Origin of the sequence: Gilliamella sp. B2772 (genome assembly GCF_026536985.1) — a bacterium.
Lineage (GTDB): Bacteria > Pseudomonadota > Gammaproteobacteria > Enterobacterales > Orbaceae > Gilliamella > Gilliamella apicola_E.
In genome coordinates this window covers 57,672-111,478 of record NZ_JAFNNB010000005.1, presented here as the reverse complement: position 1 = coordinate 111,478, position 53,807 = coordinate 57,672, and the positions used below count along the sequence as shown (strand labels likewise).

The 53,807-nt window shown below is 36.0% G+C and carries 50 protein-coding genes (1 of these 50 only partly in view); 14 read left to right on the top strand and 36 right to left on the bottom strand.

The window, feature by feature from the left end:
• Window positions 1–114: 114 nt before the first annotated feature.
• A complete protein-coding gene (murI, locus tag J3T98_RS10510) occupies window positions 115–942 on the bottom strand; it encodes a glutamate racemase (RefSeq protein WP_267357996.1) in 828 nt (275 codons plus the stop codon).
• Window positions 943–1,147: 205 nt separating this feature from the next.
• On the opposite strand from murI, the gene metK reads away from it, so the two are divergent.
• The 4 genes from metK to J3T98_RS10490 are packed head-to-tail and all read left to right on the top strand — an operon-like array spanning window position 1,148 to window position 4,254.
• Entirely contained in the window at window positions 1,148–2,299 is a 1,152-nt protein-coding gene (gene metK, locus J3T98_RS10505; RefSeq protein WP_065561847.1) for a methionine adenosyltransferase, read from the top strand.
• A complete protein-coding gene (locus tag J3T98_RS10500; RefSeq protein ID WP_267357999.1) occupies window positions 2,283–2,786 on the top strand; it encodes a SprT family zinc-dependent metalloprotease in 504 nt (167 codons plus the stop codon). Before metK ends, J3T98_RS10500 begins: the two co-directional genes overlap by 17 nt.
• 14 nt (window positions 2,787–2,800) lie before the next feature.
• On the top strand, window positions 2,801–3,418 hold the full coding sequence (locus tag J3T98_RS10495) for a hypothetical protein (RefSeq protein WP_267337634.1): 618 nt from the start codon (window positions 2,801–2,803) through the stop codon (window positions 3,416–3,418).
• Window positions 3,412–4,254 carry a 23S rRNA (adenine(2030)-N(6))-methyltransferase RlmJ gene (locus J3T98_RS10490; protein WP_267358001.1) on the top strand — a complete coding sequence of 281 codons (843 nt, stop codon included), beginning with the start codon at window positions 3,412–3,414 and terminating at the stop codon, window positions 4,252–4,254. Before J3T98_RS10495 ends, J3T98_RS10490 begins: the two co-directional genes overlap by 7 nt.
• Window positions 4,255–4,323: 69 nt before the next feature.
• Here J3T98_RS10490 and J3T98_RS10485 read toward each other — a convergent pair whose 3' ends face one another.
• From J3T98_RS10485 to pgk, 33 genes are all read right to left on the bottom strand, one after another.
• On the bottom strand, window positions 4,324–4,695 hold the full coding sequence (locus J3T98_RS10485; protein ID WP_416380065.1) for a diacylglycerol kinase: 372 nt from the start codon (window positions 4,693–4,695) through the stop codon (window positions 4,324–4,326).
• 18 nt (window positions 4,696–4,713) lie between these two features.
• A complete protein-coding gene (gene accA, locus J3T98_RS10480; protein ID WP_065561842.1) occupies window positions 4,714–5,673 on the bottom strand; it encodes an acetyl-CoA carboxylase carboxyl transferase subunit alpha in 960 nt (319 codons plus the stop codon).
• Between the two features lie 220 nt (window positions 5,674–5,893).
• A complete protein-coding gene (gene dnaE, locus J3T98_RS10475) occupies window positions 5,894–9,373 on the bottom strand; it encodes a DNA polymerase III subunit alpha (RefSeq protein WP_267358004.1) in 3,480 nt (1,159 codons plus the stop codon).
• 166 nt (window positions 9,374–9,539) lie between these two features.
• A complete protein-coding gene (locus J3T98_RS10470) occupies window positions 9,540–10,631 on the bottom strand; it encodes a glycerol dehydrogenase (RefSeq protein ID WP_267358005.1) in 1,092 nt (363 codons plus the stop codon).
• Between the two features lie 231 nt (window positions 10,632–10,862).
• The gene (gene fabF, locus J3T98_RS10465) at window positions 10,863–12,107 is read right to left on the bottom strand and encodes a beta-ketoacyl-ACP synthase II (RefSeq protein WP_065561839.1); all 1,245 of its coding nucleotides are present in this window, start codon (window positions 12,105–12,107) and stop codon (window positions 10,863–10,865) included.
• A 153-nt stretch (window positions 12,108–12,260) separates the two neighbouring features.
• Window positions 12,261–12,494 carry an acyl carrier protein gene (gene acpP, locus J3T98_RS10460; protein ID WP_025316503.1) on the bottom strand — a complete coding sequence of 78 codons (234 nt, stop codon included), beginning with the start codon at window positions 12,492–12,494 and terminating at the stop codon, window positions 12,261–12,263.
• Between the two features lie 150 nt (window positions 12,495–12,644).
• Entirely contained in the window at window positions 12,645–13,379 is a 735-nt protein-coding gene (fabG, locus tag J3T98_RS10455; RefSeq protein ID WP_065561837.1) for a 3-oxoacyl-ACP reductase FabG, read from the bottom strand.
• Window positions 13,380–13,397: 18 nt separating this feature from the next.
• Window positions 13,398–14,333: an ACP S-malonyltransferase gene (fabD, locus tag J3T98_RS10450; protein ID WP_065735198.1), complete on the bottom strand. Its 936-nt coding sequence runs from the start codon at window positions 14,331–14,333 to the stop codon at window positions 13,398–13,400.
• Window positions 14,334–14,368: 35 nt separating this feature from the next.
• Window positions 14,369–15,322, bottom strand: coding sequence for a beta-ketoacyl-ACP synthase III (locus J3T98_RS10445; RefSeq protein ID WP_065561835.1), 954 nt, complete (start codon window positions 15,320–15,322; stop codon window positions 14,369–14,371).
• A 4-nt stretch (window positions 15,323–15,326) separates the two neighbouring features.
• Window positions 15,327–16,373 carry a phosphate acyltransferase PlsX gene (gene plsX, locus J3T98_RS10440; RefSeq protein ID WP_081303428.1) on the bottom strand — a complete coding sequence of 349 codons (1,047 nt, stop codon included), beginning with the start codon at window positions 16,371–16,373 and terminating at the stop codon, window positions 15,327–15,329.
• A 33-nt stretch (window positions 16,374–16,406) separates the two neighbouring features.
• The gene (rpmF, locus tag J3T98_RS10435; protein WP_025316508.1) at window positions 16,407–16,574 is read right to left on the bottom strand and encodes a 50S ribosomal protein L32; all 168 of its coding nucleotides are present in this window, start codon (window positions 16,572–16,574) and stop codon (window positions 16,407–16,409) included.
• Window positions 16,575–16,578: 4 nt separating this feature from the next.
• A complete protein-coding gene (yceD, locus tag J3T98_RS10430; protein ID WP_065561834.1) occupies window positions 16,579–17,088 on the bottom strand; it encodes a 23S rRNA accumulation protein YceD in 510 nt (169 codons plus the stop codon).
• Between the two features lie 295 nt (window positions 17,089–17,383).
• Window positions 17,384–19,303 carry a BglG family transcription antiterminator gene (locus J3T98_RS10425; RefSeq protein WP_267362807.1) on the bottom strand — a complete coding sequence of 640 codons (1,920 nt, stop codon included), beginning with the start codon at window positions 19,301–19,303 and terminating at the stop codon, window positions 17,384–17,386.
• Window positions 19,304–19,306: 3 nt separating this feature from the next.
• Window positions 19,307–20,047 carry a 2-dehydro-3-deoxy-phosphogluconate aldolase gene (gene dagF, locus J3T98_RS10420; RefSeq protein WP_267337638.1) on the bottom strand — a complete coding sequence of 247 codons (741 nt, stop codon included), beginning with the start codon at window positions 20,045–20,047 and terminating at the stop codon, window positions 19,307–19,309.
• A complete protein-coding gene (locus tag J3T98_RS10415) occupies window positions 20,047–21,186 on the bottom strand; it encodes a DgaE family pyridoxal phosphate-dependent ammonia lyase (protein WP_267362804.1) in 1,140 nt (379 codons plus the stop codon). Before J3T98_RS10415 ends, dagF begins: the two co-directional genes overlap by 1 nt.
• Complete coding sequence (locus J3T98_RS10410; protein WP_267362802.1) at window positions 21,164–22,300, bottom strand: amidohydrolase/deacetylase family metallohydrolase; 1,137 nt, start codon at window positions 22,298–22,300, stop codon at window positions 21,164–21,166. The genes J3T98_RS10415 and J3T98_RS10410 overlap by 23 nt, the downstream gene beginning before the upstream one ends.
• Before the next feature lie 49 nt (window positions 22,301–22,349).
• Window positions 22,350–23,003, bottom strand: a complete 654-nt coding sequence (locus J3T98_RS10405; RefSeq protein ID WP_065561829.1) for a DUF4310 family protein — start codon at window positions 23,001–23,003, stop codon at window positions 22,350–22,352.
• Window positions 23,004–23,021: 18 nt separating this feature from the next.
• Window positions 23,022–23,774 (bottom strand): DUF4311 domain-containing protein, encoded by a 753-nt coding sequence (locus J3T98_RS10400; RefSeq protein WP_065735203.1) that lies wholly within the window; start codon window positions 23,772–23,774, stop codon window positions 23,022–23,024.
• Window positions 23,775–23,789: 15 nt separating this feature from the next.
• A complete protein-coding gene (locus tag J3T98_RS10395; RefSeq protein WP_065561827.1) occupies window positions 23,790–24,086 on the bottom strand; it encodes a DUF4312 family protein in 297 nt (98 codons plus the stop codon).
• Window positions 24,087–24,099: 13 nt separating this feature from the next.
• On the bottom strand, window positions 24,100–24,468 hold the full coding sequence (locus tag J3T98_RS10390) for an SFCGS family glycine-rich protein (protein ID WP_065561826.1): 369 nt from the start codon (window positions 24,466–24,468) through the stop codon (window positions 24,100–24,102).
• A gap of 45 nt (window positions 24,469–24,513) precedes the next feature.
• Window positions 24,514–24,843 carry a PRD domain-containing protein gene (locus J3T98_RS10385; protein ID WP_065561825.1) on the bottom strand — a complete coding sequence of 110 codons (330 nt, stop codon included), beginning with the start codon at window positions 24,841–24,843 and terminating at the stop codon, window positions 24,514–24,516.
• A 321-nt stretch (window positions 24,844–25,164) separates the two neighbouring features.
• Window positions 25,165–26,133, bottom strand: coding sequence for a TPM domain-containing protein (locus J3T98_RS10380; protein WP_267362800.1), 969 nt, complete (start codon window positions 26,131–26,133; stop codon window positions 25,165–25,167).
• A gap of 121 nt (window positions 26,134–26,254) precedes the next feature.
• Window positions 26,255–27,181, bottom strand: a complete 927-nt coding sequence (locus J3T98_RS10375) for a TPM domain-containing protein (RefSeq protein ID WP_267358020.1) — start codon at window positions 27,179–27,181, stop codon at window positions 26,255–26,257.
• A gap of 370 nt (window positions 27,182–27,551) precedes the next feature.
• Window positions 27,552–28,148, bottom strand: a complete 597-nt coding sequence (locus J3T98_RS10370; protein ID WP_065561819.1) for a LemA family protein — start codon at window positions 28,146–28,148, stop codon at window positions 27,552–27,554.
• A 436-nt stretch (window positions 28,149–28,584) separates the two neighbouring features.
• Window positions 28,585–28,896: an antibiotic biosynthesis monooxygenase family protein gene (locus tag J3T98_RS10365; protein ID WP_065735208.1), complete on the bottom strand. Its 312-nt coding sequence runs from the start codon at window positions 28,894–28,896 to the stop codon at window positions 28,585–28,587.
• Window positions 28,897–28,976: 80 nt separating this feature from the next.
• Complete coding sequence (rpoC, locus tag J3T98_RS10360) at window positions 28,977–33,194, bottom strand: DNA-directed RNA polymerase subunit beta' (RefSeq protein WP_065561817.1); 4,218 nt, start codon at window positions 33,192–33,194, stop codon at window positions 28,977–28,979.
• A gap of 90 nt (window positions 33,195–33,284) precedes the next feature.
• Window positions 33,285–37,313 (bottom strand): DNA-directed RNA polymerase subunit beta, encoded by a 4,029-nt coding sequence (gene rpoB / locus J3T98_RS10355; protein WP_065561816.1) that lies wholly within the window; start codon window positions 37,311–37,313, stop codon window positions 33,285–33,287.
• A 243-nt stretch (window positions 37,314–37,556) separates the two neighbouring features.
• On the bottom strand, window positions 37,557–37,925 hold the full coding sequence (rplL, locus tag J3T98_RS10350) for a 50S ribosomal protein L7/L12 (RefSeq protein ID WP_065561815.1): 369 nt from the start codon (window positions 37,923–37,925) through the stop codon (window positions 37,557–37,559).
• A gap of 58 nt (window positions 37,926–37,983) precedes the next feature.
• Window positions 37,984–38,481 carry a 50S ribosomal protein L10 gene (gene rplJ, locus J3T98_RS10345; protein ID WP_065561814.1) on the bottom strand — a complete coding sequence of 166 codons (498 nt, stop codon included), beginning with the start codon at window positions 38,479–38,481 and terminating at the stop codon, window positions 37,984–37,986.
• Window positions 38,482–38,704: 223 nt separating this feature from the next.
• Window positions 38,705–39,406 carry a 50S ribosomal protein L1 gene (rplA, locus tag J3T98_RS10340; protein WP_065561813.1) on the bottom strand — a complete coding sequence of 234 codons (702 nt, stop codon included), beginning with the start codon at window positions 39,404–39,406 and terminating at the stop codon, window positions 38,705–38,707.
• Window positions 39,407–39,409: 3 nt separating this feature from the next.
• Entirely contained in the window at window positions 39,410–39,838 is a 429-nt protein-coding gene (rplK, locus tag J3T98_RS10335; protein WP_034884321.1) for a 50S ribosomal protein L11, read from the bottom strand.
• Window positions 39,839–40,007: 169 nt separating this feature from the next.
• Window positions 40,008–41,087 carry a class II fructose-bisphosphate aldolase gene (gene fbaA / locus J3T98_RS10330; protein WP_267362799.1) on the bottom strand — a complete coding sequence of 360 codons (1,080 nt, stop codon included), beginning with the start codon at window positions 41,085–41,087 and terminating at the stop codon, window positions 40,008–40,010.
• A 73-nt stretch (window positions 41,088–41,160) separates the two neighbouring features.
• Window positions 41,161–42,324 carry a phosphoglycerate kinase gene (gene pgk / locus J3T98_RS10325; RefSeq protein WP_065561811.1) on the bottom strand — a complete coding sequence of 388 codons (1,164 nt, stop codon included), beginning with the start codon at window positions 42,322–42,324 and terminating at the stop codon, window positions 41,161–41,163.
• Between the two features lie 229 nt (window positions 42,325–42,553).
• Here pgk and rpsT point away from each other — a divergent pair, with 229 nt between their 5' ends.
• From rpsT to dtd, 4 genes are all read left to right on the top strand, one after another.
• Window positions 42,554–42,817 carry a 30S ribosomal protein S20 gene (rpsT, locus tag J3T98_RS10320; protein ID WP_025316521.1) on the top strand — a complete coding sequence of 88 codons (264 nt, stop codon included), beginning with the start codon at window positions 42,554–42,556 and terminating at the stop codon, window positions 42,815–42,817.
• 117 nt (window positions 42,818–42,934) lie between these two features.
• Window positions 42,935–43,519, top strand: a complete 585-nt coding sequence (locus J3T98_RS10315) for an SPOR domain-containing protein (protein WP_267332370.1) — start codon at window positions 42,935–42,937, stop codon at window positions 43,517–43,519.
• Between the two features lie 12 nt (window positions 43,520–43,531).
• Window positions 43,532–44,365, top strand: coding sequence for a virulence factor BrkB family protein (locus tag J3T98_RS10310; protein ID WP_065735210.1), 834 nt, complete (start codon window positions 43,532–43,534; stop codon window positions 44,363–44,365).
• A gap of 17 nt (window positions 44,366–44,382) precedes the next feature.
• On the top strand, window positions 44,383–44,817 hold the full coding sequence (gene dtd, locus J3T98_RS10305; RefSeq protein ID WP_267362798.1) for a D-aminoacyl-tRNA deacylase: 435 nt from the start codon (window positions 44,383–44,385) through the stop codon (window positions 44,815–44,817).
• 3 nt (window positions 44,818–44,820) lie between these two features.
• Here dtd and J3T98_RS10300 read toward each other — a convergent pair whose 3' ends face one another.
• Window positions 44,821–46,188: a histidine-type phosphatase gene (locus J3T98_RS10300; protein ID WP_267362796.1), complete on the bottom strand. Its 1,368-nt coding sequence runs from the start codon at window positions 46,186–46,188 to the stop codon at window positions 44,821–44,823.
• A gap of 185 nt (window positions 46,189–46,373) precedes the next feature.
• Here J3T98_RS10300 and dauA point away from each other — a divergent pair, with 185 nt between their 5' ends.
• Entirely contained in the window at window positions 46,374–48,047 is a 1,674-nt protein-coding gene (gene dauA, locus J3T98_RS10295; protein ID WP_267358024.1) for a C4-dicarboxylic acid transporter DauA, read from the top strand.
• A 176-nt stretch (window positions 48,048–48,223) separates the two neighbouring features.
• Window positions 48,224–48,775, top strand: a complete 552-nt coding sequence (locus tag J3T98_RS10290; protein WP_065561805.1) for an HdeD family acid-resistance protein — start codon at window positions 48,224–48,226, stop codon at window positions 48,773–48,775.
• Between the two features lie 81 nt (window positions 48,776–48,856).
• Here the strand turns inward: J3T98_RS10290 and rsgA are convergent, their stop codons facing one another.
• Complete coding sequence (gene rsgA / locus J3T98_RS10285) at window positions 48,857–49,882, bottom strand: small ribosomal subunit biogenesis GTPase RsgA (RefSeq protein ID WP_267362794.1); 1,026 nt, start codon at window positions 49,880–49,882, stop codon at window positions 48,857–48,859.
• A gap of 81 nt (window positions 49,883–49,963) precedes the next feature.
• Between rsgA and orn the strand changes: the two genes are divergently transcribed.
• From orn to J3T98_RS10265, 4 genes are all read left to right on the top strand, one after another.
• Window positions 49,964–50,518, top strand: a complete 555-nt coding sequence (orn, locus tag J3T98_RS10280) for an oligoribonuclease (protein ID WP_065561851.1) — start codon at window positions 49,964–49,966, stop codon at window positions 50,516–50,518.
• A gap of 2 nt (window positions 50,519–50,520) precedes the next feature.
• Window positions 50,521–51,798, top strand: a complete 1,278-nt coding sequence (waaA, locus tag J3T98_RS10275; protein WP_267362792.1) for a lipid IV(A) 3-deoxy-D-manno-octulosonic acid transferase — start codon at window positions 50,521–50,523, stop codon at window positions 51,796–51,798.
• Complete coding sequence (gene hemH, locus J3T98_RS10270; RefSeq protein ID WP_267362790.1) at window positions 51,795–52,772, top strand: ferrochelatase; 978 nt, start codon at window positions 51,795–51,797, stop codon at window positions 52,770–52,772. The genes waaA and hemH overlap by 4 nt, the downstream gene beginning before the upstream one ends.
• A gap of 154 nt (window positions 52,773–52,926) precedes the next feature.
• Window positions 52,927–53,807 carry the 5' portion of a CoA-disulfide reductase gene (locus J3T98_RS10265; protein ID WP_065561801.1) on the top strand. 445 nt of this gene lie beyond the right edge of the window, so 881 of the gene's 1,326 nt are visible here — the first part of the coding sequence; its start codon is at window positions 52,927–52,929; its stop codon lies beyond the right edge, outside the window.

Genomic DNA, 53,807 nt, shown 5'->3' with positions numbered 1-53,807 from the left:
CCAACTTCATTATCGCCTGCTTTCGCTGACGCCGTGTCAGTGGATGCGCATTATAGGCACTTCTTTTTTTTTGGCAAGTGAAAAACAGCAATTTATTAATCGTTCGAATAAGCTTTAATCATCTAATACACTAATTCTCTGATATTTATCAAGATTATATTTAGATAATTTTTCCATCAATTTTTTAACTTGTTGGTTACATAATGTGCTCAAGACAATATTGTCTGTTGAAGATTGTGCTGTAACATTCTTTAGATCAAATCGCTCATTAAGTAATGAATAAACTCGAGAAGCGATCGCATTTCCCGAATCAATAAAAGTCGTATTAGGGAAAAGTAGTTTAAGTTCATCTTTAATAAATGGATAATGAGTACAACCAAGCACAATTGTATCAGGAATGACTGGTAGATTGAGCCATGGCTGCATTAGCATCTCAAGTTGCTGCATATCAACAGCAATGCCTTGTAATTTATTCTCTGCTATATAAGCTAATTCAGATAAACCAAGCAATTTAACATTACAATCAGGAGCAAACTCTTTAATTAAATTACTTGTATATGCTCTTTGAATTGTAGCTTTCGTCGCTAATAACCCAATACATTTATTTTTAGTAATCATGCTTGCAGGTTTAATTGCAGGTACAACACCGACAATAGGAAAAGAAAACTTTGAGCGTAAACTAGGTAAACAAATAGTACTTGCGGTATTACATGCAATGACGGCTAAATCAATTGAATATGATTCTATAATTGTATCTATTATATGACTTACTCGTTTAATTAAAAATTCAGAGGATTTGTCACCATAAGGAAACATCTCATTATCAAAGGCATAGATATACCGTAAATAGGGTATTTTATTGTAAATTTCATTATAAATAGATAACCCACCAATACCCGAATCAAAAACTAATACTGTTGGAGTTTTTTTTACAATATTCATATGCAGTTAACGAAGGTTAAAAAATTAATCGAGCCATATCCTAAATTGATTAAAATTTTATGCAAGCAATTTTGTTTAAGGTAGTACTGGCTTTTTACAGAATAAATCATTAAAATAGACGTCTAGATGGTAAAACTGCCAAACATAAGTATTTCATACGATTATATTTAGAGCATTGCTCTAAATAAGTTAAAGAAGGTAACACATGTCAGAATTTTTATTTACTTCAGAATCTGTATCAGAAGGTCATCCTGATAAAATAGCCGATCAAATATCTGATGCAGTTTTAGATGCTATCTTAGAGCAAGATCCTAAAGCTCGAGTGGCTTGTGAAACTTACGTAAAGACTGGTATGGCATTAGTTGGCGGAGAAATTACAACTTCTGCTTGGGTAGATATTGAAGAATTAACTAGAAAAACGATTAATGATATTGGTTATACCAGCTCAGAAATGGGGTTTGATGCTAATTCTTGTGCTGTTCTAAATGCTATTGGTAAACAATCACCAGATATTAATCAAGGTGTTGATCGGCAGAATCCTTTGGAACAAGGGGCTGGTGACCAAGGTATCATGTTTGGTTATGCTACAAACGAAATGCCTAATTTAATGCCTGCAGCAATTAGTTATGCCCATGACCTTATGCAACGCCAAGCTGAAGTGAGAAAAAATGGCACCCTCCCTTGGTTAAGACCTGATGCAAAAAGCCAAGTTACTTTAATTTATCAAAACGGAAAAATCCAAGGTGTTGATACTGTGGTTTTATCAACCCAGCATTCAGAAGGTATTGAACAAAAAGCTCTACATGAAGCCGTCATGGAAGAAATCATTAAACCAACGTTACCAACGGAATGGCTAACTTCAAGAACAAAATATTTTATCAATCCTACAGGACGTTTTGTAATTGGTGGTCCTATGGGAGATTGTGGTTTAACCGGCCGAAAAATTATTGTTGATACCTATGGCGGTGCAGCACGTCATGGTGGTGGTGCGTTTTCTGGAAAAGATCCTTCAAAAGTAGACCGTTCCGCTGCCTACGCAGCAAGATATGTTGCTAAAAATATTGTTGCAGCGGGACTTGCAGATAAATGCGAACTACAAGTTTCTTATGCAATTGGTGTTGCTAACCCAACATCAATTTATGTCAATACTTTCGGTACTGAAAAAATTGAGCATAATAAAATTATATCTCTAATTAAAGAATTTTTTGATTTAAGACCTTACGGATTAATTCAAATGCTAGATCTCATCCAACCAATTTATCAAAAAACTGCAACTTACGGCCATTTTGGTCGAGATATATTCCCTTGGGAAAAAACAGATAAAGCAGCCATTCTTAGAGATGCAGCAGGATTATAAACGAATTCCAATTTATCTCCATAATCAAGTATTGGCTTGTTTAAGAACTCACTTAACTCAAGCCAATAATATATTAAATACTAATTATAAAGAACCCAAAGTCAGTTATAAACCTAAAGGTAGTGTTGCTGGATGCGCTTTTTTAACTCGCTGGGAAATTCAACTCAATAGCATAATGCTTAATGAGAATGGAGAAAAATTTGTTAATGAAGTTGTTCCTCATGAATTAGCACATCTCATTACCTTTCAAAAATTTGGAAAAGTAAAACCACATGGACAAGAATGGCAATATATCATGTCTGAAATAATGAAAAAGGAACCTAAAGTTACTCATAATTTTAATATTAAACGTAACGAATATGTCTATATTTGTAATTGCCAAGAACATTATTTATCACCAATACGACATAACAAAATTCGAAAGAATAAAACTAGTTATCAATGCCGTAAATGCGGTACTATACTAAAACTTAAAATATCTATTTAATTTTGAAGTAAAACATGCCTAATTTTGATACACATTTTTACAAAAGTTCCACGATTATTGTTATTTTAAGCTTTTGTTTATATATAGCAGGTAACTTTTTCATTCCATTGTATGGAAAATTGACAGTTAGCTTGGTCGAACATTTACAGTCTCTTTTCTTATTATTTATGTGCTGTTACACATATTTATATGCTAAAAAGGTCAAGAATCATGTAAATCTTTACAAATTTTGGGTTTGGACAATTTTCTGGTGGTTTATGCTTTTTGGCAGAGGAATCAGCTGGGGGCGTGACTTTTTCCCTGAGGTACCCCGTTTCTACTATAAAATAATTGCTGGTATCTTAATTGGAATACCTTTTTTAACAATATTTTTACCGACAATCCGTCAAGAGATTGTTCGCCGTTATAAATTTGAAAAAATTCCTGTCTGGCACATCTTTTTTGCATTTCTCTTTTTAGGAATTGCAGATATTGCTGAACATCATCGTATTGGTCATCAATTTTTAGTCCTAAGTAACGAAAGAAAAGATCTTATTGAAGAGTTAATGGAAATACCTTGTCTTTTAAGTCTTGCATTAATAACTTTTTATATGCAAAAAAATGAACAAGAGAGGTTAAACAAGCCATGTTAAGCTATCGTCATAGCTATCACGCGGGAAATCATGCAGATGTGTTAAAACACATTGTATTGACGTTATGTATTAATGCATTGAAAGAAAAAGAAAAGCCTTTTTTATATTTAGATACACATTCTGGCGCTGGTCGCTATTTACTACAAAGTGAACATGCTGAAAAAACTGGAGAGTTTTTATCAGGAATCAATTTAATTTGGCAACAATCTGATACGCCAGAACTACTTAACACCTATTTATCTGTTCTGAAGCGTTATAATCCTTTCGATAATTTAAAATATTATCTAGGCTCACCTTTAATTGCTAAGCAATTACTAAGAGAGCAAGACAAATTTAATCTTACTGAACTTCACCCAACTGACTATTCCTTATTAAGACAAGAATTTAGTAAAGATAAGCGAGCTAAAGTATTTAAAGAAGATGGATTTGCACAACTCAAATCAAAATTACCCCCTGAATCACGACGTGGTATTATTTTGATAGATCCATCATATGAGATAAAAGATGATTATCAAAAAATCCCAAAAGCATTAATTGAAGCATATAAACGTTTTGCAACCGGGGTTTATTTAATTTGGTATCCAGTTGTCTCTAGAACTCAAACACAAAAGATGATTGAGCAAATTATTAATTCAGGTATTAAAAGAATTTCACAATTCGAATTGGCAGTAAAACCCGATAATAATCAGAAGGGAATGACAGCTTCAGGTATGATTGTGATTAATCCACCTTGGAAGTTAAATGAGCAAATGCACACAATTATGCCTTGGTTAAAAAACATTCTTGATACAGAGAAAACAGGAAATTATCTTATCAAAGAACTTGTTAGTGAATAATTTAAGCTATTTTTAAGTTAAAAATGCGAGATTTTCTCGCATTTTTTATTAAAACTTCAAAAATCTCTACTAAGGGAAGAAATGGCAAGCAAAGAGATAAACCCATAATATTAAAGTCAAAAGTAATGAAAGAAAAACAGCCGCGGAGCCATAATCCTTTGCTCGACCAGATAATTCATGTCGCTCACTTCCAATTCTATCAACCACACATTCAATGGCACTATTAATGAGTTCAACTATCATCACAAAGCCTATTGAACCAACTAATAAAATTCGCTCATAAATAGAAAAATCAATAAGCATTACAATAATATAAGCAAGAATTAACAAAATTAATTCTTGTCGGAACGCTGCTTCATTTATGATAGCTGATTTAAATCCCTTTAATGAGTACTTCGTCGCATTGATAATACGTTGTAGTCCTGTTGCTTTTTTCACAATAACTTCCCAAATTTAAAATTATCTTACATAGCCATAATTCATCAGACGCTGGAACCTTCTTTCAAGAAGCACAGGCAACTCCAAACTACCTAATTCATCAAGATCAGATAATAATTGCTTTTTAAGTGAGGCTGCAACAGCACTATAATCTCGATGAGCACCACCTAAAGGTTCAGGGATAACTGCATCAATAAGTTTTAGTTTTATCAATTTATCTGCAGTCATATTCATTGCTTCAGCCGCCACTGGTGCTTTATCTGCGCTCTTCCAAAGAATAGACGCACAACCTTCAGGAGAAATAACAGAATAAGTGCTATATTGGAGCATATTAACTTTATCGGCCACACCTATTGCAAGTGCTCCACCAGAGCCACCTTCACCAATAACAGTACAAATTGTTGGTACATTTAAACGAGACATTTCACGTAAATTACGAGCAATCGCCTCAGCTTGCCCCCTTTCCTCTGCGCCAATACCAGGATAAGCACCTGGTGTATCAATAAAGGTAATAATAGGTAATTTAAATCGCTCAGCCATTTGCATTAATCTCAATGCTTTACGATAACCTTCAGGAGCAGGCATACCAAAATTACGATAAATTTTTTGTTTAGTTTCACGACCTTTTTGGTGACCAATAACCATAACAGGTCGGTCATCAATACGAGCTATTCCACCAACAATTGCTTTGTCATCTGCGTAAGCTCTATCACCGGCCAGCTCATCAAAGTCGGTAAAAATTTCATTAATATAGTCCAATGTATAAGGGCGATTAGGATGTCGGGCTAATTGAGCTACATCCCAAGGTGATAAATTTGAAAATATCTTCTTAGTCAACTCACGACTTTTTTGATTCAACTGTTTAATTTCTTTATCTAAATTGATATCCAATTCAACTTGTTGCGAATCAATATTCTTTAAGGAATTAATTTTTGCTTCTAATTCCGCTATCGGCTTTTCAAATTCCAAAAAATTATTCATAACGCTTATGATTGCCTCTTGTATTAATTGTATTTAGTTAAAATACATTACTAAATTTAGTATACTGACTATTTATTAAAATAAAATTAAGTCAATTTTACTATGTAATAATCATTGAAGTCACCAATATTTATTATTAATGAACATCAACATTCCAAATGGCACAGCTAGCTTTTAATAGGTTAACTGCAACCATTAAATAAAAAAATCTGTTTTTTAATTAATCAAATTCAAAGTCCACTCGCTCATTTCCTAATAAAGTTTTCAACTCTATTATTAGCGCATCTTCAGGCACAATCCGCCAAGTTGTACCAAATTGAAGACGTACTACAGAATCTTCTCTATGATAATAGAGATTAATCGGGACACTACCATGTCGATAAGGTTCTATAATTTGTTGTAATCGCTGTAAAATTGGACGGTTAACTTCAGCGTCAGATAAGGTTAAAGATAATCCTTTAACATACTTAGCCCTAGCATCTTTTAAGTCGACAATATCGCGAACCGACATCTTAAATCCGCCATTAAAATCATCATGACTAACTTGACCTGAAACGATTAAAATTTTATCTTTCACTAACAAATGACCAAACTTTTCTAATGCGTCAGAAAAAAGCAAGCCATCAATTCGTCCAGATCTATCGTCTAAAGTGAATAATCCAATCTTATTACCTTTTTTAGTTATTCGAACTCTGGCATCAACAACAATACCGGCAAATGTTGCCATTTTCCCCCATCCAGTTGGAGCCGCTTCACTTATTCTAACTCCACCAGAATATCGATTAAGTTCTTTTAAATATTGCGTAACTGGATGGCCGGTTAAATATAAACCTAAGGCTTCCCGTTCACCTTCAAGTAATACTTGTTCGGGTAATTCAGGAACAGCAGCATAAGCATTTTCAACTTGTTCTGGCTCCTCAGCTAATACACCAAACATATCTTCTTGCCCAATAGTTTGAGCTCTAGCATACTGATCTGCTGCTTGCATGGCGTCATTGATACTATGCAAAATAGCCGCTCTATGAGGACCTAATTTATCAAAAGCTCCAGCCATAGTTAATTTCTCTAACACGCGCCGATTGATTTTCTTCATATCTGTTCGAGCACAAAGCTCAAAGATATTTTTAAAATAACCACCACTATTACGTGCTTCGACAATAGCCTCAATTGGGCCCTCACCAACGCCTTTTATTGCACCAATACCATATACAATTTCGCCTTTATCATTTACATGGAAATGATAAAGACCACTGTTAATATCAGGAGGATTTACTTGCAGCCCCATTCTTAAACACTCATCAACAAGACCCACAATTTTATCTGTATTATCCATATCAGCAGTCATTACGGCTGCCATAAATTCGGCTGGGTAATGCGTTTTCAACCATAATGTTTGATATGAAACGAGTGCATAAGCAGCTGAGTGAGATTTATTAAAACCATATCCGGCAAACTTCTCAACCAAATCAAAGATATGCATGGAAAGTTCACCATCAACACCTTGTTTCTCAGCGCCTTCTTTGAAGACCGAACGTTGTTTGGCCATCTCTTCTGGTTTTTTCTTACCCATTGCTCTTCGAAGCAAATCGGCGCCACCAAGTGTATAACCAGATAGCGTCTGAGCAATCTGCATAACTTGTTCTTGATATAGGATGATACCATAGGTCGGTTCTAAAATTGGTTTAAGTGATTCATGCTGATGATTTATATCAGGATATGATACCTCCTCCCGACCATGTTTACGGTCAATAAAATTATCTACCATGCCTGATTGCAACGGACCCGGTCGAAATAGCGCAACTAAAGCGATCATATCTTCAAAACAGTCAGGTTTTAAACGTCTGATCAAGTCTTTCATTCCGCGCGATTCCAGTTGGAATACAGCTGTTGTCTCAGCTTTTAATAATAATTGGAACGATTCTTCATCATCAAGTGGTATGCGAGTAATATCAACTGGTGGTTTTCCATCTTTTAATCGGCGCTCATTAATCATTTTAACAGCCCAATCAATAATGGTTAAGGTCCGTAACCCTAAAAAGTCAAATTTAACAAGCCCTGCGTATTCAACGTCATTTTTATCAAATTGTGTTACTGGGTGATGACCTTCGGGATCGCAATAAATAGGAGAAAAATCGGTAATCTTAGTCGGAGATATTACTACACCACCGGCATGTTTACCTGCATTTCGAGTTACCCCTTCTAATTGTCTGGCGATATCAATGAGAGACTTAACTTCTTCGTTGTTATCATAAAGCTCTTGAAGTTGAGGCTCAACTTCAAATGCTTTAGCTAATGTCATACCCGGATCAAGTGGAATTAATTTTGAAATACGATCAACAAATCCATAAGGATGACCAAGAACTCGTCCTACATCGCGAATAACTGCTTTAGCAGCCATTGTACCAAATGTAATAATTTGAGATACTGCATCGCGACCATACATATCAGCAACGTGATCAATAACCATATCACGCTTTTCCATACAAAAATCAACATCGAAATCCGGCATTGAAACCCGTTCTGGATTTAGAAAACGTTCAAAAAGTAGGTCAAATGCTAATGGATCTAAATCAGTTATCTTTAGAGCATAAGCAACTAAAGAACCGGCTCCTGAACCACGTCCTGGGCCAACAGGAATATCATTATCTTTTGACCATTGAATAAACTCCATGACGATCAAAAAGTACCCAGGAAAGCCCATTTGGTTTATTACGTTTAATTCAGTTTCTAACCGCTCATCATACTCAGGACGTCGCTGTTTTCGAACTTCTAGATCAGGAAAAAGAAACTCAAGCCGCTCTTCTAAACCTTCACGTGATTTATGCACCAAAAAATCTTCGGTTGACATATCACCCGTAGGAAACTGTGGTAAAAAATATTCGCCGAGTCGAATAGTCACATTACATCGTTTAGCTATTTCAACACTATTTTCCAATGCCTCTGGAATATCGGAAAACAATTTGCACATTTCTTGTTCCGATCGTAAGTATTGCTCGGATGAATAGTTTTTCGGCCTACTTGGATCTTCAAGTGTATTACCATCGTGGATAGCTACTCGAATTTCATGCGCTTCAAAATCAGAAGATGATAAGAAGCGCACATCATTAGTCGCCACAACCGGTAAGGAATATTGTTCAGCGAGTTTAATTGCGCTATGAATAAATAACTCTTCATTGGCGCGATTTGTACGGACTAATTCAAAATAGAAATGTTGATTAAAATTTTCTAAATAGTAAGTGATCGCCTCATCAATAATCGCTTGATTATCGCGAATAACACCAATACCAATATCACTTTCACGACCAGCTAATATGATTAAACCTTCTCGATGGATAGTTAGCCATTCTTGATCAACAACAGGCATATCACCAATATAGCCTCGCTGATAAGCTTTTGAAATTAATAAGGTAAGATTTTGATAGCCTGTATTATTAGCGGCTAATATTGTTAATCGATAAATATCATCACTTAGTTGTGAACTTTTAATTGCTAAGTCAGCACCAATAATGGGTTTAATGCCTTTTCCCATGGCTGATCCATAGAACTTAACTAGCCCACAGAGATTGGTAAAATCAGTAATTGCAAAAGCAGGCATTTGCAATTTACTTACTTCATTGACTAAAGCACCAACTTTAGCGATACCATCAACCATTGAAAAATCGCTATGCAAATGAAGATGAATAAACTTAGGTTCGGTCATATTTACCAAAAGTAATTACACAAAAAATTAGCCACAATTATAGCACAAACCAGACGAATATTCTTATTGCTTTATTTATCAAAATAATCGACTAATAAAACAATAAATAAAACTTCCGTTATAAAGAACGGAAGTTAATCAAATTAGTCTTAAAAATTATAAAAAGTTATTTGCGCCGTAAACCTTCAGCATTAGCTGCTTTTATCGCAGCAAATACTGTTTCTGGAGAAATTTCTGCAGGAGAATTATGAATTGATTCACCTTCAGCACAAGCTAAAATTGCCACTTGCATCAAATCATCATCGCTAACATTAGCTAATCCAATTTCTGCTAGCGTAGTTGGCAATCCAACTGACTCACAAAAATGATAAACAGTCTCGATCATTTCTGGATCGCTATCGATTAGCATTAACATAGCAAGCGTACCAAATGCTACTTTTTCACCATGCCAATAATTATGCGTTGCTTCTAATGCTGTAAATCCATTATGAATGGCATGGGCAGCTGAAAGCCCACCACTTTCAAACCCCAATCCTGAAAGAAGTGTATTAGCTTCAATTACATGTTCTAGGGCTGGAGTTACGACTTTTTGTTCACAAGAATTTTTAGCCTGAACACCATAGTTAAGTAATATTTCAAAACAAAATTTTGATAACGCAAATGCAGTCATTGGACCTGGTCTTCCAGTCATATTCCCAGCTTTTGATTGTCTACAATCTTCGGCCTCAAACCATGTTGCTAAAGCATCTCCCATACCGGCAACTAAAAATCTTACAGGAGCATTAGCGATAACTTTTGAATCAACTAATACTACATCAGGATTTCTAGGTAACACAAAATATCTTTTAAATTCACCAGTTGGCGTATAAATTACTGATAAAGCACTACAAGGTGCATCTGTAGAGGCAAGCGTAGGGACCACAACACAAGGGTAGTTAATAGTTGCTGCAACCGCTTTCGCTGTATCAATAACCTTCCCCCCACCTATACCCACAATCGCATCAATATTTTGAGATTTAGCTAACTCAATTATCCTTGCAATCTCTTCATCGCTACATTCTCGATTAAAAATATCGACGATACTTTCAATATTACCTGATAGTGATTTTTCGATAGTTTTAGATAAGTTTTTATGTGCAGATGGACTTTCAAGTAATAATGCTTTTTTTCCAAGCCTTGCTAACTCTTGGCCTAGGCTATTTTCAATTGCATTAAAACCTTGAATGTAACGATTTGGAAAAAGTGCAGTAGTAATCATAATAACAGCTCCTAAAAAATAAAAAATCCTGCATAGATAAATCTTATTATTTTAAGAAATATTTCTATCTATATTATTAGATTAAAACATACGCTTTTATTATTAATATACTACTAAATATTTTAAAAAATGAGGTGTATGCCACATTTTTTATTGTGAAATGTATTATTGAAAAATGAAAAAAGGAAATAGTTACTTCCCATCACCAAATCGTGATGGGAAAAATGGAGATTAAATCTTCTTGAATAAGACTGAACCGTTAGTACCACCAAAGCCAAATGAATTACAAAGAGCATATTCTAAGTTTTTCACTTGACGAGCTGTGTGTGGAACATAATCAAGATCACATCCCTCATCAGGATTATCTAAATTAATTGTTGGAGGAACAGCCTGATCACGTAATGCAAGTACAGTAAAAATAGACTCAACCGCACCAGCTGCACCTAATAAGTGCCCAATCATTGATTTAGTTGAACTTACCATTACTTTGTTGGCATTTTCTTTAAAAATGCTTTTAACTGCTTGAGTCTCAGCTTTGTCACCAGCAGGAGTTGATGTACCATGAGCATTAATATAACCAATATGTTCAGGTGTTATTCCTGCATCACGAATCGCACATTTCATAGCTAATGCCGCTCCGCTTCCATCCGCTGGAGGTGAAGTCATATGATAAGCATCACCACTCATACCAAAACCAACTACTTCAGCATAAATCTTAGCACCACGCTTTTTAGCATGTTCATATTCTTCTAGGAACATGATACCTGCACCGTCACCAAGCACAAAACCATCACGATCTTTATCCCATGGTCGACTTGCAGCTTTTGGGTTGTCATTATTAGTTGACAATGCACGCGCAGCCCCAAAACCACCGATACCAAGAGGAGTACTCGCTTTTTCACCACCACCAGCTAACATCGCATCGGCATCACCATATGCAATCATACGCGCTGCATGACCAATATTATGTACGCCAGAAGAACAAGCGGTAGCAATAGTAATACTTGGACCTTTTAATCCGTAAATAATTGATAAGTGGCCAGCGATCATATTTACTATAGTCGATGGTACAAAGAAAGGACTAATTTTACGTGGTCCACCATTAACTAATGCACTATGATTTTCTTCAATTAATCCTAGTCCACCAATACCTGAACCGATAGCACAACCGATTCGCTCTGCATTTTCTTCCGTAATTTCAATACCCGCATCTTGCATTGCTTGCATACCTGCTGCAATACCGTATTGGATGAAATAATCCATTTTACGAGCATCTTTACGTGAAATATTATAATCTTCGCCATCAAAGTTTTTAACCATCGCTGCGAAGCGCGTTGCAAAAGGGGCTGTATCAAAGTGTTCTATAAGTTCTACACCACTTTGACCTGCTAATAAAGCTTGCCAAGTAGAATCAACTGTATTACCTACTGGAGATATCATGCCCATTCCAGTAACAACAACTCTGCGTTTAGACACATTGTCCTCCAGAAAAGGATTGAAATGAAATTTGAATCATTGAAAATTTTTTATGAGTTTTCAAAATTGAATTGGAATCCACTCTATAAAAATAGAGATATAAATACAAACTAGGCGATCATTTGACCGCCTATTATGAAAACTCTGCTAACCTTATTGATTTGCAGTAATATAATCAATTGCTGATTGTACAGTTGTAATTTTTTCAGCTTCTTCATCAGGAATTTCAGTATCAAATTCTTCTTCTAAAGCCATAACTAATTCAACTGTATCAAGAGAGTCAGCGCCAAGATCTTCAACGAAAGAAGATTCATTTTTAACTTCATCCTCTTTAACACCAAGTTGCTCAACAATAATTTTCTTAACTCGCTCTTCAATAGTGCTCATACTCTTTTTTTTCCTATAAATATCGCCGAAAGTGGCGGTGAATGTAAGTTTATAAAATGTTGAAAAAGATGCCAATCATTTTTCAACCCAATTGCTTATTTTTTGTTCAAAACGTGAAATTATTGACTCATTTTACACTATTCTGATCAATTACACCATATACATGCCGCCATTGACATGTAAAGTTTCACCCGTAATATAAGATGCCTCATCAGAAGCAAGAAACGCGACTGCATTAGCAATTTCAGCGGGTTCACCTAAACGCCCTGCTGGCACTTGTGCTAATGTTAACGCCTTTTGTTCATCAGTCAATGCTTCTGTCATATCAGTTGCAATGAACCCTGGTGCTACCACATTAACCGTAATACCTCGAGATGCAACTTCACGAGCTAATGATTTACTAAACCCAATCAATCCAGCTTTTGCAGCCGCATAGTTAGCTTGGCCTGCATTACCCATAGTACCAACAACAGATCCTATAGTAATAATTCTACCATAACGTTTTTTCATCATAGTACGCATTAATGCTTTTGATAAGCGGAATACAGACGTTAAATTAGTATCTAAAATATCTTGCCACTCATCTTCTTTCATTCTCATTAATAAATTATCACGAGTGATACCTGCATTATTAACGAGAATATCAATATCACCAAATTCCGTTTTAATTGTATTAATAACTGATTCAATAGATCCTTCATCGGTCACATTTAGTGCTAAACCTTTACCTTTAGTGCCTAAATATTCACTTATGGCTTGAGCACCTTTTTCGGTTGTTGCAGTTCCAATAACGGTTGCGCCACAAGCAACTAATTTTTCTGCAATTGCCTTCCCGATCCCACGGCTTGCGCCAGTAACTAAAGCAATCTTTCCTGATAGGTTCATAACTACCCCTTTTACCTTCTATTTAGTATTTTCTATCGCAACATCTAATGATGCTTTATCATTAACAGCATAAGCCGATAATGAATCAACGATTCGTTTAGTTAAACCAGTTAAAACTTTGCCTGGTCCGATTTCAACTAACATTGTTACACCTTGTTTTGCCATATCCTCTACTGTTTCAGTCCAACGAACAGGGCTATATAGCTGAGCGATTAATGCTGTTTTGATTTTGTCTGCTGATGTTTCAACTTTAACATCAACATTATTAATTACTGCAAATTTAGGGGCATTGAATGTGATATTATTTAATGCTACCGCTAATTTATCAGCGGCTGGTTTCATCAAAGCACAATGTGAAGGCACGCTAACTGCCAGTGGTAATGCTCGTTTAGCGCCAGCCTCTTTACACAGAGCACCTGCTCGTTCAACCGCTTCTTTGTTACCCGCAATAACAACTTGACCTGGTGAATTAAAATTAACTGGTGCAACGACTTGACCTTGAGCTGCTTCGTCACAAGCTTTACGGATCGAATCGTTATCTAAACCAATGATAGCAAACATTGCCCCTGTACCACTTGGTACAGCTTCTTGCATTAGTTTTCCACGTAGCTCAACTAATTTAATTGCATCTTTAAAATCAATTACGCCAGCACATACCAATGCTGAGTATTCGCCTAAACTATGGCCTGCCATAAATTCTGGTTGAGCACCATTAATACTTTGCCAAACACGGTAAATAGCAACAGATGAAGCAAGTAATGCTGGTTGAGTTTGCCAAGTTTTATTTAATTCCTCAGCAGGACCATCTTGCACTAAAGCCCATAAATCATAACCTAGCACTTGTGAAGCTTCATCAAAAGTTGACTTCACAATTGGATAGTTTTCAGCAAGATCTTTTAACATACCTACAGCTTGTGAGCCTTGTCCTGGAAATACCATTGCAAATTTGGTCATTTTGAAATCCTTGATTACTTAAAATAAGTTATAAATTAAAATTTAACGAGTGCAGAGCCCCAAACGAAACCACCGCCGAAAGCTTCTAACAATATTAACTGCCCTCGTTTAATACGGCCATCTCGCACACCTGCATCTAAAGCGCAAGGTACCGATGCAGCAGAAGTATTACCTTGTTTATCAAGCGTCACAATAACCTTACTCATATCCATATCAAGACGTTTAGCCGTAGCTGAAATAATTCGTAAATTAGCTTGATGAGGAACTAACCAATCTAAATCTGATTTATTAAATGCATTCTCGGATAATAGCTCATCGACTAAATTTGAAAGTTCTTTGACTGCAATTTTAAATACTTCATTGCCATGCATTGTCATATAAACTGGATCATTAAGTGAACGACGATCGACATATGGATATTTTAACAATTCACCATAACGACCATCAGCATGAAGATGAGAAGCAATAATTCCTGGTTCTTGTGAAGCACCCACTACAACAGCTCCTGCACCATCACCAAAAATAATAATTGTCCCGCGATCACTTGGATCAACACCACGAGTTAACATATCTGAGCCAACCACTAAGGCATATTTAATTGCACCACTCTTCACATATTTATCCGCAATATCAAGCGCATAAATAAATCCTGAACAAGCAGCTGATACATCAAATGCAATTACATCACCCAGATCCAATTTGGCCTGTAATTCAGTAGCTGAACTTGGAAAAGCATTAACCGATGTTGCTGTTGCAACAATAATCAAACCAATCTCTTGTTTATCGATTTTCGCCATTTCAATCGCATTAATCGCCGCTTCATAAGCCATACTAGTAACGGTTTCATCGGGTGCAGCAATGCGTCTTTCTTTAATACCAGTACGGGTAGTTATCCATTCATCACTAGTATCGACCATCTTTTCAAGATCGGCATTGGTTCTTATTTGTTTTGGAAGATAGCTTCCTGTTCCTAATATCTTTGTATACATCTAATTATTCGCTCTTAGGTAGTGCAGAAGAAAGACTATTGGCAATCTTCTCAGGTATATTCGTTTCGATAGCTAAAATAGCTTGCTCAATTGCTGCAAAAAATGATTTTTGATTGGCACTACCGTGACTTTTAATCACAATACTTTGAAGTCCAAGTAAACAGGCACCATTATATCGTCCAGGATCTAAATAACCAAAATTTTTTACTATTTTTCGTTGAAGCCATTTACTCAAAAATTTCATAATTAATGAGTTTTGCCCTAATAGCATTTTAAATGATGACATGAAAATTTTGATTAATCCTTCTACTGTTTTGAGCGTCACATTACCAACAAAACCATCACAAACAAGCACATCAGTTTTACCGGTCAACAGCTCATTGCCTTCTAAATAACCGATATAATTAATTTGATCATTGGCTTTCAAAATAGACGCCGCAGCACGAATTTTATCTAGCCCCTTAATATCTTCTTCACCAATATTAAGCAGAGCAACGCGCGGATTTTTAATATGAAGGACTGATTTTGCTAGTATTTCGCCCATTATGGCAAACTGCACTAGCATATCACTATCGCATTCTGCATTAGCACCTAAATCAAGCACAACAGTATTTTGGTTATTTAACGCAGGAATGGTGGCAACTAATGCCGGGCGATCGATACCAGTTAAAGAATGCAACAACAACTTAGATAGCCCCATCAACGCACCAGTATTACCGGAACTGACACAAGCCTGAGCCTTACTACTTTTCACTAACTCTAATGCAATCCTCATTGAGGAACCTTGGCTATGCCTAATTGCATATGATGGTTTCATATCGTTAGCGATGATCGCAGTAGATTCAGTTAACATCAAACGACCATTTTCTTGATATTGAGTAACCAGCTTTGCATTTTCTTTAGATAAAAAAAAGCCAACTTCCTTTAAATCACCGACAAGAAAGATAGAAAGGTTTGGATAATGGTGTAATGCTTGAATTGCAGCAGGAACAACAATACGAGGACCGAAGTCCCCGCTCATAGCATCTAACGCAATGGTTAGATTATCCAAAATGTCACCTGAAGATTTCTAGTTACTAAATAATTATTTAGAAATCACTTTACGACCGCGATAATAACCATCAGCGGTTACGTGATGACGTAAATGTGTTTTACCTGATTCATCAACTGAGATATTAGCAACAGTTAATGCATCATGAGAACGACGCATACCACGTTTTGCACGAGTTTTACGATTCTGTTGAACAGCCATGGATTTACCCCTTATTCTTTAAACTAACTAAAATTGCAAATGGATTTGGTTTTTCATTCTCCGCTGGAATTTCACCAAATACCATATCTGCCTCTGACACTTCGCAGTGTTTACTATCATGCACCGGCGCAATTGGTAATGAGAGAATAATTTCGTCCTCAATTAACGCTAATATATCTACTTCACCAAACTCGTTAACTAAAACGGGTTCATAATGTTCCGGTAATGCCTCTGCTTGAGCATCGCTCTTAACAGGGCTGAATTTATTCATCACATGGACTTCAGTGATAAAAGGTTTAAAACAACGCTGACAAATCAACTCAAGCGTCATTTTTGCATCAATGGTGATAACGCAAAGTCTTTGTTCATCATAATCAAAAGATAGATGACATTCGATATCACTTTTTGGACTTTCAATCCTCGTTGCACTTTTTGCTGGATAATATCCAACATAATCAAGTCTTTTTTGTGCTGCTTTGATTGGGTCAATTGTTAATGGTAATTTATTTTGCATAAGATATGCATGTCTACCTTAAAAATTATTAAGTGCAGCTAAAAACCACACAAAGCCATAAGGCGCGCATATTACCTTTAAATCACTGTTTCGTCAATGGGTAAGCACAAGATAATTTGTTTTCATTATTAATTATTCCTTTAATATTTATCATTTTTATTTCCTGACATTAGTATTAGAAAAAAAAGTTGAGGAGCGGGGTTTTTAATATCCAAAATCGTTATTTATTTGATCATTGAAATTCTATTCACTTAATAGAAATCGCTTTCTCAATTTCAAATTTAAAGCAAATTAATTATGATAGCCGCCCAAAACTGTCTTTTACTATGGCTTGAAAATCATCGAAATTTCGACTATTTAGTAACCGCTTAGTTGATCTTTCTTTAACAAAATTAACCACTAAATTATAGATTCGCATTGCATCTTCATATTCATCTTTACTGATTGCTAATAAGAAAATGACATGCGCAATCTCATTTTTATTCCATTCAATACCTTGAGGAGCCAAAATAGTTGTTACCACTGTCTTTTTAGCCAACAACCCTACTGAATGGGGAATAGCAATATTTTCACCAATTAAGGTTGATACAATATTCTCTCGCTCCACCACCGATGGATGAAAATCTGATCCAACATATCCTGATTTCTCAAGGCGCTGACAAATTATCTGAAACAGTTCATTTTGTGTCATTGGCCTATCAATAATTAGGAAAAACTTTTCATTAAAAAAGCGCTCAATAATATATGGCATTGTACGATCTACCATAGACAATCGCCCTAATTGTTCAAGTTGATAAGGTGTTGGAAATGGCGCTATTTTTACTATTTGCTTATCTTTTTCGGTCAAGCGAACGGTAGAGACAACAAAATCTTCCTCAATATGAGTTAACTGCTCGTATTCTCGATAAGAAAGCGTTCGTTTAATTAAAATATGAGGGAAATCTCGTTTAATCTTTGATTCAATCATACGCAAGGTGGCATTACCTAATTCACTAACGAGTAAAATTTGCACTAATCTTTCATATCCAGCACTATAGTTACGCTCTAATGCGACGCCTATATGAATTGCTAAATAACTAATTTCATCTTCAGTCATTTTAACATCAGTAAATTTATGAATATTCGCTAATGCTGATAAAGTAATATCATAGGCAAAAGGGTAATATTGCTTAATTTCATGTAGTAATGGATTGGAAGTATGAATTTTATACTTGATCCGAGATAGCATCGATGAAATATGGATTAACATATCTTGGCGAAGTTTCATGTCATCTTTCAAATTATAGTGATAAGAATCATTGATATAAGACAAGATATGTTCAAATAACTCTAGGCTTTTAGCTTGATTAGGTGATTGCATAATAGTGCGCGACATAATCTGCACACATAAATAATTAAATTCAGCATCTGAAAGTGCACTGCCTAAAAAATAAGAAAAGCCTTCAGAGACCTCTCGTGCAGCTCCAATTACTGTAGAATCAATATGATCCACTTGATAGTCCAATAATTCATGACCTTGCGTAATTCTAGTTATCGAGACTGCACAACAATAGAGCAAATACCCTTGCCCTTCCGAAGTTAATTTCAATTCAAAGCGTTCAAACTGGTCTTGTAATAGGCTTTCAAGATACTCTAAATCAATATCAGGCAATATTGCCTGTATTAAACGATTAACATTGATAGTATCGCCCGTTATATGGTGTCGCCATAAAATATCAGTTAAACAAGCTCGGATAGCTGATTCCTCTCCGACTAATCGCATACCAGAATAAGGACGATTATCGAGCGATAAATGGTATTTGTCTAAATACTGCTTAACTTCAATAACATCATTTTGCAATGTATTACGGCTTAAAAACCATTCACCAGCAATATCATCCAATTTTACAGATTTAGATTGTGTTAAAAATGCAATAAGTAAGGCGGAAACACGTTCTTTATTAGTGCGAGGAACCCGTTCAATTTGCTGAACGATGGGTATTGTTGCATAAAGGTTAGAATCAACTATTACAAGGCGATAACCAATATTTTTAATATAATCAACCTGCGCACCATAAGTTTGTAACACATCATTTAAAGCAGAAATATCCGAACGAATAGTTCTTATCGATACTGAAAAACGATTTGCTAGCTCTTTTTGAGGTAGCAATTCATTTTTTATCGTATCAAAAATATAAGCTAATCGTTGATAAGGGAATAGCAATTTAGATGCCATTACTCATCCTGCTAATTTTTGCGTAATAGCTAAAAGTTGTTTAACATCTTCAGTTCTTGTCGCACCAGTTTCTTTATCAATAATTGACGTATAAATATGTGGAATCACTTTTTTTACACCTGCATCTAAAGCAATTTTCAAAATGGCTTCATAATTGTCTAAATCTATTCCCCCTGTAGGTTCTAGATAAAAATCATATTCAGCACAGCATTTAGCTACATATTCATATTCATCTACATGTTTTAAACCACCCATAGGAAAATATTTTATAGAGCTCCCTCCCATATCTTTTAATAACGCAATAGCGGTTTCAACAGGTACGATTGCAGCGGGTGATTTTGAACTTAATGGTCCGGTTGCGATATTAACTAAGCCCACTTTACCTGTTGGTGATACAAGTCCATTGATTACAGTTTCTTTTTGCCCTAACAAAGCGCGACTTGTTCCTACTCCAGTAAAAACTTGATTGACATGTTGAGGCTGAAGAACGGCTGATATTTCAGACACCATGTTAGATTGATTTGGATCACCCGCGCCAAGGCCAACTGAAATTGCATTATCAATGGCTAAAGCATATTTTTTCATATCAGTGATTGCTTGATCATTATCTGGATAGTTTTTTGATAAGACGCCAACAACAACATAAGTTTGAGCGGCTTCATAAATAGCACGCGCATTATCAATTGAATTGGCTAGTACATTCAAACAGACACGGTCATTAAAATAATTTGGTGTTAATTGCATTATTTTACTCCTTGGATAATTTTTTTAATTTTGTTATAGATAATATCAAGCTGTTCGGCAGTGACACTGCGAACATCTGCATCTACTTTGCCTTCATTGGCCTTATATTCCCTAAAATAGACTGCAACTTCACCTTGCTTCATCAGCTCAATCATTTCAATTGCGGTTTTACCAATAACTTTTGAATCAAATGATATTTCGGCTCGAGCAATATCGCGCCCTGCACCATCCCAAACAACTTTTGCTGATATGCCATCAATTGAATTTAATTTTTCAATAAATGGTGTCATTTTAGAAACCATTTCTTGTCCAGTTTCTTGTTTTGGATCATTAATATATAATTCAATAGCCTTTGTTAAACCTAAAATACCTTCTTTCCCCACTTTCATTGGTCTTCCAATACCTTGAGACTGAAGTTTAAGCCACTCAATTGCTTGATGACGACCAATGACTAATCCACTAGTCGGCCCTTCAATTGCTTTTGCACCACTATAGATAACTAAATCCGCACCTTGTTGATAATAGGCTTGCAAATCCTCTTCTGCAGCAGCATCAACAATTAATGGAATATTATATTTTTTGGCAATCGTGGCGGTTTGAGCTACGGATAACATACTTTTTTGCACGCAATGGTGTGATTTAACATATAAAATAGCTGTAGTATCAGGATTAATTAGTGATTCAATATGCTCTGGTTTACACTCATTCGCATACCCCGCCTCAACGACAATCCCACCACCCAAAGACACCATCGTACCGATAGGAGCACCAAAATTAACGTTATGTCCTTTGGGAACGATAATTTCACGAGGTACATATTTATCTGAACTATGGAGATTAAATAGCAGATCACGATCATCTTTAACAATTAAACCCGCGACAGCTTGCGCAATTCCAGCAGAAGCACAGGACACAACTACAGCATTTTCTACATTAAGTAATTTAGCAATGTATTGACCTGTTTTATCAACAAGATCTTTTATTTCAAAATATTCATTCAAACCATGAGATACGGTATCAACCACTTCTGCTCTAGGGGTTGATACACCTAAAATAGTCATTCGCCCGGAAGCATTAATCACTTTTTTCAAATGGTATTTACTGTATATTTCTTTTTCAGTTTGAGATTCTGAGCTCATTTTCACTACCTTCTTGTATTATTTCAATAATATTATTAACGATAGAAGCCAAAGGAACAAACTGCTCATGACATTCACGCACATCACCTTCTGAATCAGTAAACAAAACAGTCTGCTTTCTTACATCAAAAATAGTCAAATCAGCATCATAGCCAATTGCTATTTCTCCTTTGTTTTTTAAATGCAATATTTGTGCCGCATTTTTCGTCACACTATCTATAATTCTAGTTTTGCTATAACCTAAACAAATAAATTTACTCATGACATTAGCCAAGCTAAATACTGGGCCTTGTAAGCGATTTTTAGAATAAATATCAGAACTGATAGTGTTAGGATAAACATCTAAACATTTAGCGCGCTCGGCAACAGCAAAACTAAAACTTTCACCGCCATGACCAATATCTAAAATGACGCCACGCTCAATAGCGCGTTTAATTGAATCTCGCAGATTATTTTGTTTATCGAATATTTGATTTGGTTTACCATTAAAACAGTGAGTAATAATGTCGCCTTTAGTTAATAAATCTGCAATTTCATCAAGTTCAGGAGGATTATTACCAACATGAATCATCAGTGGTAAACCAGTCTTTTTCTGCATCTCTTTCGCTTTGATTAATGGTAAAATACCATTGTCACCAACAACGCTACGGCTCATCCTAACTTTTATTCCAATAATAAAATGAGGATATTTAGCGAGTGATTTGTCAAATAACGCAACATCAACATCTTGCATATCAGCAAGCTCATTTTGCCTTATTAAGCCAATTTTTGAGATATTTAAAAAAGAATAAACATGAGTCTTAGCTTGCATAGCTAAATCATAAAACTCATCAATATCTAGGGCACCAACACTGCCGGCGTCAACAACTGTCGTCACCCCAGCCTTAACACCAATTAGATCGGGTTCATCATGATATATAGGTGAGCGCGCAAAGCAGTGAGTGTGAGAATCGATCCAACCAGCACTGATATAGTGTTGACTTTTTAGATCCAACACCTGTTCAGATGGGGCTGTTATATCCTTGCCAATTTCAACAATTTTGCCATGGTTAATAGCGATATCAGTTACTGAATCATTAATAAGTTTGGCATTTTTTATAATTAAGTCATACATAATTTAATCCAACCCCTCCACCATGTTATAAATAGAGGGGAACATGACGTTATATAATTGGGAAGATACCACCAAAGATCATGGCACCCAAGATTGCACCACCCGTAATAGGCTTTTTCCACACATAAAATAGTAGTGCACCAAGCAGTGAACCTATACCGATTGGAATAGAAGCAACCATAGCTGATAAAATAATCATTGGACCAAGAAATCTACCTGAAGCATTCCCCGCGCCCATCATGACATCAGCCCCAAAGGTTGAGCCACCGCCACTGTTAACGGTAAATTTACGTATCAGGATGATAATTAAGCCTATTGCTAAACCGAGAATTAAACCTGTTACTAATGCCACAAAAAAATTCTCAATTGGCAATGTATAGCCACCAGCTAATAACAGCGCAGGTACCCCTAAACCAATACCGGTTTGTAGTGCACCGCCGATATCAAGGATACCAACTAGCGATCCTTCAATAACACGTGCAAATAAAAAGCTCGCCCCAAAAGCTGCTACAGCGCCATAGTCGCCCGTTGTCATTCCTGATTTAAGCATTGCAACAAAGGCAATTTCATTAAAAGCGCCAATACCATATACATAGAAAGTATGCGTCCCAGCAAAAATACCAGCAGAGAGTAATCCACAAAGAATAGGGAAAGACCAATCTGCATACCAAAAACTTTTATTAATGGTTGTTTGAGTATTCATAATGTGTTGTTCCCTATATTATTTAAACCAATAAGACAAACCATCTCGAAATGAATTTATCATCTTCATATCAAAACCACGGAAATATCCGCTCATGACAAATAAGATGATTACTGCAACAAGCATGATTTTCATTACTCGATTCCAACCACTGTCATCTACACCTTTGCCAATCAAGATTCCCAGAACTAATCCTGGCACTGCATTACCCATAATTAATTGGGCAAGGCCACCAAACAATGTGCCCCAAAAACCACTTCTTCGACCAGCATCTAAGGCAGCTAACCAGAAAATAACTGGCATCACTGTAGCCACAAGCAAATTCGCAGCTGGAACTAGGACTTTTGTTGCCGTAATTTTTAATGAATCAGGAATAACTGATGTCGTTGTATTTAAAAATAACACAACAATCACACCGATAAATGCGCAAGCAAACGCCATTTTCTTAGGATCATGTAGCGTTTGAGCTAAATTTCGGTTCTTTATCATCAATAATGCAGCTCCCCAGTTCGGGATAATACGATGATCAACATCTTGCGTGAATGAACCCGCAGCAACTGATGAAGCCCATGCATTAAAAAAGAATCCTAAACCAAATGAAAAGTGAGCAGCTGGATCACCCTCACATGAATTGAGCTCACCTAGGGTACGAAATGCCCCCATACCTTGATAGGTTGGAGCATGAAACATTCGAGCGGCACCCGCTCCTACTCCAAATCCACACAGTCCACCAATTACAATAGACTTTAACGCTATAATTAGAATTTCCATGACTTTCCTTTTACGTTATTTAGAGATAAATTTAATATCGCTTAGATCGATAAACGTAACATTTACTGATACATCAAGAGTGATGTCATAAAATGCTTTTTTTCTAGGTAAAAAGATAAATAAAAAACGTTCTGTAGTTATCTTTTCTGTAGCAGAAACAACACTAATATCTAGGGGTTCAATTCGTAACATTACATTATTCGTATTTTTAAGCACCTGTTTCTGCACTTGACTTAAGGCTATGGCAAATGCACGCTGCTTTGAATCCCCTTGCCCGGTTACTCTTACTTGTATCTGCTCAGTTTTTTTCATATTTCAAACCTATTTAAGAACGAGGGTATTTTTTTAAAAATGCTTGGGCGATACGCTGACCAAGCTCTACCGTATCCATAAAACCAAAACCAAGCACTTTACAACCATCATTAATCGCAGTTTCACCTTCTTCAATCGAACGCATACCATGTCGTTGTGAATAACCATACTTATTTTGGGCTGTTATCGCACCCGCGCCACCACTTCCACAAAACGAAAGCCCTAAATCCGCATTTTCTTGATTCATCACATCACCTAATTTCATATCGGCGGCCATACCTGGTATAACAATTGCGCGACATCCATCAATAGAATTGATTCCTTCTGCAATTTTTTGTCCTTTTCCCATTCTATCGCCGATTACGATGACTACTTCAGCCATAATTGTTCTCCTATTAATTATCGTTTTTTATATCTAGTAACTTGTTTAGTTGGCCATGGCCACCTCATAATGAACAGCCAATAAATAAACCTCTTCCATTGGAAGATTATTGAATAGTTCTACTGTTTTACGCGAAAGAGCTAAAGCTTGCTCTGATAATTCATCAAATATAGTGGGATCGACTTCGGGGAGTTTTTCTAAAGTTTTTGCTCTTTCTACCATCGCTTTAACATGTGATAACAGCATCGCTTTTTGCACATCATTTTGAGTGATTTGATGCTCAGCTAACCAATGATTAATGATTTTTATCGTTTGCTCAGTAACAACTTCGGGATCTAAATCATCTTCGACCATTCGGAATTGTGGCATAGTCATTATTATTCTCTTGTTTATTTATAAGATGACTTAGCCTAAATGAAATAACAATCAATGTGGAGAGAGACTTTTTCCTATTGCAAAAGGAAATTTATTGTCATGATGAGTGAGCTCTGTAACTAACAAGGATTGTCGTGTTGGACAAGTAATTGAGTAAATTGATTTTAAACTTAATCATTAAAAACGATTAAAAACGTCATTAACACCCTAAATTAATATTAAAAAACCCCGTTCCTCAACTTTTTTTATGGTGACCTGGGTTTTTATGTTAAAGCTGAATTTTGTGGAGAAGATATATAACCAAGATCGTTTTATTAAAAATTACCAGCTACCGGAGGCACCACCTCCACCGCTAGAACCTCCACCGCCGCCGCTAAAGTCGCCGCTATCGCTAAAACCACCGCTAGAATCACCAAAATCGTCACTTCCTCCGTGACTATTTCCTCCTCCGCCAGCTCCAGGAGTTAAAAAGTTGCTAACCAGAAGGCTGAAAAAAAATACGACAAACATTATAACAAACAGAAAAAATGCTATCTCAAGTATATATTCCACATGCCAAAGAGTGTATCCAGCAACAGATAATGCGTTAAATAAACCAGTACGAAAACATTGTTTGGTTTTATCTTTACGATACAATAATTTGGCAAGTATAAAACAAATAACGAATGACACCAGCGCATAATAAGCGAAGTTTTCTGTAAATAACTGTTCAATCCTAAGGCCTTGTTCATTATCTTCACAATTCGGGGCAGGATTATCGATTTTTTGTTTCAGCACAGATAAGGCATTATCAATACCCTGATAATAGTTATTTTGTCGAAATTGTGGTGCTAATTGCTCACGAATGATTTTACTGGCCACTAAGTCGGTAATAGTTCCTTCAAGCCCATAGCCAACCTCAATTCGCATGAGTTTATCGTCTTTTACAATAAGCAATAAAATACCATTGTCTTGTCCTTTTCGACCGATTTTCCATTGAATAAAGACTCTATCTGCGTATTGTTCTACCGTTTCATCATCCAGTTTGGGAATCATTAAAACTGCTATCTGGGCACCATCTGTTCGAGGCTTTTCAAAGCCAATTAGGCTTGATTCTAATGACTCTTTTTGAGAATCGGTTAAAGTATGAGTCGTGTCGATAACACGATGTGCAAATTCCGGGATGTCAGTTAGCCCATAACAAAACCAACTGAATATTAACAATAAACTACTTAGAAAATATCTTTTCATTGTATTTTTTGCCTTATGATTAACAACGCTAAATAAAATTTTACTTTTTACAACAAACATTTAATTGCGATCCATTTAATAAAGCGTTTAGACAAGATATCATTGGTTAACTAGAACTAGTATATAGCCGAATCATAATCTTACTATTAAAACTTAATGAGTATTATCTTTGTTCATCTCATTACCAACGACCAGATGCACCGCCACCACCACTGCGGCCGCCGCCTCCGCCGGATCGGGAACTACTACTCGAATGGCTATATGAAGATCGGCTACTACTGCCACTCCCGCTACGACTTCTTCTAGTGCCGTTTTTAAAACTGATAGCGATGAATAACAAGTTAGCAACTACATAATTTATACCAAAAATAAAAACGACATCGATTAGATATAAGTAACCAAAACCATGAACACACCAAGTTACAATTAGGATAAATAAACTATTTGATAGTGATGTGATGATAATGCGTTTAAATACATTTTTTTCGAATTTAACCGTGAAGGCTAAACAAACAAAAAAGGAAAACACTTTCCAGCTTTGTTGAATAATCCAGTTAAACAACATATCTAACATTTCACTTAACCCAATTCTATGATTATTCTGGGTTTGTTTATCTGGATGAATTTCATTACCTATTGTGACATCTTTTAATACCGAAATTGCATCATTAATACCTTGATAATAATTATTTTGCTTAAATTGTGGGGCTAACTGTTCCCGAATGATGTGGCTAGCAACTAAATCAGTTACAATGCCTTCAAGCCCATACCCCACTTCAATACGCATCTGTCGGTCGTCTTTTACTACTAACAATAAAATACCATTATCCAGCCCTTTTCTTCCAATTTTCCATTGGTTAAAAACTCTCTGCGCGTACTGCTCTATGGTTTCGTTGTCGAGTTTTGCGATCATCAAAACCGCTATTTGCGCCCCATCAGTTTTCGAGTGTTCAAATTGAATTAGGCATGATTCTAAAGACTTGACTTGCGATGCACTTAAAGTATTGGTTGTATCGATAATATGGTTATTAAAAGCAGGAATTTCAGTCAAACCATAACTAAACCAACTAAGCATTAACAACATACTAAAGAAAACATATTTTTTCATTATATTTTGACCAAAATGACCTGCAATAGAATAATATTATTACTTTTAAAAAACGCATATCAAAAGCTAATTGACTCTATTTTAGGTTTAAGTAGTATAAGACATCAATAGGTAGAAATGACTATTATATAGCCAGATAACAATTTTGCTATTAACAGTTGCTTTTTTTATCGTGTTTTGCTGCCATAGAAATTTGGCACTATTTGTCTTATATTGGGGTAACTCAATAGAGCTTTATTGTACAATATTTCTATGTGATCGAGTTAAGGTATGGTCATAACTCGATCTTAAAGGAAGAGAATTTCAGTTGTTCGATACCAACTGTTGATTAACAGAAAACTTAACGCTCAATATTTTTTGACAATTATATTTATTGAAAGTTAACTGCGGGCGCATTTGAAATTTCTTTTTCATTATCAACCGTAAATTGCTGTTTAGGTTCTACACCTATAAAGCCAGCAATCCACTTATTTGGTATTTTTCGGATATAAATATTAAACGATTGAACTGCTTGTATATATCGTCCTCGGGCAACTGCGATGCGATTTTCAGTGCCTTCTAACTGGCTCATAAGATCCTGAAAAAGTGAACTGGCTTTAAGATCCGGATAGTTTTCACTGACAGCAATTAAGTGACTTAAGGCAGTACTTAATTCTGATTGCGCTTGTTGGAATTTAGCAAATAAAGCCGGATCGGTTAGCTGATCAGCATTAATTTGAATTGAGCCAACTTTACTTCTTGCTTCGGTCACTTGAGTTAATACTTCTTTTTCGTGTGTAGTATAACCTTTAACCGTATTAACTAAACTTGGAGTTAAATCAGCCCGACGCTTATATTGATTGACAACTTCTGACCATGCAGCTGCTACACCTTCGTCACGGGTTTGGATATCATTGTATCGACTAAAACAAAAAAATGCTCCAACAATAATTAATACCAAAACACATAATAGAAATTTTGATTTCATTGTATATTCCTATAAATAGTTGAATTTATGGATAGCTTAACAAATGAATACATCAAAAAATAGAATTAAAATAAGCTATCTGCGATTTTTAAACACTTATTTATACCTCAAGTTTAAATCTCACTAACAAATTTATACCGATATTTCGATAAAAAGAACAAGCTCTGAAAAAAACAAGGAATGTAAGTTATCAATCTGTGGACTCACTTATATTGAATTGGCTATATTGCAAATTAATGTCGGCTTAATCCACACCGTTTAAGATAATTTACTCAATATTATTATAGCCATTTTTATAATGCATGCTATGTATAATCCTAATTTACGCATAAAAAATATACCGCTTATTTTTATTCTTGATCATAAAACTTTTATTAATGATGATTTAGGTAGATTTTACCAATTTATAATAAGCGGTTTATTATTTGATAATTATTTATAATACACTTTCAAAGCATTCTAACTGTGCTGGCTCATAGTAAATATCGTTATTATTTGGTCTATTTCCGGTATTACGATGAGTATGTTTGAATTGTTCTGAGTTTACCCAAGCGTCGAAATCGGCTTTTGATTCCCACTCAGCAAATGATGAAAATAACGTATAATTTTCCTCGGTTTTCCCCTTCAAAAAATAAAAACGATTAAAGCCTTTCATTTCTTTTAAATGGGTATCTCGATTACGCCATATTTCAATAAAAGCCTCTTCACTACCTCGTTTTACTTTAAATCGGTTCATGACAATATACATATCAAAACTCCTTTTTTTAAATACACATAAAAAAATAGCACGTGCTTACACGTGCTATTTTAATAACTTAGTCCTACTGACTATTGATTTTCTTCTGCAGAATTGAGTAATTCTGCTAAGTTAGCTGTTGCTTCTTCAGCTGAAACAGTTGGTTGAATTTCATCATCAATAGGCATTGTACGTTTACGCAAACGTTCTTTATGATAAGCATAACCAGTACCAGCTGGAATTAAGCGACCAACAATAACGTTTTCTTTCAAGCCACGAAGCTCATCATTTTTACCAGCAACTGCTGCTTCAGTTAAGACGCGAGTCGTTTCTTGGAACGATGCCGCAGAAATAAATGATTCAGTAGTAAGTGATGCTTTAGTAATACCAAGCAGATCATGCAAGTAAACAATTGGCTCTTTACCTTGTGCCTCAAGCTCACGATTAATAATCTTCAAGCGTGAAACTTCAAGTTGTTCGCCGTCAAGTAAACGAGAACCACCCGGATGAATAACTGTCGCTTTACGTAACATCTGACGAACAATAACTTCAATATGTTTATCATTGATTTTTACACCTTGTAAGCGATAAACTTCTTGAACTTCGTTAACGATGTAACGTGTCACTGCATTAACACCACGTAAACGTAAAATGTCATGTGCAGATTCTGGACCGTCAGAAATCACATCACCACGTCCAACTTGTTCGCCTTCAAATACGTTGAGTTGACGCCATTTTGGAATCATCTCTTCATATGGATCACTACCATCTAGTGGAGTGATAATTAAGCGACGTTTACCTTTGGTTTCTTTACCAAACGAGATAATACCATCGATTTCAGCAAGAATTGCTGGCTCTTTAGGTTTACGTGCTTCAAATAAGTCAGCAACGCGTGGTAAACCACCGGTAATATCTTTAGTACCAACCGATGCTTGTGGAATACGTGCAAGTGTATCACCCACATTGATTTCAGCACCATCTTCTAATTGTACTAATGCTTTACCTGGTAAGAAATATTGAGCAAGCATCTCTGTACCTGCAACATAAATATCTTTACCTTTAGCATCAACAATCTTGATTGCTGGACGTAAATCTTTACCAACACCTGTTCGTTCAGCGACATCTAAAATAACAATTGATGATAAACCTGTTAATTCGTCGGTTTGACGGGTGATAGTTTGACCATCAACCATATCAACAAATTTAACAAAGCCTTTCGCTTCAGAGATAACTGGCATGGTATGTGGATCCCAGTTAGCAACTGTTTCACCGGCATCAACCGCTGCACCATTACCTTTAGTTAGAATCGAACCATAAGGAACTTTATAAGTTTCTTTCATTCGACCTAATTCATCGATAATCGTTAATTCAGCATTACGAGATGTAATAACCAGTTTCTTATCTGGGTTAGTTACAAATTTAGCATTAGATAATTTGATGCTACCTTTGTTTTTAACTTGAACACTTGATTCTGCTGCTGCTCGTGATGCCGCACCACCGATATGGAACGTACGCATGGTTAACTGTGTACCTGGCTCACCGATTGATTGAGCAGCGATAACACCGATTGCTTCACCTTTATTTACTAGGTGACCACGGGCTAAGTCACGACCATAACATTTCGCACAAACACCAAAGTCAGTATCACACGAAACAACTGAACGAACTTTAACGCTATCTACAGATTCTTCTTCAAGTAAATCACAATAGTTTTCATCAAGTAGTGTATTACGAGGAATTAAAATATCCGCACTACCTGGTTTCAATACATCTTCCGCGGTTACACGACCTAATACACGTTCACGAAGTGGCTCTTTAACATCTCCACCTTCGATAACTGGTGTCATCACTACGCCTTCTAACGTGCCACAGTCATCTTCAATAACGACTAGATCTTGAGCTACGTCAACTAAACGGCGAGTTAAGTAACCTGAGTTCGCAGTTTTTAATGCGGTATCGGCAAGACCTTTACGCGCACCATGGGTCGAGATAAAGTACTGAAGAACGTTTAACCCTTCACGGAAGTTTGCCGTAATTGGTGTTTCGATGATTGAACCATCCGGTTTTGCCATCAATCCACGCATACCAGCTAACTGACGAATCTGAGCTGCAGAACCCCGCGCACCAGAATCGGCCATCATATAGATGCTGTTAAATGAAGATTGAACTTCTTCTTTACCTTCATGATTGATCACTTTTTCAGTCGATAAGTTATCCATCATCGCTTTAGCAACACGTTCATTGGCTGCTGCCCAGATATCGATAACTTTGTTATAGCGTTCACCAGCGGTAACTAAACCTGATTGGAACTGTTCTTGAATTTCAGCAACTTCAATTTCAGCTTCATTGATGATTTGTAATTTTTTAGCTGGAATTTCCATATCATCAATACCAACCGATACACCAGAACGTGCTGCATAAGCAAATCCGGTATACATTACTTGGTCAGCCAAGATAACAGTTTCTTTCATGCCTAATTGGCGATAACAAATATTTAAAATTCGTGAAATCGCCTTTTTACCAAGTGGTTGATTGATGACAGAGAAGCTCATACCTTTAGGCATAATTAACCATAAGATAGCACGACCAACTGTAGTATCAACTACAGAAGTTGTATCTTCCCACTCACCAATACTATTACGGTGGCTTTCAGTAATACGTACTTTAACTTTAGCATGTAGCTCAACAAGACCTAAGCGATACAGTTTTTCTGCTTCTTTAGGTCCGGTTAAAATCATGCCTTCGCCTTTCGCATTAACTTTATCACGAGTCATGTAGTAAAGACCTAATACCACGTCCTGAGAAGGAACAATGATAGGTTCACCACTCGCAGGTGAAAGAATGTTGTTGGTTGACATCATTAACGCACGCGCTTCTAATTGCGCTTCTAACGTTAATGGTACATGAACCGCCATTTGGTCACCATCGAAGTCAGCATTGAATGCCGCACAAACTAATGGATGTAACTGAATCGCTTTACCTTCAATTAGGATAGGTTCAAATGCCTGAATACCTAATCGGTGAAGTGTTGGTGCACGGTTTAGTAATACCGGATGCTCACGGATAACTTCATCTAAGATATCCCAAACAATTGCATCTTCACGTTCAACCATTTTCTTGGCTGCTTTAATGGTAGTTGCATAACCACGACGCTCTAATTTACCGTAAATAAATGGTTTGAATAGTTCAAGTGCCATTTTCTTCGGTAAACCACATTGATGTAATCGTAAGTATGGACCTACAGTGATTACTGAACGACCAGAGTAGTCAACACGTTTACCTAATAAGTTTTGACGGAAACGACCTTGCTTACCTTTAATCATATCGGCAAGTGATTTTAATGGACGTTTGTTTGAACCGGTAATTGCACGGCCACGACGACCATTATCAAGTAATGCGTCAACAGATTCTTGTAACATACGTTTTTCGTTACGTACGATAATATCTGGCGCTGCCAAATCTAATAAACGTTTTAAACGATTATTACGGTTAATCACTCGACGATATAGATCGTTCAAATCTGATGTTGCAAAACGTCCGCCATCTAGTGGTACTAATGGACGTAAATCGGGTGGCAACACAGGTAATACGTTTAAGATCATCCATTCTGGTTTATTTTCTGATTGAATGAATGCTTCAATAATCTTAATACGTTTAGTCAGTTTTTTACGCTTAGTTTCAGAATTGGTAGTTTCAAGCTCATCACGTAGTGCTTCACATTCAGCTTGCACATCGATATTACGTAATAATTCTTGAATTGCTTCGGCACCCATACGAGCATCGAATTCATCACCAAACTCTTCTAACGCATCTAAATATTGTTCTTCTGTTAAAATTTGACCGCGTTCTAAGTTTGTCATTCCGCCGTCAAGAACCATAAATGATTCAAAATAAAGCACACGTTCAATGTCACGAAGTGGCATATCTAATAATAGACCAATACGTGATGGTAATGATTTTAAAAACCAGATATGTGCAGTAGGTGATGCGAGCTCAATATGCCCCATACGCTCACGACGTACTTTAGCTTGTGTGACTTCTACACCACATTTTTCACAAATTACACCACGGTGTTTTAAACGTTTATATTTTCCACATAAACATTCATAATCTTTTACTGGTCCAAAAATACGTGCACAAAACAATCCGTCACGTTCCGGTTTGAACGTACGATAGTTAATTGTTTCAGGTTTTTTAACTTCACCAAAAGACCATGAACGAATCATATCAGGAGAAGCAAGGCCTATCTTGATAGCATCAAAATCTTCAGTTTTAGTTTGTGCTTTTAGAAACTTTAGTAAGTCTTTCACAATTGACTCCTATGGAGTTAAACCAATTAGATAACTTATCATTGCTGATAAGTTATCCCTATAAATAGAAATCATTTCAGTTAGTTAAGATTACTCTTCATCTAACTCGATATTAATACCTAACGAACGAATCTCTTTTAATAATACATTAAATGATTCTGGAATCGCAGGCTCCATACGATGATCACCATCTACAATATTTTTATACATCTTAGTACGACCATTCACATCATCTGATTTAACAGTTAACATTTCTTGTAGAGTATAAGCAGCACCATATGCTTCAAGTGCCCATACTTCCATCTCACCGAAACGTTGACCACCAAATTGAGCTTTACCACCCAATGGTTGTTGTGTAACCAGACTATATGAACCTGTAGAACGCGCATGCATCTTATCATCAACTAAGTGATTCAATTTCAGCATATACATGTAACCTACAGTTACTGGACGTTCAAATTGCTCACCTGTACGACCATCAAACAATGTAATTTGACCTGAAGTTGGTAAATCACCCAGCTCAAGTAATGACTTGATTTCTTGCTCTTTTGCACCGTCAAACACTGGTGTAGCAAGTGGCATACCATTACGTAAGTTTTGTGCCAATGTCATCACTTCTTGGTCAGTAAATTCAGCAACATTGACTTTCTGTGCTGCCCCTAAACCAAGGTCATAAGCTTTCTGAATGAAATCACGTAATTTAGCTAACTCTTGCTGTTCTTTTAGCATTGCATCGATCTTCTGACCAATACCTTTTGCCGCCATACCTAAGTGAGTTTCTAAAATCTGACCGATGTTCATACGAGACGGAACACCAAGTGGATTCAATACGATATCAACTGGACGTCCTTTATCATCATATGGCATATCTTCAATTGGGTTGATTTTAGAGATAACCCCTTTGTTACCATGGCGACCCGCCATCTTATCACCAGGCTGAATTTGACGTTTAACTGCTAAGTAAACTTTAACAATTTTGAGAACTCCAGGTTGTAAATCATCACCTTGAGTAATCTTCATTCGTTTAGCTTCAAGCTTCTTATTAAATTCAGCTTTGATTTCATCATGTTGTTCAGCAAGTTGTTCTAATTGAGCTTGCTTACTTTCATTAGAAATACCAATGGTTAACCATTTTTCACGTGGTAAAGCATCTAATTTGTCTGCTTTAATACCACCAGAAATTAATACATCACGGATACGAGCAAACAATGCTGCTTCTAAAATTTTAAGTTCTTCAGTTAAGTCTTTTCTTACTTGCTTGAGTTGCATCTCTTCAATTTCAAGTGCACGTTTGTCTTTTTGTACACCATCACGAGTGAAGACTTGAACATCAATAACCGTACCTGAAACACCATTTGGTACACGTAATGAAGTATCTTTAACATCAGATGCTTTTTCACCGAAAATAGCACGTAGTAATTTCTCTTCTGGTGTTAATTGCGTTTCGCCTTTAGGCGTTACTTTACCAACAAGAATATCACCACCTTTTACTTCAGCGCCGATATAAACAATACCAGACTCATCAAGTTTAGAAAGTGCTGCTTCACCCACATTTGGAATATCAGCAGTAATTTCTTCAGCACCAAGTTTAGTATCACGAGATACACAAGATAGTTCTTGAATATGAATCGAAGTGAAACGATCATCTTGTACCACTTTTTCAGAGACTAAAATAGAATCCTCAAAGTTATAACCGTTCCATGGCATAAATGCCACGCGCATATTTTGACCAAGTGCTAACTCACCTAAATCCGTTGATGGGCCGTCTGCAAGTACATCACCACGCTCAACTTTTTCACCTAATTCCACGCATGGAATTTGGTTAATACAAGTATTTTGGTTAGAACGGGTATATTTAGTTAAGTTGTAAATATCAATACCTGTTTCACCGGCATACATTTCATCATCGTTAACGTTAATAACAATACGTGAAGCATCAACATATTGTACTGTACCGCCACGACGAGCAACCGCAGTTACACCTGAGTCAACCGCAACCGCACGTTCCATACCAGTACCAACAAAAGGTTTTTCTGCTTTTAATGTTGGTACAGCTTGACGTTGCATGTTCGCACCCATCAAGGCACGGTTCGCATCATCGTGCTCAAGGAATGGGATTAATGAAGCACCAACAGAAACGATTTGTTGTGTTGATACGTCCATATAATGAACTTGTTCCGGGCTATATAAACCAGATTCACCATTTAAACGGCAGGTCACTAAATCTTCTTTAAAGCGACCATCGTCATCAAGATTTGAGTTAGCCTGAGCTATAACAAACTCACTTTCATCGATTGCTGATAAATAGTTAATCTCATCAGTCACAACACCGTCAATCACTCGACGATATGGCGTTTCTAAGAATCCATACTCATTGGTACGTGAATAAACCGCTAATGAGTTAATTAAACCGATATTTGGACCTTCCGGCGTTTCAATCGGACATACACGACCATAATGTGTAGGATGTACGTCACGCACTTCAAAGCCTGCACGTTCACGAGTTAAACCACCTGGACCTAATGCAGAAATACGACGTTTGTGAGTAATTTCAGATAATGGATTGTTTTGATCCATAAACTGAGATAATTGGCTAGAACCAAAGAACTCACGAATTGCCGCTGAAATTGGTTTAGCATTGATCATATCTTGTGGCATTAATGAATCAAGATCACCTAAAGATAGACGCTCTTTTACAGCTCGTTCAACACGAACTAAACCAATACGGAATTGGTTTTCAGCCATTTCACCAACACTACGGATGCGACGATTGCCTAAGTGATCGATATCATCAACTTCACCATGACCATTACGGATGCTGATTAATTTCTTCATTACATCAACGATATCAGCTTTTGTTAAGACACTTTCGCCTTCAATATCGTCTCGTCCTAAAGAACGATTGAACTTCATACGACCTACCGCTGATAAGTCATAACGTTCGTCGGAGAAGAATAGATTATCAAATAACGCTTCGGCTGCTTCTTTTGTTGGTGGCTCGCCTGGACGCATCATTCGATAAATTTCAACTAATGCACCTAATCGATCACGTGTTGAATCAACATTTAATGTTTCAGAAATAAATGGTCCATGATCTAAATCATTAGTGAATAATGTTTCAATTTTCTTATAACCAGCATTGGTTAATTCAAGTAATAGTTCTAAAGAAATTGGTGTATTGGCAAAAGCAATAACCTCACCAGTTTCTTCATCAACATAATTTTTTGCTAAAACTTTATTTACAATATATTCAACTGGAACGTCGATTTTAGTTACTTTATCTTTTTCAAGCTCACGAATATGACGAGCTGTAATACGACGACCTTTTTCTGCGTAAACTTTGCCTTTAGATTCGATATCAAATAGCGCTGTTTCACCACGTAAACGCTCTGGCACAAGTTCCATTTTCAATTTTGATTTGCCTACTTCGAAAATAGTTTTTTCGAAGAACATATCTAAAATTTCTTCAGTTTCATAACCTAACGCACGTAAAATAATTGTTGCTGGAAGTTTACGACGACGGTCGATACGAGCAAAAAGATTATCTTTTGGATCAAATTCGAAATCAAGCCAAGAGCCACGATAAGGAATAATCCGAGCATTATATAAAACTTTACCAGAAGAGTGCGTTTTACCTTTATCACTGTCAAAGAACACACCTGGACTACGATGTAATTGTGAAACGATAACACGTTCAGTACCGTTAATCACAAAAGTACCATTGTCCGTCATTAAAGGGATTTCGCCCATATAGACGTCTTGCTCTTTAATATCTTTAACTGTTCCTTCTGGCGCATCTTTATCATAAATAACTAAACGTAATTTAACGCGCAATGGTGCTGAGTAAGTGATCCCTCTGATTTGACATTCTTTTACATCAAACACAGGTTCGCCCATTTTAAAGCTTACGTATTGTAACTCAGCGCTACCACTATAACTTTTTATCGGAAATATTGAACGGAATGCGGCTTCTAAGCCATATTGACCTTCTGGGTCTTGCTCAATAAACTTCTGGAACGAATCAAGTTGAATAGAAAGAAGATACGGTATATCCAAGACTTGTGGACGCTTACCAAAATTCTTACGAATTCGTTTTTTCTCGGTATAAGAGTAAACCATTAGTTCCTCAACTTGCTTATCTGCTATTTTAGCATGATTAAATATTCATCAGGGTACTACGAAATGATAACGCCTGACACCTCATCGAAAATATCTATAAATATCAATTGATTAGGCTTAATAAATATATTATTTCTTTATTACTTTTTATTGATAATCTTCAAATAAAATTATTTGACTTATTACAGCGCAAAAAGGCTGGAGGTATAAAACCCCCAGCCGTTTAGCTTGCTATTGATAAACTTACTTAAGTTCGACAACTGCACCAGATTCTTCAAGTGCCTTTTTAAGTTCATCTGCGTCAGCTTTGCTAACACCTTCTTTAACTGTTGCTGGAGCTGATTCAACAAGGTCTTTTGCTTCTTTTAAGCCTAAGCCTGTTGCACCACGAACTGCTTTGATAACAGCTACTTTGTTAGCGCCAACATCTTTTAAGATTACATCAAATTCAGATTTTTCTTCAGCTGATTCAGCTGGACCAGCTGCTGCAACTGCTACAGCTGCTGCTGCAGAAACGCCAAATTTTTCTTCCATCATTGATACAAGTTCAACAACATCCATTACAGACATTTCTGCAACTGCATCTAAAATTTGTTCTTTAGTGATAGACATAATATAGTTTCCCAAATTTACATTTTTTTAATTAATAAAATTCACAATCACAGAGCTATTAAGCAGCTTGTTTTTGATCGCGAACCGCTGCAAGAGTACGAACCAATTTGCCAGCTGCGGCTTCTTTCATGGTTGACATCAAGCGAGCTAATGCTTCTTCATAAGTAGGTAATGTTGCTAAGCGATCAATGTTCGCTGCAGTAATTAACTCACCTTCAAAGGCTGCGGCTTTAATCTCAAAATTATCATTTTCTTTTGCAAACGCTTTAAAAATACGCGCAGCAGCACCTGGGTGCTCATTTGAAAATGCAATTAGAGTTGGACCAACAAACGAATCTTTTAAGCACTCGTATTGAGTTCCCTCAACAACACGGCGTAATAAGGTGTTACGAACAACACGCATATAAACACCAGCTTCACGAGCAGATTTACGTAATGCAGTCATGTTTTCTACAGTTACGCCACGAGAGTCAGCTACAACTGCAGATAGCGCACCTTTGGCGATTTCATTAACTTCAGCAACAATTTCTTGTTTATTTTGAAGATTTAGTGCCATTGGTATTGCTCCTGGATTAAACTAGGCAAAGCCTAGAATTATTTAAACTAACTACAAATGTAGTTAGCACAATCACGATGAGCAGAATGCCTGTATTATATCTTATCAGGTTCTGTCACCGTCTACGTAGGAAGATTAAGTAATTAAATATCAATTACACCTACGGTCTTGGACGGGGTCTGGTTAAGGCCAGACACCAACCGATTCTTTGTTTAACAATTAATTAAACAGATGCATTTAAAGTTGCTTGGTCGATAGCAACACCAGCGCCCATTGTAGTAGAAAGACTAACTTTCTTCACAAATACACCTTTTGAAGATGCTGGTTTTGCACGTTTTAATGCAACAAGTAATGCTTCTAAATTCTCTTTAAGCTTATCTGCATCGAAATCAGCTTTACCGATAGTAGTATGGATAATACCATTTTTATCATTACGGTAACGGATTTGACCAGCTTTAGCGTTTTTCACTGCTTCAGCAACATTAGGTGTTACAGTACCAACTTTAGGGTTTGGCATTAAACCACGTGGCCCTAAAATTTGACCTAATTGACCAACAACACGCATTGCGTCTGGAGATGCAATAACAACATCAAAGTCCATTTCGCCTTTTTTGATTTGATCCGCTAGATCATCCATACCAACTAATTCAGCACCAGCTTCTTTAGCGGCATCAGCGTTTGCACCTTGAGTAAATACAGCAACACGTACACTACGTCCGGTACCGTGAGGAAGAACGATAGCACCACGCACATTTTGATCTGATTTACGTGAATCAATACCTAAATTAACTGCAACATCAACGCTTTCAGTAAATTTAGCAGTAGCAAATTCTTTTAATAAAGCGATTGCTTCATTGATTTCATATTGTTTAGTCGCGTTTACTTTTTCGCGGATAAGTTTAGCTTTCTTAGATAATTTAGCCATGAATTAACCCTCCACTTCCAAGCCCATTGAACGAGCAGTACCTTCAATAGAACGCATCATCGTTTCAATAGTTGCACCATTCATATCAGCAGCTTTCAATTCAGCGATTTCACGAATTTGAGCGCTTGTTACTTTACCTACTTTTTTCTTATTAGGCTCACCAGAACCAGACTTGATTTTAGCTGCTTTCTTTAATAATACAGCCGCAGGAGGAGTCTTAGTTACAAAAGTAAATGAACGGTCAGAATATACTGTAATAACAACAGGAATAGGTAGACCTTTTTCCATGCTTTCTGTTTTAGCGTTAAATGCTTTACAGAATTCCATGATGTTAACACCATGTTGACCAAGTGCTGGACCAACTGGTGGACTAGGGTTTGCTGCACCAGCTGCAACTTGCAACTTGATGTAGGCTTGTACTTTTTTTGCCATTTTAGTTTCCTTTTTCTCGGGTGCAAACGCTTCTATTAATCAATAGACAGCTCCCCTAAGTTAAATGAGGGCGAAATTATCCTACAACTAATACAAAAATGCAAGACTTTTTATTAGCGGATAAAATAAAAGCAGGAATAACCCTGCTTTTATATAATAATGAATGATACTAAAGTACGTCGATCGCATTAAGTTCTTTAAATGCAAGTTCTAAACGAGCAACTAAAGATTCTTGACCTTTACGTAACCATACGCGTGGATCATAATATTTTTTATTTGGAGCATCAACGCCTTCAGGGTTACCTAATTGACCTTGAAGGTAAGCTTCATTTGCTTTGTAATATTCTAAAACACCAGCCCAGTTTGCCCATTGCGTATCAGTATCGATGTTCATTTTAACAACACCGTAACTTACTGCTTCTGCAATTTCTTCAGGAGTAGAACCAGAACCACCATGGAACACAAAGTTCAATGATTTAGCTGGTAAATTGAATTTCTCAGATACATATTTTTGAGAGTTATCTAAAATTTTTGGCGTTAATTTAACATTACCTGGTTTATAAACACCATGAACGTTACCGAATGAAGCTGCGATAGTGAAACGTGGACTAATTGCACTTAAACGTTCATAAGCATAAGCAACATCTTCAGGTTGAGTATAAAGTGCTGAACTATCCATATGGCTATTGTCAACACCATCTTCTTCACCACCAGTACAACCAAGCTCTAATTCTAATGTCATTTTCATTGCTGACATACGAGCAAGATATTGACAACAAATATCAATATTATCTTTTAAAGATTCTTCTGAAAGATCGATCATGTGAGAAGAGAATAGAGGTTTACCCGTTTTAGCAAAGTGAGCTTCACCTGCGTCAAGTAATCCATCAACCCATGGAAGAAGTTTTTTAGCACAGTGGTCGGTATGAACGATAACTGGCACACCATATTTTTCAGCCATAAGGTGAACATGTTTAGCGCCAGAAATTGCACCTAAAACAGCAGTTTCTTGCCCATCTAATTTCAATCCTTTACCTGCGATGAATTGAGCACCACCATTAGAGAATTGAACGATAACAGCAGAACCAACTTTAGCCGCAGTTTCGATTACTGAATTAATTGTATTAGTGTCAACACAGTTAACAGCTGGTAATGCAAAATTATTTTCACGAGCAACTTGAAACACTTTTTGAACATCATCACCGGTTACAACACCAGGTTTAACGACATCAGAAATCTTTGTAGCCATTTTAATACCTATAGATTTATTTATATAAAAATTAAAGGATGAGTGATTGGCTCATCCTTCATATAGAAAATTATTACGCTTTTGCTCTCTCTTCTAGCATTGCAACAGCAGGAAGTTTTTTACCTTCTACAAACTCTAGGAAGGCACCACCACCAGTTGAAATATAAGAGATTTTATCTTCAATACCAAATAAATCAATTGCAGCTAATGTATCACCACCACCTGCGATTGAGAAACCTTGGCTGTCAGCAATTGCTTTAGCAACAATCTCGGTACCACGACGGAAATTAGGGAACTCAAATACGCCAACAGGGCCATTCCATAATATAGTTTTGGCTTTTTTGATAATGTCTGCTAATGCTTCAGCTGATTTATCACCTAAATCAAGAATTTGTTCATTCTCTTTTACATCGGCAACTGATTTTTCAGTAGCTGTTGCAGTTTCACTAAATTCAGTTGCTACACGAACATCAGTAGGAACTGGAATATGACAATTAGCCATTAATTTTTTTGCTTCAGGAATTAAATCAGCTTCATAAAGTGATTTACCAACATTATAGCCTTCAGCTGCGATAAATGTATTTGCAATACCACCACCAACAATAATTTGGTCAGCGATTTTTGATAAAGAATCAAGAACAGTCAATTTTGTTGATACTTTAGAACCAGCTACAATCGCAACCATTGGACGAGCTGGATTATCTAACGCTTTACCTAAAGCATCAAGTTCAGCTGCTAATAATGGACCTGCACAAGCTACTGGCGCAAATTTACCAGCTCCATGAGTTGAAGCTTGAGCACGGTGAGCAGTACCAAATGCATCCATTACATAGATATCACAAAGTGCTGCATATTTTTTAGATAAAGTTTCATCATCTTTACCTTCGCCTACATTAAAACGTACGTTTTCAAGAACAACTAGTTCGCCTTCTTTAACGTCAACACCGTTAAGATAATCTTTTACTAGACGAACAGGGAAAGAAACATGTTCTTTTAAATAATCAACCACTGGTTGTAGAGAGAACTCAGGGTTATATTCGCCTTCAGTAGGACGGCCAATATGAGAAGTAACCATTACTTTAGCGCCTTTTTTAATGGCTTCTTCAATAGTCGGTAATGATGCTTTAATTCGAGCATCAGAAGTAACCTTACCATTTTTGACCGGCACATTAAGATCTGAGCGAATAAATAAACGTTTCCCTTTTAGATCAAGATCTTGCATTCTAATGATAGACATGAGACTTCCTCTTTTAAATATAAAAACAATAAAATTTTTGCTATTCTAACATAAAATTTCTTTTTAGGTTACATCCATTATCGGTTATATAGTAAACATTTAGTAGAAATTAGTTATTTATACTATATAGGAAATTTTTTTATGTAACAGCATTGACAATAGAAAGAAAATCAGGCATATTTCCCCGCCTTATTAATATGTATTTTTTATCTAAACTTGGGAGTTGACTTTGGCTAATATCAAATCAGCTAAGAAGCGTGCGGTTCAGTCCGAAAAACGCCGTAAACATAATGCTAGTAACCGTTCAATGATGCGTACTTATATTAAAAAAGTTTACGCAGCTGTAGCAGCTGGTGATAAACAAACAGCTGAAGTAGCATTCAAAGACATGCAAGCAGTTGTTGACCGTCAAGCGGCTCGTGGTCTAATCCACAAAAACAAAGCAGCACGTCATAAAGCGAATTTAATTAAACAGATTAAAGCATTAGCTTAATTTTCTAATCTGTTGACAATAGAGTTAAAGAAAATTGAAAAAAAGTGGTGTAAGCCACTTTTTTTATTTATATACTATTATTTAAATTTATGTGAATAAAAGAAAAGAGAGCGTATTGTGGTTCAGCGTGATTATGTAAGAAAAAAGAGCCAATCAAAAGGAAAAGCTAAAAAAAATAAGTCACGATTATTCCCATCTTTAATGATATTCCTTGCAATCATCATTATTATTTTGTTTTCTTCTATTCTATATTATCTTTCAACCAATTCTTCTGAAAAACCAGTTGAAAAACCAAAAGTCAAAACTGAATCTCCAGCAATAACCCTGCCGGAAAAACCACAAGAACGCTGGACTTACCTTAAAGAATTGGAAACACCAAATGCTAGTAGTAACTCAAATAAAACAGCAAGTGAACGGCAACAAATATTAGATAGCTTTATGAATAACACCACGACCACATCGACTTTATCATCAAGTAATGATAATAATAAATGGTTACTACAATGTGGTGCTTTTAAAGATAAAACTAATGCAGATACATTAAAAGCATCTTTGGCAATGACCGGTATTAGTGGTAACATATCTTTAAGTCAGCAGTTATATCGAGTTACCGTTGGGCCTTATACAAATAAAGGTGATGTGCAAAAAGCATTAAACACTTTAAAAACGAATGGAATTAATAACTGTATTATTTCTAATTAAATAAGATATATTATGAATATACTTAAGCATATACAGACCTTTTTGGTAATGTTATGGTCTCGTATAAATCATGATCGTTTAACCTCATCCTCGGCAGAACTAGCTTATACGACAATACTTGCATTAGTCCCATTAATAACTGTTGTGTTTTCCTTACTTTCTGCGTTTCCTATGTTTAATGAAGTTAGCCAATCATTAAAACAGCTCATTTATAGCAATCTTGTCCCTACTGCAAGTGACACCATTCAAAATTACCTAGAACAATTTATTGCCAATACAAAAAAAATGACATTTATCGGAATTATCGGTTTAATAGTAACATCATTACTACTTATTAATTCTATTAATAATGCACTAAACCGTATCTGGCAAACCAAACGCAAACGCTCCTTCATGTATAACTTAACCATGTATTGGACAATTTTAACATTAGGTCCTATTTTAGTTGGCTCAAGTGTTGCAGTAAGTTCTTATATATTTTCCCTAAAATGGTTATCGAATGCTGCTAGTGGTGATCTCCTACTAAGTACTTTACCATTTATCATATCGGTTGTTGGATTTTGGTTGCTCTACAGCATTATTCCAACTGAATCAATTCCATTTAAAGAAGCTGCAATTGGTGCGTTAGTTGCAGCAATATTATTCGAAATTGGTAAACGTGCTTTTGCGCTGTATGTTACTTCTTTTCCGACTTATCAACTTATTTATGGGGTAGTTTCCTCAATTCCCATTATGTTAGTTTGGATCTACTGCTCATGGTGTATTGTTTTGTTTGGCGCCGAATTTGCAGCAACACTCGCTGACTATAATAAACAACAAAAAGCGCTATTAAAGCCCCAATCTTAACTGGAATAATATAAATTATGATTGCCTTAATCCAACGTGTAAAACAAGCATCGGTTTCTGTTGATAATCAAATTATTGGTCAAATCGATCAGGGATTACTTGTTTTACTCGGTGTTGAACAAGATGACAACGAGCAAAAAGCAATACGCTTGAGTAAAAAAGTACTCGGCTATCGTATTTTCAGTGATACTAATGACAAAATGAATCTCAATGTTCAGCAAATAAACGGAAAATTGTTGGTTGTTTCTCAATTCACCCTGGCCGCTGATACTCAAAAAGGTATGCGCCCAAGTTTCACTAAAGGTGCTCCACCCGATAAAGCTAATGAACTTTATCAATTTTTTGTTAGACAATGTCAGCAACAAATTGAGACACAAACTGGACAATTTGCCTCTGACATGCAGGTTTCTCTTATTAACGATGGACCCGTAACTTTTTGGCTACAAGTTTAAAAATTATTTTACTTTATTTAGCCATTCTAAAGATGTGTTATTATCAGTAAAACCTAGTTTACTCAGCTTATTTTCATAAAACTGTTTTACCTCGTCCCAACGGTAGTACGGATAATTATCGGTTTTCAATGGTAAATGCACTTCTCTTTCATTTAACATCACTTTGATTAATATGGGTTGATGGGGTTGATTGCTTTGGTAAAAAATCCATTGAATATTAGCGCCCATAGGAATAATTTTTTCTGCTTGCCAAACGAATGGATAATCCGCGACTGAGTTAACGGCAGTATAAGTGCCTTCAAGTTCAAGCAATGTTGCTAATGACGAAATAGTTTCAGCATGAGCAAACCGTAAATTAGCATCAATATTTTTATCAGTTATTGCCTTATCAGCTGTTTTTAACATATCCAACAATAATGGCGCAGCAATTTTAATCTGGATACCATTCGCATCAAACGCTGGACCAATTTGTAAAAAATTTTTAGAAGTGACTACCGTGTCAAACCATAATAACTGATTTTTAGTGAAATAAAGGCTAAAATCAAGATGGTTATCAGCTAAAATTTCAGGAGAAAATGATAATAACTCCTGGTAAAATTGATAAACTGCAATGACAAAATCTGCTGTTTTAATTGAAGATTTTTCAGGTAAAGAAATCCCATTATTCAACTCATTACAAAAGCCTTGAGTAAATATCAAACTTGCAACATTTTGACTCATCTCTACTGTTTTAGTCGAATTTTCTAGCGATTTTAAGGCATTTTTAACACTTTTACTCTTTTTATATTCTTTATAAGTCGGAGAATATTCAAAAAAACGTAATAGAGTTTGTTGATCTTCTGGTTGTTGATAAATATTGATATCAGAATAGTTATTTTTAAATGTTTTAATAAAAATTTCTGCTGTTTCTTTAGCTCTTGGTGAGGTTGATGATATCACTTCGATTTTTTGTCCTTTAAAAACCGTTGGGTTATTGGCTAACATGCGTTGACTAATTAAACTAATATCTTTTCGACCAAGATCAGTAAGCTGACCATAATGATTTTTATTCAATGCTTTAATACGAATAATTTGCCTTAATAATGATTTTCCCATTTCGGTTAATTGATTATTTTTATCAGCTAAAATTAATACGTTATAAGCAATATCTTCATATTTAGGTTTACTAATATAACGTGAACCATGCCGACCAATATGATCAATATAAAATGCTTGATATCCATCTGGTGCAGGAGTCTGTTGTTTATCATACTGATACGCGGTCTTTGAACCTGATGTTATCATTTCTGCAAAACTTAATGGTGAAAACATCAGTAAACTGATGACTAAGATTAAAAATTGGATAAAAAAAGATTGTTTTATAAAAGACATAATGACTCCTACCTAATAATATAAGAGCAAAATAACAAGAGCGTGCTTTTAAAGCATTTTATACCATTAATCACATAATTTAACTGAAAATCATACAATTATTTTTAGAATACTCTTTCAATTTTTTAAAAAAAGATTATCTTATTAGCTACTTTTTATAACTCATTTAACTGCTTTAAAACATAATGAAATTATATGGCCTTTCTGGTATTAAAATAAGCTGTGCGTTTATATCTGCATGCATAAATACTCCTTACAACACAACTCGTTTTCTTAAAGATTTAATTGCCGGAATAACGGTTGGCATTATTGCTATCCCGCTTGCTATGGCTTTAGCTATTGCAAGTGGTGTTGCCCCTCAACATGGCCTCTATACCGCAATTATAGCAGGCTTCGTGATAGCTCTCACTGGAGGATCACGTTTTAGTGTTTCCGGCCCAACTGCGGCGTTTGTGGTCATTCTATATCCTGTTTCCATACAATTTGGCTTATCAGGTCTATTAATTGCCACTCTACTTTCAGGCATTTTTTTAATATTGATGGGTGTAATTCGTTTAGGTCGATTAATCGAATACATTCCTCTACCAGTGGTGCTAGGTTTTACTTCTGGTATTGCAATAACCATCGCCACCATGCAGATAAAAGATTTTTTTGGCTTAACACTAGAACACATGCCAGAAAATTATGTTAATAAAGTTATTGAACTAGTTAAAGCCTTTCCAACCATTAATATCGCAGATACCTTTGTTGGTTTAGTTACACTGATTGTTTTAATCATGTGGCCAAAATTTCGAGTAAAAATATCTGGCCATTTACCGGCTTTAATTGCTGGCATACTAACCATGTTAGTATTCAATCAATTTGGCTATCAAATCGAAACAATCGGTTCACGATTCACTTATACATTAGCCGATAACACTGTTGGTCATGGTATTCCACCTGTTTTACCAGAATTTATCTTACCATGGGAACATGCAAGTTTCACATGGAATTGGTCAACAATAACGGCTTTAATTCCAATCTCATTAACGATGGCTATGTTATGTGCGATTGAATCACTACTATGCGCAGTTGTATTAGATGAAATGACCCATACCAAACATCATTCAAATAGCGAACTGATTGGCCAAGGTTTAGGAAATATCATTGCGCCATTTTTTGGTGGCATTTCAGCAACAGCGGCTATTGCGCGTTCAGCGGCAAATGTCAAAGCGGGCGCAACATCGCCAATTGCCGCCGTATTGCATTCATTAATCGTATTATTGGCACTTATCTGTTTTGCCCCACTTTTATCATTTATTCCATTATCAGCTATGGCAGCATTATTATTAATTGTTGCATGGAATATGAGTGCCATTCAACGCGTTATCTACATTATTAAATGCGCACCTAAAGACGATATCATGATCATGCTTATTTGCATGTCCCTTACCGTATTATTCGACATGGTAATCGCTATTACGCTTGGAATTGTATTAGCCTCAATACTGTTTATGCGTCGTATTGCTAGTATGACTCGTTTGGTCGAATTGAACCAAAGCAATGAAAAGACGTTAGTGCTAAGAATTAATGGTCCATTATTCTTTGCGGCTGCTGAACGGACTTTTTTAGAGTTATACCAAAAAATCAATGGTTATCAACATATTGTTTTACAATGGGATGCGGTACCTATCCTAGATGCAGGAGGCTTAAATGCACTTATCCATTTTATTGATGAATTACCAGAGTCAGTTGATCTATCTATTTGCGAATTGCAATTCCAACCATTAAAAACCTTAGCTCGGGCGAGAATTGTACCTGTATCAAATAAATTAATGTTTTATTCAACTTTAGATGAAGCACTGAAAGATAAAATTTAATATCAAAATTGATTTTATTATATTGATTAAATATTATACTTAGTGAAAGTAAATCGTCCGAGTTTTCACTAAGTATTTTTTATCAGCTATGTACACTTCCCTTTTTCATATGAGTCAAGATTAACTCAGAAAGATGGTGTTCATTTAATACATTACATTAACAACAGGAAATAAATATGATAGCTAATGAAAACACTATTCAAAGTTTTAAACAAAAATCAAATTGGTTTATTATTATTGGTATAGTTTTAATTATTCTCGGTTGCTTGGCATTAGGGTATCAATTCATAGCCACCGTTTTTTCTGTTTATTTTATCGGTTCACTCCTTTTTATCGCAGGGATTATCCAAGTAATCCACTCTTTTAACATCAAAGGATTTGGCCAAACTGCTTTATGGGCAATCATGGGGATTTTATATATCTTCATTGGCGCTATGTCGTTTTTCCAACCGATCGCGGTCTCAAGCGCATTAACATTATTAATTTCTTTATTATTGACGATTAGTGGATTTACTCAAATTTTTGCTGCAATGAGCAACCGCAACATACCTCGTTGGGGATGGGTCGTCTTTTCTGGGGTGATTAACATCATTTTAGGACTTATGTTAATGGCAGGCTGGCCATATGATAGCGTTTGGGTATTAGGAATGTTTTTAGGTATAGATTTAGTTTTCCAAGGCTTTGCTTATATTGCAATTGGTTTTGCACTAAAAAATCATAGATCTTAAATTTCATTTTATTGCTCACAAGTCATGTTGTGAGCAATAAGCCTCAACAGTTCAAAAATAAAACCTTCTAACCAAAAGCAACTATTTATAACTTTTATTGGTTTTCGCTTTGACTTCGCGCATTGACTGTAATATTCGATGATAATTATCTAACCTTGATGGTGCAATCGCGCCTTGTGCAACAGCTTTCTGGAGTAAACATCCCGGTGTATCTAAGTGATTACAATCACGAAATTGGCAACCTCCTAAATAATCATCAAATTCAACAAAACCAGCAATAACTTGCTCTGGCTCTAAATGCCATAAACCAAACTCACGAATTCCTGGTGAATCAATAATATCCCCACCATTTGGTAAATGATAAAGCCGAGTTGAAGTTGTGGTATGTTGGCCAAGCCCAGATATTTCAGATACTTCACCAGTTAGCGTAGCTTGGTTGTGAGGCAATAGTAAATTGATGATACTGGATTTACCGACACCCGATTGACCAACTAAAATAGAAATTTTACCATCTAAAACCTTCTGTAAAGGTTCAATACCTTGTTGTGACTGACATGAAACAAATAAAACCTGATAACCAATTTTAGTGTAAATAAGAAACTGTTGCTCAATTTCTTGTTTTTTTTGCTCATCAAGTAAATCAATTTTATTCAATACGATAATAGGTTTAATTTTCGTCGCCTCACAAGCGACTAAATACCGATCGATGATATTAAACGATAATTCAGGTAAAACGGCTGAAATAATAACAATTTGATCGACATTTGCTGCAACAGGCTTAACTCCATCATAAAAATCAGGCCGTACTAACTCGGAACGACGAGGATGAACTGCTTCAATAATACCATTAGTATTCGGTTCCAAACTCTCACGCCACAATACTTTATCCCCCGTCACTAATGACGGTAAAGTACGGCGAATACTACATCGATAAATAATCCCAGCATTATCTTCAACATCCGCTGATTTGCCAAACCTACTTACCACCACCCCTTCACGAGGCGCAGAGAAATTTGATAGATTTTCATCCATCTTAGTTTCTAAACGTTGTTGATGCTTAGCGGCCATACGCCTTTTTTGATTTTTTGAAAGTTGATTTTTTGCCACGGTTGCTAATTTTTTTGGTCAAACAGTTTAGTACTTATGCTACACTACTCAGCATTAAAAAGAAAATTTATACCACAAATTATGACTACTCTATCAAATAATCTGATATGGATTGATCTGGAGATGACAGGCCTCAATCCAAATAGCGATCGCATTATCGAAATCGCAACTATTGTAACTGATTCTAATTTAAATATTCTCGCTGAAGGTCCAGTCATTGCCATTCATCAAACAGATGAACAACTTGCACTTATGGATGATTGGAATCAAAAAACGCATGGCAAGTCTGGATTAATCGATCGTGTTCGTCAAAGTACGGTTACCGAACAACAAGCTGAACAACAAACTCTTGCGTTTTTAAAACAATGGGTTCCCGAAAACTGTTCACCAATCTGTGGTAATACGATTGGTCAAGACCGACGTTTTCTGTTTAATTATATGCCAAATCTAGAAAAGTATTTTCATTACCGTTATTTAGATGTCAGTACGATTAAAGAATTAGCCAGACGCTGGAAACCTGAAATATTAAAAGGTATCAGTAAACAGAGTTCTCACCAAGCGTTAGATGATATTCGCGACTCAATCGCCGAATTACTTTATTACCGACAACACTTTTTCAATCTAACTAATGAGTAATCATGAATATTTTATATACGATTTTACTTTATTTAATCCAACCGCTTGTCTGGTTTAGACTGCTTTGGCGCAGTCGCAAAGCACCAGATTATCGTAAGCGTTGGTTAGAACGCTATGGATTTTGTAAAAATAAAGTCAAATCAGGTGGAATTTTAGTTCACGCGGTATCTGTCGGCGAAACACTCGCTGCAATTCCATTGATAAAAACACTTCAAAAACAATATCCGCAGTTACCAATTACCGTTACAACAATGACACCTACTGGCTCTAAACAAGTTAAGACGCTACTAAAAGATAGCGTTAGCCATGTCTATTTACCTTATGATTTACCCTGTTCAATACATCGTTTTCTAAAAGCAGTTAAACCTAAATTAGTCATAATCATGGAAACCGAACTTTGGCCAAACTTAATTAGCCAATGCCATAACAAAAAAATCCCATTAATTATTGCTAATGCGCGATTATCTGAACGTTCAGCCAATAGGTATCACAAATTAGGAAAAGCGATTAGTAAACTATTAACTAAAATCAGCACAGTCGCCGCTCAAAACGAACAAGATGGAGAGCGATTTTTATCGTTAGGTTTGCCAAAAGAGCATTTAACCGTAACCGGTAGTATTAAATTTGATATTGAACTAACTGATAAACAAAGTCTTGCGCAATTAAAACAGCAATGGCAATTAAATCGACCAGTTCTTATAGCAGCGAGCACACATTCAGGTGAAGATGAAATCATTTTATCAGCATTTCAACGACTACTAAAAAATCACTCTAACTTATTACTTATCTTAGTTCCGCGTCATCCAGAACGTTTTAAAACTGTTGAAGAACTAATTTCCGACAATAAGTTAAATTATATCAAACGAAGCACGAAACAAATCCCAACTGAGCAGACGCAAGTGATTTTGGGCGACACCATGGGAGAACTATTAGAACTTTATGGTTTAGCTAATATCGCTTTTGTTGGCGGTAGCTTAATTGAACATGGTGGTCACAATCCATTAGAACCGGCACTACACCATATTCCAATTATTAGCGGTAAATACTTTTTTAACTTTAAAGTGATTTGTGAACAGTTAATTGAAGCTAATGGTATGTTGATATGTGACAGCACAGCTGATTCACTCTATTCAACTGTAAACAGCTTATTGAATGACGACAATCGTTGTCAGCAAATCGGCGAAAATGCATATCAAGTATTAAAAAGAAACCAAGGAGCACTAAATCGCCTACTTAAGGTTATCCATCACTATCTTGAACCATATAAGGATAACCTATGAAAAACAAACAGGGAGTATTAATTGTTAATTTAGGTACACCAAGCGCTGCAACGCCAGAGGCAATTCGCTCTTACTTAACAGAGTTTTTACTCGATCGCCATGTTGTCGATCTTCCTGCTTTTATTTGGTATCCAATACTAAAATACCTAGTATTACCTAAACGCGTTCCCTACATCATTAACCATTATCAAAAAATATGGATAAATGAGGAATCACCATTACTCCATTACAGTAAACGCTTGATGAATCAATTACAACAAGCATTACCGGATATACAATGCGAATTAGCCATGACCTATGGTGAACCGGGCTTACAATCCGCACTAAATAATTTAAAATCATGTGAAAAAATAACACTATTTCCGTTATTTCCACAATATTCTACAACTACAACTCAGGCAGCATTAGATAAAGTTAAGCAACTTATTCGTGATTGTGCGTTCAAGATTAACTATATTCGTGATTATGCAGATGACGAAAGTTATATCGATGCACTTTATTCACAAGTGCAACAAGCTTTTTCAACGCAAGGACAACCTGATGTATTGCTTCTTTCCTATCATGGCATACCTCAACGCTATATTGATAAACGGCAAGATGACTATGTGCAAAGATGCCAGTTAACAACCAAGTTATTGATAAAAAAATGCCAAGATAATGGTATCGACTTACCAATCAAAATGGCTTATCAATCAAAATTTGGTAAAGGGAAATGGGTTGAACCAAACACCAGCGATATATTAGAAAACCTAGCTAAAACCGGGACTGAACATGTCCATGTTATCTGCCCAGGTTTTTCGGCGGATTGCATTGAAACACTTTATGAAATTGATGAGCAAAACAGAGAAATATTTTTAAATGCTGGTGGTAAACAGTTTTATTACATTCCAGCCTTAAACGATACGCCATTACAGATGGAATTAATCAAAAATATACTTCAAAAACCCCGTTCCTCAACTTTTTTGACTAATTAATATTTATTCTAACGATAATAAACTATCCAAAATCACATCAGCTGAACGTAAAATTGATTAAGATAAAAGCTAAATTACCAACTAATTTAACCTAGATGATAACCTGTGTTAGGATGATAGTTAAAAATTATCTGCGCTCAAAGGAGAATTATCGATGAAAATAATCATCATTGGCGCTCAAGCAGCTGGAGCAAGTGCTGCTGCAAAAGCCAAAAGAAGGGACCCCAATGCGACAATTTGTATCTATGAAAAATCAGATATAGTTTCATTTGGAGCTTGTGGATTACCTTATTTTATTGGCAATCATTTTGGCGATGAAAATGAAATGATATCCAGAACGCCAGAACAATTTGCTAAAGATGGCATTGAAATCAAAACATTACATGAAGTTATCGCTATTGATCCTAATTTAAAAAAAGTCACCGTCAAAGATATCAAAAACAATAATTGCTTTGACGATGATTATGATAAGTTACTCATTGCCGTTGGGGCGATACCAATAATTCCACCTTTAGAAAATAGACAACTGGAAAATATTTTCACTTTACGCGATATGTATGATGGTCTAGCAATAAAAAAAGCCTTAAACCAAAATACCAATGTCGTGGTCATTGGTGCTGGCTATATCGGGCTAGAAATAACCGAATCGTTAGTAAAATTGAATAAAAACGTAAAATTAATTCAATTAGATGATAGAGTTTTGACCGATGCCTTCGATCCAGAACTTACTGAGATAATTGAAGAAAATCTAAAACAACATTGTGATTTACATCTACAAGAGCAAGTACAAGGCTTTGAAGGTGAACAAAAAGTTACTCATGTTATCACCGATAAAGCTAAATATCCCGCCGACATTGTCATTATTGCCACAGGAGTAAAGCCTAATAGCGAAGTTTATAAACACCTCAATATTGAAACTCTTAGTAATGGTGCAATTGTCGTTGATAATTATGGACAAACTAACATAGCTGATATTTATGCTGCAGGCGACTGTGTCGCGCTTCATCATCGCGTTAGCCAATCAATGACTTATAT

Coding starts and splice junctions, on each gene's coding strand:
- murI (WP_267357996.1), bottom strand. CDS start 942: ATGAATATTGTAAAAAAAACTCCAACAGTATTAGTTTTTGATTCGGGT.
- metK (WP_065561847.1), top strand. CDS start 1,148: ATGTCAGAATTTTTATTTACTTCAGAATCTGTATCAGAAGGTCATCCT.
- J3T98_RS10500 (WP_267357999.1), top strand. CDS start 2,283: ATGCAGCAGGATTATAAACGAATTCCAATTTATCTCCATAATCAAGTA.
- J3T98_RS10495 (WP_267337634.1), top strand. CDS start 2,801: ATGCCTAATTTTGATACACATTTTTACAAAAGTTCCACGATTATTGTT.
- J3T98_RS10490 (WP_267358001.1), top strand. CDS start 3,412: ATGTTAAGCTATCGTCATAGCTATCACGCGGGAAATCATGCAGATGTG.
- accA (WP_065561842.1), bottom strand. CDS start 5,673: ATGAATAATTTTTTGGAATTTGAAAAGCCGATAGCGGAATTAGAAGCA.
- dnaE (WP_267358004.1), bottom strand. CDS start 9,373: ATGACCGAACCTAAGTTTATTCATCTTCATTTGCATAGCGATTTTTCA.
- J3T98_RS10470 (WP_267358005.1), bottom strand. CDS start 10,631: ATGATTACTACTGCACTTTTTCCAAATCGTTACATTCAAGGTTTTAAT.
- acpP (WP_025316503.1), bottom strand. CDS start 12,494: ATGAGCACTATTGAAGAGCGAGTTAAGAAAATTATTGTTGAGCAACTT.
- fabG (WP_065561837.1), bottom strand. CDS start 13,379: ATGAACCTATCAGGAAAGATTGCTTTAGTTACTGGCGCAAGCCGTGGG.
- fabD (WP_065735198.1), bottom strand. CDS start 14,333: ATGACCAAATTTGCAATGGTATTTCCAGGACAAGGCTCACAAGCTGTA.
- J3T98_RS10445 (WP_065561835.1), bottom strand. CDS start 15,322: ATGTATACAAAGATATTAGGAACAGGAAGCTATCTTCCAAAACAAATA.
- rpmF (WP_025316508.1), bottom strand. CDS start 16,574: ATGGCTGTTCAACAGAATCGTAAAACTCGTGCAAAACGTGGTATGCGT.
- yceD (WP_065561834.1), bottom strand. CDS start 17,088: ATGCAAAATAAATTACCATTAACAATTGACCCAATCAAAGCAGCACAA.
- J3T98_RS10425 (WP_267362807.1), bottom strand. CDS start 19,303: ATGGCATCTAAATTGCTATTCCCTTATCAACGATTAGCTTATATTTTT.
- dagF (WP_267337638.1), bottom strand. CDS start 20,047: ATGCAATTAACACCAAATTATTTTAATGACCGTGTCTGTTTGAATGTA.
- J3T98_RS10415 (WP_267362804.1), bottom strand. CDS start 21,186: ATGAGCTCAGAATCTCAAACTGAAAAAGAAATATACAGTAAATACCAT.
- J3T98_RS10410 (WP_267362802.1), bottom strand. CDS start 22,300: ATGTATGACTTAATTATAAAAAATGCCAAACTTATTAATGATTCAGTA.
- J3T98_RS10405 (WP_065561829.1), bottom strand. CDS start 23,003: ATGAATACTCAAACAACCATTAATAAAAGTTTTTGGTATGCAGATTGG.
- J3T98_RS10400 (WP_065735203.1), bottom strand. CDS start 23,774: ATGGAAATTCTAATTATAGCGTTAAAGTCTATTGTAATTGGTGGACTG.
- J3T98_RS10395 (WP_065561827.1), bottom strand. CDS start 24,086: ATGAAAAAAACTGAGCAGATACAAGTAAGAGTAACCGGGCAAGGGGAT.
- J3T98_RS10390 (WP_065561826.1), bottom strand. CDS start 24,468: ATGGCTGAAGTAGTCATCGTAATCGGCGATAGAATGGGAAAAGGACAA.
- J3T98_RS10385 (WP_065561825.1), bottom strand. CDS start 24,843: ATGACTATGCCACAATTCCGAATGGTCGAAGATGATTTAGATCCCGAA.
- J3T98_RS10380 (WP_267362800.1), bottom strand. CDS start 26,133: ATGTTTGTTGTAAAAAGTAAAATTTTATTTAGCGTTGTTAATCATAAG.
- J3T98_RS10375 (WP_267358020.1), bottom strand. CDS start 27,181: ATGAAAAAATATGTTTTCTTTAGTATGTTGTTAATGCTTAGTTGGTTT.
- J3T98_RS10370 (WP_065561819.1), bottom strand. CDS start 28,148: ATGAAATCAAAATTTCTATTATGTGTTTTGGTATTAATTATTGTTGGA.
- J3T98_RS10365 (WP_065735208.1), bottom strand. CDS start 28,896: ATGTATATTGTCATGAACCGATTTAAAGTAAAACGAGGTAGTGAAGAG.
- rpoB (WP_065561816.1), bottom strand. CDS start 37,313: ATGGTTTACTCTTATACCGAGAAAAAACGAATTCGTAAGAATTTTGGT.
- rplL (WP_065561815.1), bottom strand. CDS start 37,925: ATGTCTATCACTAAAGAACAAATTTTAGATGCAGTTGCAGAAATGTCT.
- rplJ (WP_065561814.1), bottom strand. CDS start 38,481: ATGGCACTAAATCTTCAAAATAAACAAGAAATTGTTGCTGAAGTTAAT.
- rplA (WP_065561813.1), bottom strand. CDS start 39,406: ATGGCTAAATTATCTAAGAAAGCTAAACTTATCCGCGAAAAAGTAAAC.
- rplK (WP_034884321.1), bottom strand. CDS start 39,838: ATGGCAAAAAAAGTACAAGCCTACATCAAGTTGCAAGTTGCAGCTGGT.
- fbaA (WP_267362799.1), bottom strand. CDS start 41,087: ATGGCTACAAAGATTTCTGATGTCGTTAAACCTGGTGTTGTAACCGGT.
- pgk (WP_065561811.1), bottom strand. CDS start 42,324: ATGTCTATCATTAGAATGCAAGATCTTGATCTAAAAGGGAAACGTTTA.
- J3T98_RS10310 (WP_065735210.1), top strand. CDS start 43,532: ATGAATATACTTAAGCATATACAGACCTTTTTGGTAATGTTATGGTCT.
- dtd (WP_267362798.1), top strand. CDS start 44,383: ATGATTGCCTTAATCCAACGTGTAAAACAAGCATCGGTTTCTGTTGAT.
- J3T98_RS10300 (WP_267362796.1), bottom strand. CDS start 46,188: ATGTCTTTTATAAAACAATCTTTTTTTATCCAATTTTTAATCTTAGTC.
- dauA (WP_267358024.1), top strand. CDS start 46,374: ATGAAATTATATGGCCTTTCTGGTATTAAAATAAGCTGTGCGTTTATA.
- J3T98_RS10290 (WP_065561805.1), top strand. CDS start 48,224: ATGATAGCTAATGAAAACACTATTCAAAGTTTTAAACAAAAATCAAAT.
- orn (WP_065561851.1), top strand. CDS start 49,964: ATGACTACTCTATCAAATAATCTGATATGGATTGATCTGGAGATGACA.
- waaA (WP_267362792.1), top strand. CDS start 50,521: ATGAATATTTTATATACGATTTTACTTTATTTAATCCAACCGCTTGTC.
- hemH (WP_267362790.1), top strand. CDS start 51,795: ATGAAAAACAAACAGGGAGTATTAATTGTTAATTTAGGTACACCAAGC.